Here is a 55,997-nt window from a genome sequence, read left to right as displayed (position 1 = left end):
CACCTGGTTTCCCTTAATCAAAATGGACTGCAGGTTATGTTATATATGACATTGATAACCAGTATGCTGGTGTTGATCTACAAAAAAGGGAATAAACAGGGCTATAAAACTTCCAAAAGACGATTTGCTATGGAAGTCAGAGACTTGGCAATCGCTCTGATCGTTATACAATGCGGCGGTGATCCAGGCCTCTTTTTTAAAACATAAAAAATGGCCGGAATTTCTTCCGACCATTCGTGCCCCGCAGGCAGCCCTTTTTATTTACTGTTGAAAGAGATACCGAACTATTCTTTTTCGGTTTTGGCAGTATCATTGATGCCGGCTTCTGCAATTTGGGTAAGCAGGCTATCACAGGCTTTTTCTTCATTAAGTGTTGCTTGCAGCAAATCCGCAGCTTCTGAGTAACCAAGTGTCAATGCCAACGTCCGCAGGGTACCGTACGATGCAATTTCGTAATGCTCAATCTTCTGCGCGGCAGATATGATGCCGGCATCGCGGGTTAAGGTACCTTTCTCGGTCTCGCCTACAATTTCATCGCCTTCTTTTAAAAGCCCGGCCATAGCTTCACATTTTACGGCTACTGCTTTTTCATCTATCGATGCAAAGGCGCTTTCCAGGCGTGTGATGTGGTTTTCTGTTTCGGCGATGTGCGCTTCTATTGCGTTTTTAAGCTCATCAGAAGTTGCGGCTTTTTGCATTTTAGGCAAGGCTTTCACAAGGTGCTTTTCTGCCCAATAAATGTCTTTCAGTTCATCTAAAAATAATTCGTTCAGGGCCGAGTCTTCAACCACATCGGTCATCTCGGGTGCTTTTTTGGCGCTTGGTGCTGTTTTAGTAGTTGCCATGGCTTTATGTTTTTGATTTTGTTTTATATGGTATAAACACAACCGGCAACTATTGGTTTTAGTTACTATGTAATTAATTTAATTATAACGATTTGTTGCGTGGCATAGCAATATTTACCTATGCCTCCTGAAATGCGGTTTCCGCCAGCACACTATCTGCCAAAATAGTTCGGCTGTGCTAAGCACTGCAATGGCAAAAAGCGCAGCTTTTACGCCGCCGCCTTCGGATGCGAAGGCCCCGGCCAAGGCGATGAAATATACGCCGAATGGCAACAACGCCGCCACACAAAGCCCTGCGGTGCTTAGAGGTATGCGGAAAGGGCGCTTGGTATCAGGCTCGGTAATGCGCAGGCGGATAAGCGAGATATACTCCAGCGAGAGGCCCGCACCGTAAACGGTCACGTCGATAATCAGCAATTCGGCCAGGGGCCATAATATCATGACGCTGACCACCAGCGAGCAAAGGATGATAGAAACATACGGCGTACGGAACCGCGAATGCAACATATTTAGTCGTTTGGGCAACAGGCCATCGGCCGCCATGGCCTTGGGCACGCGTGATACCGAGAGCAACACCGCAGCATAAATGCCCAATGAACTGGCCATGCCGCCCGCCGCCAAAATTGCACCGAGCCAATGCCCGCCAATCAGTTGGCCAAGAGCAGGGAAGCCCTTGTCAAAAAAAAGCTGATGGCCAATGCCCGATTGTATGGCTACTGCTACCGCAAAGAAGTAAACCACCATTACCAGCGCAAAGGCGATAAAAGTAGCCCTGAGGTAAGAGCGCACGGGTTTCTCCACCTCCTCGGCATAGGTGGTGATGTTATCCCAACCCAGGCAGTTCCACATGACGAAATAAAGCGACATGCCGAAGGATGGGAACGACAGACTATGCAAGGTTTGATGAGGTATGGCCAGGCTGCCGCCATGCTTGTAAATGGCCATCACAAACAAAACGATAAGCGGCGACAATACCGCCGCACCCAGGAATAAGGCCACCCGGCCCACGGGGACTATCCCCAATATATTGAGCCCTGCCGATGCCCAGATGATGCAGAGGCAAACGGGTATGCGGTATGCTGCTATCCCCGGGAAAAAGAAGGATGCATAAATCACGAAGAGTCCGGGGTATATGGCCAGGTCAACAAAGGTGTAGATCCATGTCCACCAGCCTTCGTAAAAGCCCCAGCGTGTACCCAGCGCGTGCTTAACCCATTTGTAATAACCGCCGGTAACGGGCATCATGCTGTTGAGTTCTATCACGGTGAAAATGGCAGGCACATCCCACAGCAGCGGTGTTACCAGCAATATCAGGATGGCAGAATGGTTGCCTGCATAGGCCAGTAATTGCTCCAACCCGTAGGGCCCGCCGGATACCGTAAAGAATATCAACGCAACCAGTTGATAGGGTTTTATCTTTCGGTTTAAGGCGGGCTGCTGCATGGGCTATAAAAATATCATAAAATAGGGATTTGCGAAATATTGAGTGCATTTTGCCATCCCCATAATAAACCAAGTGTTCCACTTTGCGAGTGGAACACTTATTTTTTAATTAGCATTGATTATCAGTGCTTTACTTAATTAAGTGGAACGCTTTGGAACACCCTGCTTGTTTAAGTAACCTGTGCAATGCTTTAGTTTACACTTACTTAAACAAAACAGACAAAAACAAGCGAAACACTTTTTAAAACAAAAGTGGAACACCTAATGTAAACCCTAAACCGGACTAACCGCTTCTTGTAGATACAAAGCCATAGGGTCGATTGTGGAATTGGTCTGAGATTCTTTGCGGCTCCGCGCGAACTACCGTTGTTGTGTCGATGTGCTATCACGCTCTCTACAGGAATCCTTCGAATTACCCAAGCCCTTGCGCGCATTGTTTCTTAAAAGCCAATCCCGCAATTTATCCCGTGTTTTTAAAACCAAATCGCTTTTAAATCGTATATTTGTAATGATTATAAATAATACCACCATAATTAAATAGACTGCTGTGATAATACTCATCTTCTTTATTGCCCACTGGTTTTTATCCCTGTTCTTCCAAACGTTTTTCCTGCACAGATACGCTTCGCACAAAATGTTTACTACAAATAAATTTTTTGAACGGACGTTTTACATAATGACCTACGTTTTTCAGGGTTCATCGTTTTTAAACCCAAGGGCTTACGCCATTATGCACCGCGAGCACCATGCATACAGCGATACCGAGAAAGACCCGCATTCACCGCATTTTTTCACCGATGTTTTTCAGATGATGTGGCATACCGTGTTAAGCTACCGCGACCATATCAAACGTTTAAAAGAACCGGAGGAACGCTTTAAAGGCAACTACCCCGAATGGAAATTCCTGGATTATATTGGTTCGTCTATCGTTTCCCGCTTAATCTTCGGCGGCTTATACATAGCTTTTTACGTGCAGTTTGCAACTGCGTGGTGGATGTTCCTGCTAATCCCTATCCATTTCATGATGGGCCCAATCCACGGCGCTATTGTAAACTGGTGCGGCCATAAATACGGTTATGCTAACTTCGATAACAACGATAAATCAAAAAACACTACGCCTTTCGACTTTTTTATGTTGGGCGAATTGTTCCAGAATAACCATCATAAACGCCCAAACAATGCAAACTTCGGCGCCAAATGGTTCGAGATAGACCCGGTTTATCCGGTAATGAAACTGATGCACTGGGCCAGGATTATCAGGCTCCGAAAGGCATACTTGTAACAGAAGCAAGAAATTAGATACAAGAATCAAGAAAGACGGGAATCGAAAGATATCCCGTCTTTTGCTTTTGAGTGAAGTTTAGTTATTCCTTCTACTGGTGCTTGTCGTGCTGTTTCTTAATATCTTGATTTCTGGCTCTTGCTATCTTGCTTCTTTCTGAGGCTGTCTTTTATCTTCCGGCAAAAATCTATATTTGCCCTCATGAAAGTATCGGTATTAGCGCAAAATTTAAGCGGCTCTGAAATTATTAAGATAGCAGGCGAAATAAATGAGTTGAAAAAACAGGGGCAGAACATCGCAAACCTCACCATCGGCGATTTCGACTCGAATATTTACCCTATCCCTACCGAACTGAAAGAGGGCATTATTGATGCCTACAACCACAACCAAACCAATTACCCCCCGGCAGATGGGATGCTTAGCCTGCGCGAAAGCGTTGCGGGTTTCCTCAAGAGCCGCCTGGGTTTAGCATACGCGCCCAATGAAATATTGATTTCGGGCGGTTCGCGCCCATTGATATACTCTACTTACCTGGCTTTGATAGATCCGGGCGACTGGGTGGTTTTCCCGGCACCATCGTGGAACAATAACCACTACTGCGACCTTACCGGTGCGGAGCCCATCATCGTAAACACCCGTGCCGAAAACAACTTTATGCCTACGGCAGATGAATTGCGCCCGCATATTAAAGGCGCAACGTTGCTGGCCCTGTGCTCGCCCTTGAACCCAACCGGCACGATGTTCAGCAAGAAGGACCTGGAGGAGATTTGCGACCTGGTGATTGAAGAAAACAAAAGCCGCCCCGCAAGCCAAAAACCTTTGTATTTATTATACGACCAGATATACTCGCAACTAACCTTTGGCGAATACAAACATTACGATCCGGTAACCCTTCGCCCCGAATTGAGGGACTACACCATATTTGTAGATGGCGGTTCTAAATGCTTTGCCGCAACCGGCGTGCGTGTAGGCTGGGGCTTTGGCCCGGCAGCAATCATCAACCACATGAAAGCCATCGTTGGCCACATGGGGGCCTGGTCGCCCAAGGCAGAGCAGGTTGCCATGGCCGAATATTTAAAAAACGAACCTGTTGTTGATACCTTCCTGGATAAATTAAAGGCCGACATACAAGCCAGCCTGAGCACCCTGCACGTGGGTTTCCAGGCGTTAAAAGCCGAAGGCTTCGCTATAGATTCCATTGTGCCGATGGGGGCGATATACCTCACTGTTAAAGTTGATTATATAGGCAAAACAACCCCCGATGGCAAAGTGCTCGCCAACTCGGCCGATGTAAACTTTTACCTGATCAAAGAAGCAGGCGTAGCGTTAGTGCCATTCTCTGCCTTCGGTACAGATGATGTGAACCCTTGGTTCCGCGTATCTGTAGGGGCAAGTACCCTGCAAGAGGTTGAAGATTTATTGCCGAGGGTGAAAGCGGCGTTGGCGAAGCTGGTGTAATAAAAAACTAAGCCAAATTGTCATTGCGAGGAGCAGCGGGGTGGTGGTGTGAGGGCGCGACGCGGCAATCTCATAGGACAAGCACCGCTGCTTTGCACGTTTGTTAAATGTCCTATGAGGTTGCCACTCTATCGCTCGCAATGACAAAACTGAAATGATGTAAACCGCGAACTGACCTAAGCCGCACTGGATATAAACTTCGCCAAACTCCTTTTCGCCACGGGCAATAAAGTTTGCTCCAGCGGGAAAGCAATATCGCTTTGCACATAATATACGGCCGGGTTGGGCAGGTGCTTGCGGCGGCGGATCAGGTCGAGCTTGATATTTTCCGGTGTGTTCACGATGCCTTGCTCATAGGTTTCTACAAACTGCACATTAATGCCTCGGAATTTATCATCCTTATTTTCAAAAATAGTTACCTGGTATTCGTAAATGTAATTGGTGCATTCCTTGCCGTTTCGCAGGCTAAAATACCCATGGTAAGGCATTAAGGGCACCAGGCCGATAGGGTCGATAACGAGACGGCTTTCAACAAAATCATAAATTTCTTTGCCCGTTTGTATAGCAGGGTTCATCTTGGCAAGCGCGTAATAAATAATGCTTTCAATTTCGGCCATCGAGTTATCATCCTGCACTATTTTTTGGTAAGTAAGCTTCACGGCATCTATATCTGCCTTGGTTAGGCGCTGCGGAAAAGTTTGCTGCAAGGCGGTTTTGTTGTTCCTGAAATCGAGCAGGTTGTTGTAGTGGAATATCAGATCGCTCAGGTTTGGGTATAAGCGGCTTTTATCAAAATGGCGGTTTATCTCCTGCAGGTAATCCAACAAAATGTATTTTTTATGCTCAAAATCTATCGAGCCTTCTACGAACCAGTTAATGCCTAATGATTTCATACGTTTACCAATTTACGATTAGCTTAAATTAAATAAAAAACGTCAATTTGCAGCATGCAATCAGGAACGCTTTTTTTAATACCCGTACCCCTCGCCGATGATGCTGCTGCAAAATCGCACACGCCGTACCTCGTCGACACCATAAACGCCGTAAAAGAATACATTGTGGAGAACGAAAAAACCGCCCGCCGCTTTTTAAAGGAGGCCGGTTTGAAGACCCCACAAAGCGAGCTGTTGATACACGATTATGGCAAGCATAACCGCGACAGTGGCCTAAAGGAGTTCTTTACCGGTTTGATGGCTGGCAACGATGTTGGTTTAATGAGCGAGGCAGGCTGCCCCGGCATTGCCGACCCCGGTGCCGATATTGTAGCCGAAGCGCACCGCAAAGGCATCAAGGTAGTGCCTTTGGTGGGCCCAAGTTCTATATTGCTTGCGCTGATGGCATCTGGCTTTAACGGACAAAGCTTTACCTTCCACGGGTACATCCCCATTGATAAAGTAGAACGCGCCAAAAAAATAAAGGAGATGGAGGTGTTGGCCGATAAGAAGCAAACGCAGATATTTATTGAAACGCCCTTCCGAAACGATAGTATGCTGGAAGATGTGCTTAAACACAGCAAGCCGCAAACCAGGCTTTGCATTGCCTGCGACATCACCGCCTCTACTGAATTCATCAAAACCCTTACCATTGCCGACTGGAAGAAGCAAGTGCCCGACTTGCGCAAGCGGCCGGCTATCTTTTTGTTGTTCCACGCCTGATAAGCCATGATACCGCTGCCGAAACATACACAGGTGCTTCTTGTAGGCGCAGGCCCATCCGGCCTGATGATGGCTGCGCAATTGCTGCGCTACGGCATAGTACCGCTTATCATAGATACCCGGCAGGGGCCAACTGCCCAAACAAAGGCATTGGCGGTGCAGGCCCGATCCATGGAGATCTATAGGCAAATGGGGCTTTCCGGGCAGGCACTTAAAGAAGGCAAGCTAGCTGCCGGGGCGGTATTGCACCGTGGGGATACCGTTATGGCCCGCATCCCCCTCAAAGAGATAGGCGCAGGGCAAACACCGTTTCCCTACGTTTTTATGCTGCCGCAGAGCAAAAACGAGCGCATTCTGCTGGATTATCTTACGCTAAACTGCTGCCCGGTTTACTGGGAAACATCGCTTAATACGCTAAGCCAAACAGCAGATGGTGCGGATGCAGTACTACAAACAGGCGATGCCACCCACACCCTCCATGCCGATTATGTGATTGGCGCCGATGGCGCGCATAGCGTGGTACGCAAGCAATTGGGCATACCCTTTAGTGGCGATACTTACGCGCATAAGTTTTACCTGGCCGATATTAAATTCAAAGATGGCTTTGACGATGACTGCCTGCATATGTTCCTATCAAGCGGTGGTTTTGCGGCGTTTTTCCTGATGCCCGAGGAACGGACTTACCGCGTTGTGGGCAATCTGCCTGCGGCACTGGATAAGGATGGCGTTACTTTTGAAGAGGTATTGCCGCATCTGCGTGCCGTTACCGCCCAGCCGCTTAATGTAGAGGACAAAAACTGGTTCACCGTGTACAAGCTGCACCATCGCATGGCCGATAAATTCAATGAGGGCCGCTGTTTTTTAATCGGCGATGCCGCGCACATCCACTCGCCGGTAGGCGGACAAGGCATGAACACCGGACTGCAGGATGCCTACAATCTGGCCTGGAAACTGGCCGGCGTAGTAACCGGACAATTGAAGCCAGGCATATTAAACAGCTACGCCGAAGAACGCATGCCTGTGGCCCGCGCTTTACTTAAAAGTACCGATAGGGCTTTCAATATCGTTACCTCGCAAAACATTTTCGCCAATTTGTTCAAACGTTTTGTCGTTCCACGGTTGCTTAAATATGTCTGGAAAAAGGATAAGATGCGCACGGAGATTTTCAGGGGCCTGTCGCAGATAGGTATCAGCTATCGCGATAGCAAACTAAACCTCCACTTGAGCCACAACAGTAAAATAAAAGCAGGCGACAGGCTACCCTACCTGGAGATATTCGACGAGAAGAAACAAGAGCTGACCGATATACACACCTGGTGCAGCAAGCCCGGGTTCACGCTGATAACCATCGGCATTGTGCAGGAAAACTACTTGTTTGCCCTTGCCAAATGGATTACGCAGGAATATAACCTGACGCTCAACTTTTTCCACTTGCCCCCATCAGACAAAAACCAGCACATCCTCGATACCTTCGAGATACGCCCGGGCCAGCGCAAGGCCCTCATCATACGCCCCGATATGTACATCGGGTACGTAAACGATATCATCGATATAGAAATGATGGACAATTACCTGCGGGATGTGGTAGGATTTGTCGGGTGAGCCCCCTAACCCCCTGAAGGAGGAACTTTTGATTAGCGGGACCGACTAACTATTGGCATTGGGTTAAAGCCCCACACTTCGATACCGTGCCGGTTGAACCCCATAGTGCGCTTTAAACGCGCGGCAAAAAGCACTCGCGTTTTCAAATCCGCATCTCCAGGTAATCTCATGTATTGGCTTATTGGTATGTTTCAACAGTCCCACGGCCCGCTTAAGCCTTACCTCAATCAAATACTGATGTGGAGTAGTGTTAAAAACTGCCTTAAACTGCCTGATTAATTGGGGGATTGACAAGCAGGAAATGCTACTTATTGCCTCTAAATCGGGTTGTTCCATATAGTACGATTCTATCACGTCCTTCGCCACGCATAACCGCTTATATATTTCAATCCTGGTATGTTGTTTTACCGCGTTTATGCCGTTTGCATGGCTTATCCCCGATATCTGTGTGCTGATCAAATGACGCAAAATAAACACAAGGTATTCATCAACCATAGCGTTATTATATCCATAGCTGTTAAGCGATGCGATCAGATCCTTTAATTTTACTTGTAACGCGGTATCAATGTCGTTCAGTGTTTGAAAGAACTCCGGGTTTACCCGGCCGGCCGTAAACGGGTCATCAAGCAGAGATCCTTCCTGATGGCGCATGTCGCGAAACACAGCCGACGCGAACTCTTCTTTAAAAAAAACCGACACGCTCCTTACTGCTTCACCGCTATCTATCCGGGAGGAATAAGCCTGATTGTTGTTCATGATCAGAAATTTCCCCGGCCTTACGGCGATGTGCCGGTGGCCTATGCCGTACCATTCTTCCCCGCTTATTACCGTTTTAAAAGACAGGCAGCCAACGTGGTGATCGCACATACTATAACTGCTCAGCGCATTAAAAATAATGTTTTGTTTTTTAAACCGACTAAAATGCGATTGTTCATCAAAACCTGGTTTAGCGTGATCTGGAAAGCTATCGAAATACATATCCTTAGTTAATTGAACGTATCCGTTTGTTTTGGTGGCCTATTGTAATTGATCATTTGTGCACATTTTTCGCCTGTTTAAAAACATATCCTTGCAGCTGTTACGGGTTCGAAGGCAAAAGGACAGCTAAAAACTTAAAATCATTTAGAAATTTATATGGAAATAAAAAACACAACAAACTTAATTTTTACTGCCGCGCGTTATACCAAAAAACTAAGCCTGCTGCTATTTTTTTGCCTGTCGTCGGTTGCCGTAATTGGCCAAAATATAAGGTACGATACCATACGTTATGCAAAAGAATACTACCAAAAGCGTGTAGCTACTTTTAACAGCGAAAAGGTAGTGAAATATAAAGTTATATTTTTAGGGAATAGCTTAACGCAATTTGGCGACTGGGGTAAACTTTTAGGCGATTCTACAGTAATTAACAGGGGAATTGCAGGCGACAATACTTATGGTGTTTTAGCGCGTTTGAACGACATCATGATTCGTAAGCCGGAGAAGCTTTTTATCGAAATTGGAATAAACGATATCTCCCAAAACATTCCTCAACCAATCATCATAAAAAACATACTGTCAATTGTGAAACAGGTTCACAAAAATTCGCCCGGCACAAAGGTTTATATTACAAGTATTTTACCAACAAACGATGATGTGAAAACAGAGTATCCGGCATCGTATCATAAAAACAAGCAGATAAATTTTATAAACAGCGAATTAATACGGCATGCGGATGCGGTAAATTACACTTACATCGATTTAAATAGCTGGGTTAAAGATAAAAAAGGAGACCTGGACATGAGGTATGCAAAGCCCGACGGAATTCATCTTAGTCAACAGGGTTACGACATATGGGTAAAACTTATCAACAAGGAAATACAATAAGGGCAAGAAATTTTGTTTTCATTGTGGCCAGCTTGCATTAAATGCAGGTATTTGCGAGAGAAAAGTGATAGAACAAAAAAGCTTGCCGTATTACCGACAAGCTTAAATATTTCAATACACAAGTGAGCAACGGCTAACTGAGCACTGCCCACTGCAAACTATTTTTTCACCCAGCCATCCTTCAACGTCACCGTGCGGTTAAACACCAGTTTATCTGCAGTTGAGTTCTTATCCAACGTGAAATAACCTTTACGCATAAACTGCACCGGGGTGCCAATTTTGGCGTTGGCCAAATCGGGTTCTATATAAGCTGCGGTTAACACGTGCAGGCTGTTGGGGTTGATATAATCTTTAAAATCGCCGTCCTCATTGCTGGGGTCTTCCACCTGGAAAAGGCGGTCGTACAGGCGCACTTCGGCAGTTTTGCCGTGCTCTACGCTCACCCAGTGGATGGTACCCTTAACGTTGATGCCGCTGGTGTCGTTACCGCTTTTCGATTCGGGAATGTAGGTGCAATGTATCTCAGTGATATTGCCATCAGCATCCTTAACCACGCTTTCGCCTTTAATGATGTAGGCGTTTTTGAGGCGCACCATACCACCAATGCTCAGGCGGAAGTATTTCTTGGCCGGCACTTCCATAAAGTCCTCGCGCTCTATCCATATCTCGCGACCGAATGGAAACTCGCGACTTCCATCGCCACCTTCCACTTCGGGGTTATTCTCACCCTGGAAGGTATCCGTTTTACCTTCTTCGTAGTTGGTAATTACCAGCTTCACCGGGTCCAACACGGCCATACGGCGCCAGGCGGTTTTGTTCAAATCCTCGCGGATGCAAAACTCCAGCAAGCCCACATCAATCATGTTCTCGCGTTTGGCAACGCCAATGCGTTCGCAAAACTCGCGGATGCTGGCAGGCGTGTAGCCACGCCGGCGCAGCCCGCTAATGGTAGGCATGCGCGGGTCGTCCCAGCCGTCAACGTGACCATCGGTAACCAGTTGCAGCAGCTTGCGCTTGCTCATCACCGTATAATTCAGGTTCAAACGGGCAAACTCGTATTGCTTGCTTGGGAACAGGTTCAGTTTCTCGATAAACCACTCGTACAGCGGGCGGTGGGGGATGAACTCCACTGTGCATATCGAGTGCGTAATTTCTTCAATGGCATCGCTTTGCCCGTGCGCAAAATCGTACATCGGGTAAATGCACCAGGCATCGCCTGTCCTGTGATGGTGGGCATGCTTAATGCGGTACATCAAAGGGTCGCGCAAGTGCATGTTTGGCGAAGCCAGGTCAAGCTTGGCACGCAGCACTTTGGCTCCGTCGGGGTATTTGCCGGCTTTCATATCGGCAAACAGCTGCAGGTTCTCCTCAACGCTGCGGTTGCGGTACTCGTTACCTACGCCCGGTTCAGTTGGCGTACCTTTTTGTATGGCAATTTCCTCAGCGCTGCTGTCATCAACGTAGGCGAGGCCTTGTTTGATTAGCTCAGCGGCAAGGTCATATAGTTTATCGAAATAGTCGGATGCGTAAAGCTCTTCGGCCCAGTCGAAACCAAGCCATTTTACGTCTTCTTTGATGCTATCCACATACTCCACATCCTCTTTTACAGGGTTGGTATCGTCGAAACGGAGGTTGGTTTTACCGCCGTAACGCTGCGCCAGCCCAAAGTTCAGGCATATCGATTTTGCGTGTCCGATATGCAAATAACCATTGGGCTCGGGCGGGAAACGGGTTAAAACCCTGCCGCCGTGCTTACCTTCGGCAATATCGCCCTCAACAATTTCCTCTATAAAATTCAGTGATTTTTCTTCGCTCATGGTATCTCTAACAGGCTGCAAAAGTACGGAAAAATTGGCTGTCTGAACTCGAATTTAACGAATTTTAGGAATTGGCAGAATGATGGTTAAGCGTTTTAAATTCTGTGAATTCGCCTAATTCTTTAAAATTAGAGTTCAGACGAAAATAGCCTGCAAAGCTCTGTGCCTCTCTGCGACTCCTCTGCGTGCTCTGTGGTTAAAAACTCCCGCCGAAGAAGACGCAAAATATTGCGTCTCTACCAATCAGAAACAATTTTCTTACTTTTACCACCAACCAACCGCCGTTTACCATGAGCGATACCCAATTCAACCGCCCCATTCGTGTTTTAGTAGCCAAAGTAGGGCTGGATGGGCACGACCGCGGCGCACGCATCATCGCTACCACCCTGCGCGATGCGGGTATGGAGGTAATCTACACTGGCCTGCGCCAAACCCCCGAAATGGTGGTGAATACCGCGCTGCAGGAAGATGTGGACGCTATTGGTATCAGTATCCTCTCGGGCGCACACATGACGGTCTTCCCCAAGGTAATGGCACTTATCAAACAAAAGGGAATGGATGATGTGCTCCTCACCGGGGGCGGTATTATACCTGCTGATGATATGGCAGAACTCAAAAAAATAGGCGTAGGCGAACTCTTCCCGCCCGGTACCAGTACGGCAGATATCGTAAAATACATTACAGAATGGGTACATGCCAACCGTAACTTTTAATACCACATGAAATGGATTACTACAATCTCATCAGAACGGACAATATTAGGCCCGACAACAGGCGCATAAGATACATCACCATCAATCGCGAAAGCAAGCTCAACGCTCTCAACAAACAAACCCTGCAGGAACTGCATGCTGCCCTTACCGAGGCATTCGCAGATGTGGCGGTCGGCGGCATCATCATTACCGGGGCAGGGAACAAAGCCTTTGTTGCCGGTGCAGATATTGCCGAATTTGTAGGTGTGGATACCGAAGGCGGCAGGGCTATAGCGCAGGAGGCGCAAACTAATGTGTTTGATTTGATAGCCAACGGTAGCAAACCCGTTATTGCAGCTGTAAATGGTTTTGCCCTTGGCGGCGGGTTGGAACTGGCCATGGCCTGCCACATCCGAATTGCCAGCGATAATGCCAAAATGGGCCTGCCCGAAGTTACCTTGGGCTTGATACCCGGCTACGGCGGTACGCAACGCTTAACCCAACTGGTAGGCAGGGGTAAAGCGCTGGAGATGATTATGACGGCGGATATGGTAACCGCCGCGCAAGCTTTGCAATCGGGCCTGGTGAACCATGTAGTACCTCAGGAAGAGTTGCTGCCTAAAGCGGAAGAAATCCTCAACAAAATACTTACACGTGCACCCCTGGCATTGGCATCCGCAATAAAAGCAGTTAACGCCGCATCCACCGAATGTGTAAATGGGTATGAAGTGGAGATCGCCGAATTTTCCAAATGCTTCGGCACTGAAGACTTTACCGAAGGCGTGGCGGCATTTATAGCCAAACGCAAACCCGAATTTAAAGGACAATAAGAAACTTATGCAAAACTACCGGCTAATTTTCAACTGCAAGATGTATCGGGCAATCATGGGGGCACTCGCGATTGTGTCCTTTTTGACTATTGCGCCGGATGCAGCACGCGCGCAATTCATCAGCAAAGTACAATTCAGTATCGGGCCGGATATTGGTGTAGTGACGGGCTCGCTTGCCAATACCCATACTGCAATGTTTGGCGGTTCGGTGCAGGTAGGGCTCCCGCTCAACAAAAGGCTTTATTTTACAATTGATGGCGGTTATAATTACTTTTTGGGCAAAAGGCAATCCGTTGCGCAACCTCCAAATATCCCGCAGGTTAATTATATCGGTGTAAAATCGGTACCCGCAAAACTGGGATTAAAGTATTACCTCAGCCCGATATGGTTTGCGCAAGGCGAAGCAGGGGCGGCTTTCTTTTCCGGCACCCCGCGCACATCATATGAACCAGGTACAGCTTTCGTTTATTCGCCTCAAATTGGCGTGGAGTTGCCTGTGGGCCGTCATCGCGTAATGGCATCACTGCGCTACCAATCCACCATCCCGAAAGGGAATAGCGCTGTTAAAATAAGCTTCCTCGGGCTACATGCGGGCTTCGGTTTTTAAAGTTATCAGGCCCATCGGGAACGACGTTTTACCCGCAATATGTCCATTTTACGCGTTTTCAGGCTAAAAAGGCACTTCGGTGGTTTAGTTTGAGGGCTTTAAATATTACCTAAGAACAACCATTTGGCCTCTTCTTTACAATGCCCTGACTAAAACACCCATCCGGTCAAAAAATAAAATATTGTTAATCAAACGATTGAATTAACCTTACAATCCGATGAAAAATCGGTAGCGGTTTGATGCTTTAATTTGTCCTGTGCTAATCAAAACAGCACAAGCATTTAAAATTTACATATCATGAAAAACGCATTCAAAATCACAACAATCGCTTTAGCTTTCGTTGGCCTTTCATTCGCCGCAAAAGCACAAACAGCAACAACAACTTCTACCACTACTACTAAAAGCGGCATACGCTACAGCATCGGTGTTGATGCTGGCATCCCAACGGGTAATTTCAAAGATGCTTACAAATGGAACCTGGGCGGCTCGGTACAGGCAGACATCCCCGTGGCTAGCCAGTTATTCGTAACCGTTAACGCAGGCTACAACAATGTATTCGGCAAAACCATCACCGGAGTAGTCGGCGGTCCGTCTTCTACTGTCGAAGTACCAAACCTGCAGTTACTGCCTGTTAAAGCCGGTTTAAAATTCTTCCCGGTTGCCAACTTCTACATCCAGGGCGAAGCCGGTGCGGCGTTCCTGTTGAACAAATCAGATTTCTTCGATGATAAATCGGTAGCATTTGTTTACGCACCACAGATAGGCGTGCAGTTCCCGGTTAGCGCAAGCGGCAACTTTATAGATGCAGGCGTACGTTACGAAGGCACCACCAAATACAGCAGTGCATTCGATAACAGCAAAGTAAACTTTGTTGGCGTGCGTGTAGCTTACGGTTTCTAATTATCGCCCTACATTTACCAAAACCACCGAAAAACAAGCAAACAGGGGGAAGCCAGAACGGTTTCCCCCTGTTTGTTTTAAGTTTGCCGCTTTCCTAACAATTATGTTACAAAGCCACGCTACTAAATCTTTGTTTTAAGCGTTGTAACATCTGATGCAATTATGGCGTAATACCCATATTAACAAACCTTAGCCACACATGAAAAAACTCTTTACCATTATTGTATTAACCTCACTGGCCGTTGCTGCCAAAGCACAAAGCAGCAGTACCACCGTAAGCGGCACCCGTTACAGCATTGGCATAGATGCGGGCATCCCTGCGGGCCACCTTAACCAGGCTTATACCAAGGTGCTCGGCGGCTCGTTGCAGGCAGATATCCCGCTCAACAAGCAAATTTTTATTACGCTTAATGCAGGCTACCTCAATATGTTCGGGCATACTTACAGCGTGGCCCAATTGGCGGGCGCACCAACCTTTACCAGCAGCGATGTGCACCTGCTGCCCCTAAAAGCCGGGCTCAAATTCTTCCCGGTGGCGCATCTTTACTTCCAGGGCGAAGCAGGCGCTATGCTTTTGCTGAATAAATCGGCTTATTTCAATGATAAATCGGTAGCCTTTGCTTATGCTCCGCAGGTTGGCATACAATTGCCCATCGGCGGCGGCGATGTTATAGATGCCGGCCTCCGATACGAAAAGACAACTCAATACAGCCCCGGCCCCAATGGCAGCACCATACAGTTTTGGGCGCTGCGTGTGGCTTACGGCTTTTAAGAACTTACCCTATATCTACACTTGTTTTAATTAAAAACGGAGGCTGGCTGGCTTCCGTTTTTTTTTGCCGGGCCGCAAAATCAGGTGCCCTTTGTTGCGAAACGCCGCGTACCCACGTAATTATCAAAAGCCGCCGCCTAAACCCGGCTTATGTATGCCCGCAAAACTTAACAAAACCATAACTCCAGCTTAAAATGCTATTAGGCAAATTACGCATCACCTTAAAACATCCATATGAAAATCATCACCACTATCGCTTTTATCCTGCTGGCTTTTGCAGCCAAAGCCCAAACTACCGGTGCCACCAAAACACGATTCACTATCGGCATTGATGCCGGCATTGCAACCGCAGGCATCAAAGAAACCAACTCGGTGATGCTGGGCGCCTCATTGCAGGCAGGCATCCCCATCGTAAAGGAGCTGCAGTTTACCATCGGCGCGGGCTTCCAAAACTATTTTGGCAAAACGCTTGGCTTGAATTTGCAGGATGCCCCCTCCAGCTACAAAACGCCGGCCGTACAAATCGTTCCTCTCAAAGCCGGGCTTAAGTACTTTTTAGAACCTAACTTCTACATCCAAGGCGAAGCGGGTGCAGCATTCTTGCTGAACAAATCTGCCTACTCCGGCGGTAAATCGGTAGCTTTTACTTACGTGCCACAAATTGGGTTGCTATGCCCGGTTAGCTCAAACGGTAATTTCATCGATATAGGCATACGTTATGAGGCTACGAGCAAATTCAACGCAGATTACGAAAACAGCAAAGTGAATCTGTTAGGGCTGAGGGTAGCGTATGGGTTTTAAAGGTTGAAAAACATAGCAGCAGGTACTGCATAACGAGTTGATTTATCGCCAATATTATTTGCGTTAGATTTTTTGGGTAGATGCCGGGTGCTTATCCCGATTTTTTTGTCCAACTTTAATTAATTAGTAATTTTTAGCAAAAAATTGTACCTTAACATCGTTCTATTATACTACCTGTAAACTGTTATGGCCAATATGAAGAAGATTCTCATCATAGATGACGAGGTGAATGTTGGGCTTTTGCTTTCTAAGTTCTTAACGCGCAATGGCTTCGAAGTTGATACTGCCACCAACGGCAGCAGCGGGATGGAGTGCCTCAAAAATAAAGCTTACAACCTGGTGCTTTGCGACTTTAGGCTGGAGGATACCGACGGGCGCGAAATGCTCAAAAACATCAAATCGTTATACCCCAAAACCGGCGTAATTATCATCACCGGCTACTCGGATATAAAAATGGCGGTAGAGCTCATTAAAATGGGTGCCTACGATTACATAACCAAACCCCTCTACCCGGACGAAATTTTGACCACCATTTCCAAAGCGATAGAAACGCAGTACGCCCTGCTGGAGATGGATAACGATTACACCAGCAACGGTAAACCGCAGAAAGAGGGCAAGAAACAAGTGCTTTCGGGCGAGTTTGTAGCCGGCACCAGCCGCGCATCCAAAGAATTGCTAAGGCAAATAGAGTTGGTTGCGCCAACCAATTACAGCGTAATTATACTGGGCGAAAGCGGCACGGGCAAAGAATCGGTAGCCCAAAGCATACACCTTAACAGCCCCCGCGCCAATCAGCCGTTTATAGCGATGGATTGCGGGTCGCTCACCAAAGAACTGGCCGCAAGCGAGTTCTTCGGGCACGAGAAAGGGTCGTTCACCGGCGCGTTCGCTACCAAGATAGGCCACTTTGAAATGGCTAACGGCGGCACCCTGTTTTTAGATGAAGTGGGCAACCTCTCTTACGAGATACAGGCCGCCTTACTGCGTACCGTGCAGGAGCGCAAAGTAAAACGCATAGGCAGCACCAAAGAGATAGACCTTGATGTGCGTATCATTATAGCCACTAACGAAAATCTGCAGGAAGGTATTGCGAAGGGCCGTTTCCGCGAGGACTTGTACCATCGTTTCAACGAATTCAGTATTTACATGCCGCCGCTACGCGATAGGGGTAACGATATCATTATGCTGGCCGCGCATTTCCTCAAAATTGCCAACCAGGAGCTCGGCCGCAACGTGAGCACATTTTCGCCCGAGGTTTACGAGTGCTTCATGAATTACCGCTGGCCGGGCAACATCCGCGAACTGAAGAATGTAGTACGTCGCGCCACCTTGCTTACGGAGGGTACCGAAATAGGCCTCAAAAGCCTGCCGCTGGAGATATCGAACTTTAGGGTTACCGCTTACGAGGCGCCCGCAGGTAATAACTATGGCAGTGCACCGGCGGCACCGGTTGCCGATACACGCGAGGCTGCCAGGCACGACCTGAAGAACGCCGCCCTTGGTGCCGAGCACGAAACCATTTTAAAGGTGCTGCGCGAGGTGAACTTCAACAAAACAAAGGCGGCGGAGATTTTGAATATCGATCGTAAAACGCTTTACAATAAAATGAAGGCTATCAATTTAAAATAAAAACGTTATGGCAAGCAGCAACAGCAGTATGCCCGATGCCGAAGCTCTTTTAGCACTGAAGCACGATATCAAGAACCAGCTATCCAATATCCATTTGGCTATTGAGGGCCTGCGGTACGAGGTAGAGGACCTTGATGGCGATACGGCACTTTATGTGGATAGCATGCTCGCCTCCGCCCAAAAGATAGACCGCCTGCTTGATATTATACCACCTGCTAAATAATCACAAATAAGCCCTGCGCCGATAAACTTTTTCGCCTGCCCGTTGTTAACCATCCAAACTAAGGCTTTTCACAAGCATGTCCATCTTTAACTATAAGCAGCGTAACAACATCGTACTGGTAAGCATTATAGTGCTTGGCTGTTTTTTGCTGTACGCGCTAAGCGAGTTGTTCAGCTCTATATTGGGTGCAATAGTGCTGTTTACCATCTTCCGCCCGTTTTATTTGTGGATGGTGGATAAGAAAAACCTTAACGGCACCTTCGCGGCGCTCATCATCATCTTTATTTCGCTTATCGTTATCGTGATTCCGTTCCTGTCGCTCAGTATCATGGTGATAGGTAAAATAGGCAGCATCAATAAAGATGCCCTGCCCATTGATAAATGGACGGCCAAGATAGATGCCTTTACCGGCGCCAACTTAAACCAGCCCCACTTTGCCGAAGATACCTTGCAAAAACTGGGTGCTTACGGGGCCGATTTGTTCCCATCGCTACTGGGCAGCGCGGCAAGCATCATCATTACCCTATTGGTAATGTACTTTTTAATGTATTTTATGTTTACGCAGATGGCTGCCTTCGAGAGCGGCTTGCTCAAGTACGCGCCCTTCCGCGAGCAGCATGCCCTTAAATTTGCCCAGGCCCTGCGCGATTCTACCTACTCAAACGTGTTGGGCCAGGGCATCATTGCCATAACGCAGGGCGTGCTTTTGGCCATGGGTTTTTATGCCTTCGAGATACCCGATGCCATCTTTTGGGGGGTGATAGGCGTATTCCTGTCGTTTTTGCCAGTGGTGGGCGCGCCAACCATGTGCATACCGGCAAGCATCATATTTTTTGCCAACGGGCAAAACCTTAAAGGGGTATTACTGCTGGCCTACGGCCTGCTGTTTATAGGCAATGTAGATAATGTGCTGCGGGTTATCATCAACAAAAGGGTAGGCAATACGCACCCTATTATCTCGGTTATCGGTGTGTTTATCGGCCTGCCGCTTTTTGGCATACTTGGGCTTGTTTTCGGGCCTGTTTTGCTATCATATTTCTTATTATTGCTGGAGATTTACGAGACTAACCGCCTGGCTGCCGATAGGCTGGAACGCATACGCATCGGGCCGGACACGTAACAATATGGCGGTTTTGAACGTTAATGATTATATTGTAAAAAATACGCCTAAGGCAACCGCCTCAAATAAATTTAGTAATTAATAAAACAAATATTCAACTTATAAATTAATACAGTATGAACGATAACACAAAAGTAGTTGTCGCGTTGCTTGCAGGATTAGCGGCAGGTGCGGCACTTGGAATTTTATTTGCACCCGAAAGAGGAACCGAAACACGCGACAAGCTTTCAGATTCATTGAAGAACCTTGGCGACACCATCAAAGAAACAGCTTCTAACGAACTCGACAGGATTTTAAGTTTAAAAGACACCGTTGTGGAGAACATTAAAAGCAAAGTAAAATCGGCCGAGGAAGAATACCAGGACGATTTGGAGCACGCATAAATTTTACCGTTTGCGGGTTAATGTAGGCCCCCAATTTTTTTCCGATATATGGAACAACAAAAAGAGACAGCCCGCCCAATAATTGACCAGGCAACAGAGTATGTTGAAACACGCGTAAAACTCTTAAAATTAGAGGTAATAGAACGCAGCACAGCTGTAGCAGCCAACGTTGTTGTGGAGCTGGTTGTGGTTATATTCTTCCTGCTTACATTTTTGTTCGCCAGCTTTACTTTAGCCTTGTTCCTTGGCGATGTGTTCCATTCTTACTGGAAGGGCTTTGGCTCGGTTGCAATACTTTACATGTTGCTGGCTATAGTTTTACTCGTTGCCAAAAAACCCATTGAGCGGCCTATTGTTAACATACTGGTAAGGAAGCTATTTAAATAAGATATGGATATCCTGATACAAAACGCAAACGACCTTAAGTTAGAGATAGCGAGGTTAAAAAACCTGGAGGTTGAGCAGGCCGTAGCGTTAAAGTTGCGTTTCGCCAGCCCCGCGGCAATTTTTTCTACAGCGATGTCGCTGTTTCCCAAATCGCCAACGGTTGATGGGGTAAAGAACGAAAGCTTCTTCAGCCAGGATTTCGTAGGCCTGCTATCGCGCATCGTGCTGCCCTTAACGCTCAACAAAACATTGTTCAGGCATTCCAATTTCCTGGTAAAAACCATGGTGGGTATCCTGTCGCAAAAGGCATCGCACTACATCAGCGAAGATTCCGTACAAGGTGTTTGGGGCAAAGCCAAAGCGCTGTTTGCCAAATTCACCCAAAAAAAGGCTGAAGAAAAAGCTCCGGTACCCGCTTACGCTAAACCATAAGAAGATTGGCCCCGTTGCGAAACAGGTGCTTAAAGGGATAGGCTTGCAAAGGCTTATCCCTTTTATAATAAAGGCCGGTTTCAGCAGTGCTATTCCTTTAAGGTAAAATCGCTTAGGGCTATGCTGGTTATGATATCAGGCCACATCTCAATCGATCTTTTACCCGGCATAACCGGTATCACCGATGTCGCTACCCAACGCCTTTGTTTCATCAAATTCATCATGGCCATGTAATCCAATTGCTTCGCAAAAGGATTAGAGATGGTTAGCCGCATCTGGTTGTGTACCTTGCCTTCGTAATCCTGCTCAAAAATAATCGTCAGCGTTTTTTCTTTATTGATAATTGCCGGCACCGCTTTAAAGTTCGCCAGCTTATTGCCAACAACATCTGCCTCAATATATAAGATTTCTCCCACGAAAGTCTGCACTACCCCTTCCTTTGGGAAGTAGGTGGATTCGGGGATGTCGGCCTGATAAAAATTGGCACTGTCTACAAAAAGTTTTAAGGTAAAGGCGGGCCGATGATAACCATCGGTTTGCGCGCTACTTACTTTACATAGTAAAACCAGCAATAATGCAAGGGTGTATTTATCATGTATTATCAATTGATTGATGCCTGTGCATCTTTCTCGCGTTTCCACCGCGCGCCCAAGCTTATGGTTGCAATAAACGCCCCGCAGGCCAAACCACCCGAAAAGCCCTTAACGAAATCGGCAATTTTGCTACCATTGAAATACGGCGTAAAATTGGTAATGATGAACGCTATGGTTGCTATGATGGTAATCGAAAGCGCTATATAGAATTTCTTCTTCATTGGTCAATATTTTAGATGCTATTGCTTACCGGGCATGCCGGTGTTGTAAATGTTATAAAAATAACTTAAAAGTTAGTATCCGTTGACAAAGCGGACCAAATAAAAAAAGTGCCTCACTGCTACCTCATCCCGACGATGCGGCTTACCCAGCCTTAATAACTTTACAGAAAACCGCAATTGATTATACCATCAACACGGTATTGCCAGCTTTATTGCCCGAGCTATCTTTGATAAGAAACCAATGCTGCCTGCGGGTAATCATAAATAGCGCAGTGCCTGTTGATGATAAAGCGGCGAGTTCGGGCGGTGGTGGATCTGGGGCACTGAAAAGTGGATTTGCTCCGCCCGGCTCTGTCGGCTTCGAAATTGTGCAAGCCTTAAAATATTACAAATTCAACCCAAACCTATAGCAGCCGGTCAAATGCCGGCTGTTTATTCTTCTTACTGCTGCCGTTGTGAGCTTAGGGGCCACACATGTTGTTAACTCTCCTGTTGTTTAAAATTCCAGGGATGCTGTTCTGCCAAAAATGTGCACATTTGCAGCAGCAATTTGTACCCTTACATGGATCAGTATTTTATCATAGATTTCGATAGCACCTTTACACAGGTTGAAGCCTTAGACGAACTTGCCCGTATCTCCCTCAAGAACCATCCCGATAGGGAAGCCATCTACAAGCAGATAGAAGACCTTACCAATGCTTCTATGGAGGGCCGACTCTCGTTTACCGAGAGCCTGCAAGCCCGGGTAAAGTTGCTTTGCGCCAACCGCGACCATCTTAAGATGCTGATTACCCACCTCAAGAAGAAGGTATCGGTATCCTTTTCGCGCAACACGGCCTTCTTCAAAAACCACCAGGAAGAAGTGCTCATCGTATCGGGCGGCTTTAAGGAGTTCATCATCCCGGTGGTTACCGAATACCACATCAAAAAAGAGAATATCTATGCCAATACCTTCGTGTTCGATGAGGAGGGCAACATCATAGGTTATGACCGCAGCAACCCGCTTTCGCAAGAGGGCGGCAAGGTGAAGTTGTTGAAAGAGCTTAACCTGCCGGGCGAAATATTCGGCATAGGAGATGGGTACTCCGATTTCCAGCTGAAGGAATCGGGCATGATCAAGAAATTCTTTGCCTTTACAGAAAATATCGAACGCAAGTCCGTAGCCGAAAAGGCCGACCATATTACCCCCAGCTTTGATGAGTTCCTGTACATCAACAAATTGCCGAGGGCGATATCGTACCCCAAAAACCGCATCAAATGCCTGGTTGTTGGCGATATTGACGATGAAGCGCTTGGCCAGATGAAACGCGAGGGTTACAACCTACGCCACAAAGACACCATAGAAGTGAAATACCTGGAAGAAGCCGGCGTATTGTTTTGCGATGAAGCCAACCAGCCCACGCCCGAGCAGATACAGAATGCCGGTCGCCTGAAAGTAATAGGCTGCTTCGGTAGGATAGGCCGCAAGCTGTCAGAAGCGGCCTGCAATGCCGGTATCATCATCTTCGACGACCCTAAAGATAACCCCCGAAATTCGGATTTTATCCCCAAAAGGGTTATTGCGTTCATGAACGAGGGCCGCACGCACATGAGCTGTAACTTCCCTGATCTGCAGCCACCGCGCAACAACAACGCCCACCGCCTCATACACATCCACAAGAACGTACCCGGAATACTGGCCAAAATAAACGAAGTGTTTGCCCGCCACAACATCAACATCGTAGGCGAGTTTTTGGTAACCAACAGCCAGATAGGCTACGTAATTACCGATGTAAACACCGGCTACGAAGCCGGCGTACTAAACGAACTTAAGGCTATAGAAAACACGATAAAGTTTAGGCTGCTGTATTAACTAACTGCGTCATTGCGAGGAACGAAGACAACCGACCAAAGGGAGCTCATTGATACCTTAAACAAAAAATTAAAGCATCAATAATCTCCCGATAAGCAGAGCAGCCTTGCAAGTTCGATTTGCAACCTTAGAGATTGCTTCGTGCCTCAATGACGCGTGGAGAAAGCTTTTGCTATGAACTAAACGGTACCACCAGCACCGGTACTTCGGCGTGGCGCACTACGCTTTCGGCTACGCTGCCCATCAACAGGCGGTCTATGCCGCTTCGGCTGTGCGTGCCTATCACGATAAGGTCGGCCTTGAACTCTTCGCTGCAATGCAGTATGCCATCGGCGGTAGAGCCATATTCGTTGAAGTGGGTAACCTGCAAATCACCGGCGTATTTTTGTATGGTGCGGTTCACCAGGCTTTCGCCGATATTTTCCTGTAGATTGAGCATTTCTACCTCGTTAACGCCTGCATCGGCAAAGGGCATACCGGTAATACTATCGTTGGTGGTGATAGGCGATATCATAGGCTCTACGATGTGCACCAGCCCAACATGTGCATCAAATTTTTTGGCGAGGCTAAAGCCATAGGCGGCGGCGTTTTCGGCAAATTTGCTGTCGTCTATCCCGATGAGTATCCTGCTGATCTGCATGGTATGATGTATTGGTTCTCTACTATAACAATACTGGCGCGATAAGTTTTTGTGCTTTAAAATTTATACCTGTTGAGCATACGGCGCAGGTAACGCGGCTTTGCGCTTAGTTGCGCGTGCTGCTTGTTGCTGGCGATGCGCTGAGCCGGGTAAATGCCGCCTTCGCCGCTAAAAAGGTAGGCTGTAAAGCAGGCAATGGCAAAACACAAAGCGTAATGGCCGCCAAAAAGTTCTATACCCATTAGCGTACAGGCGATCGGGGTGTTGGTTGCCCCGGCAAATACCGCTATAAAACCAAGCGCGGCAAAAAGCCCAACGGGAGCGTTCATCAGGTCGGCTAGCGTGTTGCCCAGGGTGGCTCCTATATAAAATAAGGGCGTAACCTCGCCCCCTTTAAAGCCGGTGCCTAAGGTGATGGCTGTGTAAATAAGCTTCCACAGCCAGCTGAAAACAGTTGCCCCGCCGTGCTGGAATGCCGATACGATGGTTACGGCACCAGGATGCTCGGCCGCTACCCCCAGGCTTAAATAATCGGGCCGGCCAAGCAGATAAGTAAGGCCGATGATGATTAACCCACCCAAAACAGGGATAAGCCAGGTGGTTTTTACCAATTTAAGGGAAATATTTTTTACCAGATGCGTAGCCTGCGCAAACGCCATACTTGCCACACCGAACACGATGGCTGCGGCTGCTACTTTGGCAAGCAAAAACAAGCTTAGTGGCAAATGCAGGCCATAAATAACCTGGCCGGTATCTACGATATCTACATGGTAAGCAGTGTGCTTTATGCCCCAGGCCGCAACGGTAAGATCGCCCACGAGGCCCGCTACCAGGCAGGGGAAAAGGAGCTTGTAATCAATACGGCTAACGGCTATCACCTCCAGCGCAAAGACGGTGCCCGTTAAAGGCGTGCCGAAAACGGCGCCGAAACCGGCAGCTACCCCTGCGGTGAGTATAGTTTTTTTATCGGCTTCATCCAACTTAAACCAGCCTGCAAAAAGGTTGGCTAAACTGCCGCCTATTTGCACCGCCGTACCCTCGCGCCCTGCCGAGCCGCCAAATAAGTGGGTAATAATTGTGGTGACTAATATAAGTGGTGCCATGCGTTTGGGCACGCCCGCGCCGGGCTGGTGTATCTCATCGATAATAAGGTTATTGCCCCGCTCTGCCGATTGCCCGTACCATTTGTACATGAAATGGATGGCCACACCCGCCAGCGGCAGCAGGAATAACATCCAGGCATGCCCAAACCTGAATTGGATGGCCCAATTGAGCAGCCATAAAAACAGGGCCACCATGCTGCCTATAGAAATAGCTACAGGTGTTACCATTGCCACCCAACGGGCGATATATTTTAAGAGATTTAAAAGATTTGAAGAGATTTTTTTGAACATAGCCTACATGCAAATAAATATACAAATATTTGAGTAGGCGCCATCAGCTTTGCAGCGGTTCAATTAGGCGGAGCACCATCGCCTTTGATAAGCAAATATATCATTATTTCGGATGCGGGATTTGAGATTTCGGATTTATTTTAGGACGATTCCTTTCAATACGAAACTTGCCGGGTTACTTATGACCCTTGGTATTTTAAAGATATGAGTGATATTATAGGAGATAGGATAGCTAGAGTGGACGCTATAGCGCACTATAAAGATTGAAAGGGAGCGCCTTTCTTTAATCTCATGTCTCACATCTCATATCTAAAATCTAACTTTGTCCCTAATGAGCATCTCTCCGGAAATAGAAAACAAAATAGCGCTTCTGCAAGAAAAGTACGAAGCCATGGGGCAGGATATGAGCAGCTACCTGGATGGCTTGCTGCACGCCGATTTCCTTACCTATTGGGACTATATCCATCTGGATACGTTGCTGAGCCTGCAAAGCCCTAAAACACCCTTCCCCGATGAGGAAATCTTCATCATGTACCACCAGATTACGGAGCTTTATTTTAAGCTGAGCCTGCACGAGTGCAAGCAAATTGCCGCCGCACAACCCCTTACTACGGAGTTTTTTACCGCGCGGGTGCAGCGCATCAACCGGTACTTTGAGGCATTGACCAATTCCTTTGAGATAATGGTTGATGGGATGGAGAAGGAGCAGTTCCTGCAATTCCGGATGTCGTTGCTACCGGCAAGTGGTTTCCAGAGCGGGCAGTACCGCATGATAGAGATTTACGCTACCGATTTCATCAACCTGGTAGCCAAGGACCAGCGCGAGCAATTGCGCACCGCATCCATCGAAGAGCAATTCGAGCAGATCTACTGGAAATTCGGCGCTACGGAACTGTCTACCGGCAAAAAAACGCTTACGCTGAAGCAGTTCGAGAAGAAATATGCCAAAACATTCATAGAGCTGGCCAAAAGCGTTACGGCTACTAATTTCTATAATTTATACAAACAGCTAATCGCTAAAGGCGATAACACCATGGTCCTTGCCGAGCAGCTGAGGCAACTGGATATCAACGTAAACGTAAACTGGCCGCTATCGCACTATAAATCTGCTGTGCGCTACCTACACCGCGAACCTGAGGAAATACGCGCCACCGGCGGCACTAATTGGCAAAAGTATCTGCCTCCGCGTTTCCAAAAAAGGGTTTTCTACCCTTCGCTATGGTCGGCAGAGGAATTGGAAAACTGGGGTAAAGGCTGGGTTGAGAAAGTAGTGAGCGGGTTATAGGCCGGTGGTATCCGAAATACTTGATAAACGGCATGCTGGAATTTTTTCAGCATCCCATCATAAAAGTCGCCACTGTGCTAAGTCACTTTGCATGTCTATCTCCACCGCGTCATTGCGAGGTACGAAGCAATCTCCCGATAGGACAGGCAACCATGCAAGGCGGTCATACTTAGCGTAGAGATTGTTGATATTTTAATTTTTCTTTAAAGTATCAATGAGCTCCCTTTGGTCGGTTGTCTTCGTGCAATGACGCGGGAGTAAGGTGGTTTGCGACAAAGAATAACGGTATCCAACGTTTCGAAACGCTAAGTTTAATTCGCAGTCAGCATGCTATATTCCTTCATCCGGTCTGCTATCAGCTTCTCCAGCTCTGCAAAACCCTCGAATTTATTCATCACGAAGAGCGATTTTTTAGATGGGAACTTGTTGATGAGGTAAATGCCCCGCTTGGCTGGTTTTACCTGGCTGATGTTCTCGAACGCGATGGCAACATCGGGTTGGTTAAGGCCGTGCAGCGTAATCTTGTCATCGTCTACCATCAGTTTAGTGCTGTCCACGCCCGAAAAGTATTTCCTGCGGCCATAAAAAAAGCCGGTTACCAGTAAAATAATGATGATAGCGAATATAGATACGTCTGTTATCTCTCCGCTTCGGTAAAGCAGATTATATGCAAAAATGCAAACAATGGCAGCGTACGCGCCCAATATAGTAAGAGTCCACACTTTTTTTAGTTTGGTGCGGCCTTCGGTAGTCAATTCGTATTTGGACATAGAATTTAGGATTTAAGCTTACTAAGATAACTTTATATAATATAAAAAGTAAAAAGTGCAACGAAAAATTTTTAACTTGCCATTTTTCGATTAATACGTACCGTCATGACCGACACATTAGACTTCAAACTTACAAAAACAGCGCACTCGCGGTTGCAGGAAACCGATTTTGACAATCTTCCCTTTGGGCGCACCTTCTCCGACCACATGTTTGTGGCCGATTACGCAGATGGCGAATGGAAAAATTTCGAGATTTTGCCTTACGGCCCAATTGCCATGAGCCCGGCTATTTCGTCGCTGCACTATGGCCAATCGTTTTTTGAAGGGATTAAAGCTTACAAGCATGCCGATGGTACGGTCAGCATTTTCCGCCCAGATAAAAACGCAATCCGTTTCAACAAATCGGCCGAGCGCCTTTGCATGCCAACTCTGCCCGAAGATATATTCATACAAAGCATCGCCGCCGTGGTAGATTTGGATCGCGAGTGGATACCTACCAAAGCCAACCATGCGCTTTACATCAGGCCGTTCATGTTCGCTACCGACCCATATCTGGGCGTTACGCCATCTGCTACTTATAAATATGTAGTTATAGTTGGCCCCGTTGGCCCGTACTTTTCAAAGGCGCTGCGCGTAAAGATAGAAACGCATTACACCCGCGCCGCCGAAGGTGGTATGGGTTATGCCAAAGCAGCCGGTAACTACGGCGCATCTATGCTGCCCGGCCGCAAAGCTGCCGAAGAAGGTTTCGACCAGTTGATATGGACCGATGCTAAAGAGCATGCCTACATAGAAGAAATGGGCGCCGCTAACGCGATGTTCCTGTTAGACGGCACGCTGATAACTGCCGAGGCAAAAGACACCATTTTGGATGGCGTAACCCGCGATACCGTTATTGCGCTGGCTAAAGAGTGGGGTATCCCTGTGGAGGAGCGCAAGGTTTCTGTTGCAGAAATAATAGAAGGTGCCAAAAGCGGCAAACTTACCGATGCATTTGGCGCAGGCACTGCAGCTACCATTGCCCCGGTAGGCTCTTTCAGCTACAACGGCGAAGAATACTTCCTTAGCGACCCAAAAACCAGGGTGTTCTCTAACCGCGTATTCGATACGCTGGATGCCATCAAATACGGCCGTGTTGCCGATACGCACGGCTGGAATTATATCGTTTAAATTATAGTTTAAGATAACAGAAGCCCTGCAAGAGATTGCGGGGCTTTTTTAGGCGTAAATACCTGAACACCACGTCTTCTCACCACATCGTCATTGCGAGGAACGAAGCAATCTCCCGATTAGCAGAGCGACTTGCAAAGTGGCCTGTCCTGCATAGAGATTGCTTCGTTCCTCGCAATGACGTGGTGGAGATTTATGTATAGCGCACTCCTACAATTCCCCCTTTACCACAATATACGGCGATAAGGCTTTGCTCTCGATGGGAATCACTTTGGTAAAAACCTTACCTGCCACCCAAATGGTTTTCATCAGCAGCTTGGCAACCGCTTTCTGTTCAGATTTATTCTCCAGCCATACTGTGAATTTACCATGATAGTAAGCCTCCACGTTTTTTAGCCCTAAAGCCTCGCAACTACTTTTTAGCAGGGCGAGGTCCATACTGTTGATGTTATGTTTATCGTAATTTTCTTTATCGAAGTTGCGCTGCAGCCAGCCGTTTACGCTTTTGAAATTGGGCAGGGTGATGAACAGCGTGCCGCCGGGCTTCAGGAATTTAAGGTGCTCGCCAATAATGAATTTAGTATCGTTGAAATGCTCTATCAGCCCGAAGGAAAGCACCATGTCGTACTTCTCGGCAGGTTGGTAAGTAAACAGGTCGGCTTCGATGATGCCGATGTCGCCCGCCTTCAGGTCGTTTACTTCGAGTAATTGGTTCACCAGGCCCGGGTGGATAAAATAATCGAGCAGGGTGGTTTTCAGCCCTTTATATTTTTTGAGGTAAATAGCGTAATAGCCCGGGAAACCGCCAAGTTCGATACCTGTTTTAGCGCCCTTTTCGGCAATTAGCTTGCCCAATATATCGCCGAAAACGTAGTTGGGCTTCAGTTTAAAGATAAGCCCGATCCTCGATTCCCAAAACGATTTCCAGAAGGCCCTGTCGGTTAAGTTATTGTCCATTAAATATCGTTTGTTGGGGTTATGCCCTCCATTTTCTTTTCCAGTACCCGCGCGGGGTTACCTACTGCTATGCTGTTTGCGGGGATGCTTTTTACCACTACCGCACCGGCGCCAATTACTACATTATCGCCGATTGTAATATCGCCAATGATGCACACGTTGGGGCCTATATCTACATTATTGCCTATCTGCGGGCAGCGGCTATGCGTGCCATCCGCCAGTTTTTTGTGGCCTATGGTAACACCGTTGCGCAGCACGCAACCTTCGCCAATGATGGTGGCGTAGTTAACTACAAGCCCCTGCCCATGGTAAAACACCAGGTTTTTGCCTGCCTTAAGCTTGCGCGGCAGTTCGATGCCGAGGCTCCATTCCACAAAAAAGCGGTAAAACATGAGGTAGGGGAAAAAGATAATCTTCAGCAGCATGTAGCGGTTGATAGCATTCACCATGCGGAACATCGGGAGCACCAGCCGCGCTTTGATATTGCCCCGGTTGGCCCCCCAATCCTGGAATAAATACGCGAAAAAATTCATGCCTTGCTGCTTAATTTTGCTGTAATGCCCCTTGCTGATGAAAGTGGAGCGTTCAAAAGTAAAATTTTTAATTTTAGTATCATTATACTTGCCGCGATAATTGACGTTGCCGAATGAAGGTTGCCCTCATAAATACATCTGATGCCGGCGGCGGCGCTGCCGAAGCCTGCATGCGCCTGCTGAAAGCTTTGCAATTGCAGCAGGTGGATGCAACTATGGTGGTGCAGCACAAAAACCGCAACGAGCTGGCCGTATATTCGGTGGAGAAAACCAAATTAGATAAGCTCCACTCTAACTTCGATTTTTTTTACGAGCGGCTGCCTTTTATCGCCTTTAAGGCCAAGGAAAGGAGCGTGCGCTTCGCTTTCTCAACCGCCAATGCTGGTACAGATATCAGCACCGAACCGGTAATACAGGATGCCGATATCCTGCATATCCACTGGACGAACTCCGGCTTTCTTTCTATTGCCGACCTTGATAAACTCATCAAACTAAATAAACCCATCGTGTGGACGCTGCACGATATGTGGATGTTTACCGGCGGCTGCCATTACGCAGGCGATTGCAACCACTTTGAGTTGGAATGCGGCAATTGCTATTTTTTACGGAACCCTAAGCCTAAGGATATATCGCATACAGGCTGGCAGCGCAAAAGCAAAATGCTGGCCGATGCTAAAAATATCTCCTTCGTTACCTGCAGCAACTGGCTCGGCCAGGTGGCCAAAACAAGCACGTTGCTTAAGAACGCCAGCATACAAGCAATCCCCAACCCGATAGATACCGAGTTGTTTTCCCCACGGAAGATGGACGATGCGCGCAAGAAATGGGGTATATCCGCATCTAAAAAAATCATCCTGTTTGGCGCGGCCAACATTGCCGATAGGCGCAAAGGGCTGGCTTACCTGGTTGAGGCCCTTGGTTATCTCAAAAACTATCCCGGCACGGAAAATATTGAGATGGTGATTTTCGGCAAGAACAAGCGCTTCGATACCGCTACGCTGCCTTTCCCGGTGCATGCCCTGGATATCATCAAATCGCCGGGCGATTTGGCCGAGATATACAGCCTGGCAGATGTATTCGTGCTGCCATCTATCGAGGACAACCTCCCCAATACTATTATGGAAGCCATGAGCTGCGGTACGCCGGTGGTGGCATTTGATACAGGCGGCATCCCCGATATGGTAGACCATCAGCAAAACGGTTATCTGGCAGCGTTCAAATCATCGGCAGATTTGGCCGCTGGCATCCATCACGTGCTGGCCGCTGCCGACCCTGCTATACTATCAAATGCGGCCCGCCAAAAAGTGCTGCGCGATTTCAATAACCAAAAAGTTGCCGGGCAATACATCGGCCTCTACCAATCGCTGCTGAAAGGGGCAAAGCCATGAAGCCAACGCTATCCGTAATCACCGTTGTTTACAATAACGTAGCCGATATAGGCCGTACACTGTTATCGGTTTTAAACCAAACCTATAAGCAGATAGAATACATTGTTGTAGATGGCGGCTCTACAGACGGCACACTGGAAATCATTAATACTTATAACAACCGCATAGCCAAACTGGTTACCGAACCCGATAAGGGCATTTATGATGCCATGAACAAGGGCCTCGCCCTGGCCACCGGCGATTACGTTATCTTCATGAACTCAGGCGATGAGTTTTACGCCAACAATACCGTCGGGAAGGTTTTTGCTGCCGCCGATGGCGCAGATATTTACTACGGCGAAACCGAAATGGTAAACGCCCAACGCCAAAGCCTCGGCCGTCGCAGGCACCAGGCACCTGCCAAATTCAACTGGCGCAGCTTTAAATACGGCATGAGCGTGAGCCACCAGGCTATTTACATCCGCAGGGCGCTGGCTGAGCCTTACGACCCGGCTTACCAACTAAGCGCCGATATCGACTGGATAATCCGCGCGGCAAAAAAGGCCAAAAAGATAGTGCGGGTTGATGGTTATGTAGCCAAGTACCTGGTAGGCGGCATGTCTAAAGCCAAACACCGCCAAAGCCTGGAAGAGCGCTTTGCCATTATGCGCAAACATTACGGCCTGCTGCCAACCGTGTTCAATCACCTGGTTATCGCTTTTAATTTAGGTACCTACTGGCTTAGGCACAAACGAACTAATGATTAGCGGGTGCGGTAAAATACCATACAACCTGTCCTAACCGGCCTGGTTCCGGCACCCTTTTTCTCCTTAAAACCCCAATAGATTTAATTTTTTTTTCTCGCTATAGCCATAGGGGACTCAACCCCTATTTTGATAATTTTTTTAATTACAAATTAATTAACGGCATGGTGCTTGCATATATCCTATCAAACAAATAATAAAACATTACCATGGAAACTACCACCGAAAAATCAATCGAAGTACTAAACGACCTGATAGAAATCAACAACGATCGTATTGACGGTTTTACCCGCGCGGCCAAAGATTTGGGCGAAGGCGATGCGGATTTGAAGACACTATTCGGCAAATTTGCTTCAGATAGCCGCCAGAATGTGCAGGAATTAAGCGCAGCAGTTGGCGAGGCTGGCGGCGAGTTGGAAACCGGCAATACCGTTGCAGGGACCATACACCGTGCCTGGATTGACGTAAAAGCCACCTTTAGCGGCCACGACCGCAAAGCCATCCTGGCCGAGTGCGAACGCGGCGAAGATGCCATCAAAAGAGCGTACCGCGATGCTTTAAGCGAAGATAACGGTTTATCACAGGAGCAGGCTTCGCTGATAGCTAATCAACAACAAGAAATCAATTTAGGCCACGATAGCATCAAAGCCTTAAGGGATGCTCAGGTGTAACCTGATAATCCATTACCCGGGCGTAATCCTGACAGTACCGCCCAAATGCAAAAAGCCGCTTCCTATAAAAATGGAGCGGCTTTTTCTTTAATGACTTATACAGATTTACTGCGCCATAGATTTATCCCTTATTGCCTTAAACTCCGAGCCTGCCTTCCAGCCGGGGAAGGTGGTTTCGTTGCCCAGTTTAACGCCAATCTGATACATCAGATCGGCTGTTTGGGCCATGCCGAGGGTGTTCATGCTGTCGCTATACTCATCTGATGGCTGGTGATAATGGTTATCGTTATAATCCTTGGCTTGTTCCAGTCCGTAGGCTTCGCCTTTGTCTATAGAGGTTGCGCCGTTGTGCAAATCCAGCGCTGGTACGCCAACCTTGGCAAAATTGAAATGATCCGACCGGTAGTAGCTGCCCGAGCCCGGTTTTTCGTCGCCCTTAACGCCCCAGCCGTTTGGCTTGGTGAGCGCAATTACGTAATCGTCCAAATCGTTCTGGCCTTTGCCGGTGATAGAAAAATCGCTGGTTTCGCCAAAGGCCGAGAGTGCATCTATATTGAGGTTCGCCACCGTTTTATTCAGCGGATAAACGGGATGTGTGCCATAATATTCAGAACCCAGCAGGCCCTGCTCCTCGGCAGTAACCGCCAGGAAAACAATGGAACGCTTCGGTTTATCTTTTGCCTGCGTAAACTTTTTGGCTACTGCCAATATCGCCGCAACACCGCTGGCATTATCTATAGCACCATTGTAAATACTATCGCCTTTTGCATCGGGCTTGCCTTTGCCGAAGTGATCCCAATGGGCAGTGTAAAGTATGTATTCGCCCGGTGCGGTGCTGCCTTTTAGGGTGGCAATTACGTTGTGCGATGTGGAGTACTTCAGTTTATTTTTTAAGGATATCGATACCGAGCTATTCAGCGGTACTGCTTTAAAATCCTTTTTGCGGGCGTAGGTGCGCATATCTTCGGTAATGCCCGCTCCGGCAAGCAGTTTTTTGGCGGCATCTTCGCTTAGCCATCCCTCTACCTTGCAGCGGTTCATGTGCTTATCTGCCTGGGTAAGGTACAGTTTAGATCCCGTGAAGCTGTTTTGTATCACCTGCCAGCCGTAGCTTGCGGGCTCGGTTTGGTGCACAATGAGCACCCCTGCGGCACCCTGGCGGGCCGCCTCTTCGTACTTATAGGTCCAGCGCCCGTAGTAGGTCATGGTGTCGCCTTTGAATAACCTTTCTGGGGCTTTAAAGCCCGGGTCGTTTACCAAAACCACTACGGTTTTGCCTTTTACGTCCAACCCTTTATAATCGTTCCAGTTATACTCGGGCGCAACCACGCCAAAGCCGACAAAAACCAGCGGCGAGTTTTTTAAATCTATAGCGGGCAGTTCCTGGCGGGTTGCGGCTACGAAATCCACGGCCATTTTGCCGTCCAGCGGCGTTTTGCCGGTAATTTGCATAGTAGGTTCGGCGGCGGCGCCAATCTCTACCATGGGCACATCCTGGTAGTAACTGCCGTTGTTGCCCGGTTCCAGTCCCAGTTTTTTGAATTGGCCCGAGATGTAGGCGATGGTTTTATCTTCCCCTACAGTAAAAGGCTTGCGCCCCAGCAGCGAATCATTCGCCAAAACGGCGATATGATGTTTGATATCGGCTGCCAGCGCGGTATCGGCAGTTGTGGTGGCGGTTTGCTTTTTTTCGTTGGAGCTACAGCCGACAATTGCGGCGGCGATGCCGGTTAGGGCCAATAAATTCCGGAGTTTAGTTTTCATAGAGAGCTTATTGAAAACCAAATATAGGAAACAGCCGCGATGTTTGGTTATTTTACAGCAATGTGCCAATCAGAGAAGTGAGCACAAAAATTGAAGAGTTTTTTACCACAAAGCGCACAAAGTAAAAATCACGAAGGGCACAAAGCCTATAAAGTTTATGATTGGGCTAATGTATTACAGAGCTATACGCATCTCCGTAAAAAAACCTACTCCCTCTGGTGGTAAAAATGCTCGACTGAAAGCTTTGTGTTTCTTTGTGAAAACCTTTGTGGCCTTTGTGTTAAAAAATAGCCACCCCGTCGTAATTTTGCCCATCCATTTCCCTCCTTTTCTCCTTTTTTAAGATAAAATTGCGTATTTTTGCAACCTTTAAAATTCGACGCGAACATATTGATGTACAAGGAATATAAGCAGTTAGATCTGTCGCAAACAGGGAAGGATATACTGGAGTTCTGGCAGCAGAACGGCATATTTGAAAAGAGCATAAGCAGCAGGCCGGCAAGCAAGCCGTACACGTTTTACGAAGGCCCGCCAAGCGCAAACGGGATGCCCGGCATCCACCACGTCATGGGGCGCTCTATTAAAGATATTTTTTGCCGTTACAAAACGCTGAAGGGCTACCAGGTTAAACGCAAAGGCGGATGGGATACCCATGGCCTGCCGATAGAACTTGCCGTAGAAAAATCGCTTGGCATTACTAAGGATGATATCGGTAAAAAGATCTCCGTAAAAGAGTATAACGACGCCTGCCGCAAGGAGGTAATGCGCTATACCGATGTATGGAACGACCTCACCGAAAAAATGGGCTACTGGGTAGACCTGGAGAACCCTTACGTTACTTACGAAAACGAATACATCGAGAGCCTTTGGTGGATACTGCAGCAGCTTTACAAAAAAGGCTGGTTGTACAAAGGTTATACCGTTCAGCCCTACTCGCCAAAATCGGGCACGGGGCTTAGCTCGCACGAGCTGAACCAGCCGGGTACCTACAAAATGGTGAAGGACACCACCATCACCGCGCAGTTCGAGGTGAAATGTGATGCTGATTCGGAATTTTTGTTTGAGACGAAAGATTCTAAAGTTTATATCCTTGCTTGGACGACTACCCCATGGACGCTACCGTCTAATTGTGCTTTGGCGGTCGGCGAACAAATCGCATATAGGGCTGTGAAAACTTACAATTCTTACACTGGCAAACCTATCACAATAGTTTTTGCCAATTCGCTTAGCAGCAAGGTGTTAGATAGCAAAAAATATATTGAAGTATTTCATGAGGATGGTTATGCAGATTTTACATTTGGAGCCTCTAAATTAATTCCTTATAAAACAGTTAACTATCCAATTGGAAACCAAGACACAGATTCTAAATGGTTTTTAGGAGAAAAATTAGTTGGTATTCATTACCACCAACTAATGCCGTACGTAACCAACGATGACCTGGAGAAAAACGCATTCCGCGTTATCCCGGCCGATTTTGTGACTACCGAGGATGGTACCGGCATTGTGCATACCGCCTCTGTTTTTGGTGCGGATGACTTTAGGGCATGTAAGGAAAATAATGTGCCATCGGTAATGGTGAAGGACGAGAACGGCAAGGATGTTCCGCTGGTTGATAAGCAGGGCCGCTTTGTGGAAGAAGTTACCGACTACGCCGGCCGCTACGTAAAAGAAGAATATTACAGCGATGCAGAACGTGCCGAAGAAGGTTTTAAACCAACTGACGTTCTCATATCCATCAAACTGAAAGAAGAAAATAAAGCTTTCAACGTACAAAAATACGAGCACAGCTACCCACACTCGTGGCGCAGCGATGAGCCAATATTGTACTACCCGCTAGATAGCTGGTTCATTAAAACCACCGCCGTTAAGGATAAAATGGTGGAGCTAAACAAAACCATCAACTGGAAACCCGAAAGTACCGGTACAGGCCGCTTTGGCAACTGGCTGGAGAATTTGGTGGACTGGAACCTTTCGCGCTCGCGCTACTGGGGTACCCCGCTGCCTATCTGGCGCGAGGAAAACGGCGGCGAAGAAAAATGCATCGGTTCCATAGCTGAGCTGAATGCCGAAATAGAAAAATCTATCGCCGCAGGTTTTATGCCCGCAGGTTTTAAACTGGAAGATATGCACCGCCCGTATGTGGATGATGTGATCTTAACCTCTGCTGCAGGCAATAAAATGCTGCGCGAGCCCGACCTGATAGATGTTTGGTTCGATAGTGGTGCCATGCCTTATGCGCAATGGCATTTCCCTTTCGAAAATAAAGAAGATTTTAAAGCCGCCTACCCGGCAGATTTTATAGCCGAAGGTGTTGACCAAACCCGTGGCTGGTTCTTTACCCTGCATGCCATTGCTGTGATGCTAAGCGAAGCCAGCGACGAGATAAAAGCCGTAAATGCCGAAGTGGGCAACAAGGGCATCTCGTTTAAAAATGTGATCAGCAATGGTTTGGTGCTGGATAAGAACGGCAACAAAATGAGCAAGCGCCTGGGCAATGGTATCGATCCGTTCGAAACCATTAATCAATATGGTGCCGATGCTGCCCGCTGGTATATGATCAGCAATGCTGCGCCATGGGATAACCTGAAGTTTAATATAGAGGGGCTGGACGAGGTTCGCCGCAAGTTCTTTGGTACGCTGTACAATACTTACTCGTTCTTTGTGCTGTACGCCAACATCGATAAGTTCAAATACGAAGAGGCCGAAATAGCAATCAACGACCGCCCGGAGATAGACCGCTGGGTAATCTCGTTATTAAACACTTTGAGCAAAGAGGTTGATGCCTACTATGCCGATTTTGAGCCAACCAAAGCTGCCCGCGCCATACAAGAATTTGTGGATGTGCACTTCAGTAACTGGTTCATCCGCCTGAGCCGCCGCCGTTTCTGGCGGTCGGATAGTACGGAGGATAAGCTATCGGCCTACCAAACGCTTTATACTTGTTTAATTACCATCAGCAAACTGATGGCCCCTATAGCGCCATTTTTTGCCGAGCGTTTATATACCGACCTTAACTCGGTTACCGGTAAAGAGGAATTTGAATCGGTACATCTTGCTTACTTCCCCGAGTATAATGCCGAACTGGTTGATAAAGCTTTGGAAGAACGTATGGGCCTGGCGCAGGATATATCATCATTGGTACTATCGCTCCGTAAAAAAATAGAGATTCCGGTTCGTCGCCCATTAGGCAAAATCTTATTGCCGATATTAGATAAGAATTTTAAGAAGCAGGTAGAGAAGGTGAAAGATCTGATACTATCCGAAACTAATATCAAAAGCATCGAATACATTACCGATACCGAAGGTTTCGTTAAGAAAAAGATCAAACCAAACTTTAAGGCACTTGGTGCTAAAGTGGGTAAGGATATGAAAGATGTTGCCGCCGCTATTAATGCGTTCGGCCAAACGGAAATAGCCAAACTCGAAGCTGAAGGTGCTATCGAAGTGCTTGATGGCAAGTATTCGATACTGGTATCCGACGTGGAAATTATAGCCGAGGACGTCCCTGGCTGGCAAGTTGCAAATTTGGGAAAACTAACCGTGGCTTTAGATGTTACGCTAACCGAAGAATTAAAACAGGAGGGCATATCGAGAGAGTTGGTAAACCGTGTACAGAATCTGCGTAAGTCGAAAGAATTTGAAGTTACCGATAAGATAATCGTCCGAGTGAGCGACCATTCCTACATCAGGGAAGCAGTGAAAAATAATTTATCCTATATTTGCGCCGAAATTTTGGCCGAGAGCCTTGTGCTTGATAGTCAGTTAAATGAAGGCGATAAAGTAGAGATTGATGGAATTGAAATTTTAATAGTTATTAGTAAAAGTTAACATGAGTCAAGAACCAGTAAAAACAAGATATTCTGACGCAGAATTAAAAGAATTTAAAGACCTGCTTTTAGAAAAACTACGCAGCTCTAAAGAAGAGCTTGCTGCATTGGCAACATCATTAAGTTCGCCAAATGCCAACGGTACAGATGACACTGCCGGTACTTATAAAACATTGGAAGATGGCTCTGCAACCTTAGAAAAAGAGCAGATCAATCAGCTAGCTGCACGCCAGAAGAAATTCATCGAGCAGTTAGAAGCCGCATTGGTACGTATAGAAAACAAAACTTACGGTATTTGCCGCGAAACCGGCAAGCTTATCCCTAAAGAGCGTTTGCGCGCAGTGCCGCATACCACGCTTACTATGGAAGCAAAACTGAAGCAGTAAATGAAGGCAGCTTATACAAAACCCTTCTTAACTGCTGCATTTATAGTACTGCTGGATCAGATTATCAAAATTTGGGTGAAGCAGCATATGGCCCCACTGGAGGAGATTCACTTCCTGGGCAACCGGGGTATGCTCCGTTACATCGAAAACAACGGTATGGCCTTTGGCATGGAGCTGGGCGGTACGCTGGGTAAACTTACGCTTACGCTTTTCCGCATTGCAGCGGTAGGCGGCATTGCTTACGGCCTGGTGCACCTCATTAAGCATAAATATCATCGCGGGCTTATCATGATGGTGGCCCTGATACTGGCCGGCGCTTTGGGCAATATCATCGATTCGGTTTTTTATGGCGTTATTTACCACTATGCGCCGCTGTTTCAGGGCAAGGTTGTAGATATGTTCTACTTCCCCTTAATAGACAGCCACTTCCCGATGTGGTTCCCCATTTGGAAAGGAGAGCAATTCGTTTTCTTCCGGCCGATATTCAACCTGGCCGATGCGGCTATATCCATAGGGGTTATCATGATACTGCTGAACCAAAAACGCTATTTTAAGCACGAGGAGCCCGAAGTAAGCAGCCCCAACAGCGAAATGGTGGAGGATTAGTTTTAAGTCGGAAGTCCGAAAGTCGGGAAGTCCGGAAGATATAAATAGATATACAAAACGGGGTTATTGCGTAAGCGGTAACCCCGTTTTGGTTTTACACCTCACCAAACTTGTCATTGCGAGTCGCAGGGGGAGGGCTGGCGCATGGGCGCGACGTGGCAACCTCATAGGACCGACGACCGCGCTGCTCCTTGCCCTGGCGCAAATCCCCGCAACGCCCTGTCACGGAAACTTTACACCGGCGCGACTATTGTTTGCCCGCTAACCCATATATTAGCAATTAACAACATAGCCCCTTATGAAAAAGATACTCCTCATTGCTACCCTCATTGCATTCGTCAATATCGCTAAAGCGCAAACAACCCCCAATCTGTACAACCCGGCTGCGGATGCTAAAGCCGATATTGCCGCCGCAGTAAAAAAGGCCGCAAAAGAGCATAAGAACGTGCTGCTGCAAATTGGCGGCAACTGGTGCAGCTGGTGCCTGCGTTTTAATAAACTGGTTACCACTACCGATTCGCTTAACAATTACCAGAACGCCAATTACGTGGTGGTGCACGTAAACTACAGTAAAGAAAATATGAACGAAAAACTGCTGGCCGAACTGGGTTACCCGCAACGCTTCGGTTTCCCGGTGTTTATTGTATTGGATGAAAAGGGCAACCGCCTGCACACCCAAAACTCTGGCTACCTGGAAGAAGGCAAAGGCTACAGCAATACCAAAGTGCTGGAGTTTTTCCAAAGCTGGACACCCGCCGCGCTTGATCCTAAGACCTATGCGGATAAGACGAAGTAGAGGTTAGAGGACAGAGATTAGGAAAACTATATAAACACCTCGTCATTGCGAGGAACGAAGCAATCCCCGGCAGGCAGGTCGAACCTGCAGAGCCACTCCGCGCGCCGATGATTGCCGCGCTATCGCTCGCAAGGACGATGTGGAAACAAAACAAGGTTACCGCTCATCGCGATAACCCTGTTCATTATTTTTATAAGGCGAAAGAGCAAAACTAATCTCCGGCCTCAAGAGCTAACATCTACTCCACCACACTCACCCTAAGCATGTTGGTTTTACCATGTTTGGTGATAGGCACCGCTGCGGTGTTGATAACCACATCGCCAACGTTTATCAGGCTTTGCGCTTTCAGAATGTCGTTTACATCGGTTATGGTTTGGTCTGTGCTTTCTAACTGGTCGTAGTAAAAAGCACGTACGCCCCAAACAAGGCTCAGCGCGTTCAGGAGCTGTTTGTTTGATGTAAAGATATAAGTACCGGCTTTTGGCCTGTAACTCGAAATTTCGAAGGCTGTGTAGCCCGAGGTGGTCATAGATACTATACCGGCCGCTTTGGTGTGCTCGGCTAAATAAACCGCGCTACCGCAAAGGTTATCGCTCAGGAAATTCGGATGCGTAGTATCCAGATTCTCTTTCTTCGATGCGTTGAAAGGATAGCCTAAATCTTCTACGTTACGAACAATCTTAGCCATTGTTTCAATAACAATAACCGGGAACTCGCCAACAGAAGTTTCGCCGCTTAGCATCACCGCATCTGCGCCATCCAATACCGAGTTGGCTACGTCGTTCACCTCGGCACGCGTTGGGCGCGGGGTAGTAATCATGCTTTCCAGCATCTGGGTAGCTACGATAACCGGTTTAGAAGCATCGCGGCATTTGCGGGCAATCATTTTTTGCAGCAAAGGCACTTCTTCCAGCGGGCACTCAACGCCCAAATCGCCGCGGGCAATCATCACGCCATCAGTAGCGGCTATAATCTCGTCGATGTTTTCTATAGCTTCAGGCTTTTCAACCTTGGCAATTACGCGGGCAGCTTTGCCGCTTTCTTTTATGATGCGTTTAAGGTCAATAATATCCTGGCCGGTGCGTACGAAAGAAAGGCCCACCCAATCAACATCCCACTCCAGGGCATATTTAAGGTTGGCTATATCATCCGGAGTTAAGCTTGGGATAGAAACCTTGGTGTTTGGCAGGTTAACACCCTTGCGCGATGTTAGTATGCCACCATGTACCACCTCGCAAATAACGGTATCAATGCGGTTAGTGTCTATAACCTTCAGTTGCAGCTTGCCATCATCCAACAGGATGATTTCGTTTGCCTGCACATCCTGTGGGAAGGTTTCGTAAGTAATGTATATCTGGTTGTCGTCGCCAACGCATTCGTGCGTGGTAATGTTAATGCGCGTACCGTTTATAAGGTGTATGCCGCCATCTTTTACTTGCCCTATGCGGATTTTTGGGCCTTGCAAATCGGCCAGGATGCCAACGTTGGTTTTGTACTCGGCGTTTATCTCACGAATGAGGTCGATAAATTTCTTGTGGTCTTCGGGTTTGCCATGCGAAAAGTTCAGTCGGCAAACGTTTAGTCCGGCGCGTATCATAGATATTAAAACATCTTTTTTGGAACACGCAGGCCCCATGGTGGCAACAATCTTTGTGCGATTATAATAAAAATTCATATTCTCAGGTTTAAATCGGGCTATATTATACTATATAGTGTAGTATTGACACATCAAAATTTGCGCTAAAATAACAGATTTTCCCGTGATTTTATTTTTTTCGGTTCAATCTTTACGGCGGCTACTACTTCGGGTATCTTATTAAGTGCCGAAATTAGGCTTTCAAGATCGTTTTCGTCGATATAATTTTTAATTAAAATAAAATAATCGGCTTCGCGCATTTCGGGCACAAGGTAACCGTCTGAACCCTTATTACCAATAAAAATAAAGTCAGTTTCGGTGTTTTCCCAGCTATGCTGATAAATAGAGAACAAAATCTCGCTTCCGCCGGGCCCTATATCCAGTTTGAGGTCGTCTTTGCGCACAAAATTAAAGTTCAAACCTTTGTTGATAAGATAACAAATGCGGTAATCTTTAAGCGATGTGGTGAGCGCAATTAATATAAAATCAAAATCGATCTCAAACTTTAAATTTTTCCTGTTCAAAATCATTATTTTTACGGCGTTAAAATTACTAATCCAAACCTTTGCAATAAAATATTGTTCTGATAATTATGCGAAGTTTTTAGGTTTGATATTTAACATAATTTATTTTTCTTTGCACTGAAAATTATTAATCATTAAAAATTAAGACTATGTCTGATATCGCTTCAAGAGTAAAAGCTATTATCGTGGAAAAACTGGGTGTTGACGAAAGTGAAGTTACCCCAGAAGCAAGTTTCACCAACGATCTTGGTGCGGACTCTTTAGACACCGTGGAACTTATCATGGAGTTTGAAAAAGAATTTAACGTTGCAATACCTGACGATCAGGCCGAAACTATCGGTACTGTAGGCCAGGCTGTTGCTTACCTCGAGAAAAACGTTAAATAAGCTCCTCTTAAAACTGTTAAATGGAGTTTAAAAGAGTTGTAGTAACCGGGCTTGGAGCGCTTACTCCAATTGGTAATACCGTACCAGAATATTGGAACGGCCTAATCAATGGGGTAAGCGGCGCTGCCTTTATCAAGAGTTTCGATGTATCGAAATTCAAGACTAAATTTGCCTGCGAAGTAAAGAATTTTGACGCGGAAGGTTTTTTGGGCCGTAAAGAAGCCCGCAAGCTAGATCCATTTGTTCAATATGCTTTGTTCTCTACAGAAGAAGCGGTTAAAGATGCCGGATTAGATTTCGAAAAACTGGATACCAGCCGTATAGGCGTTATCTGGGGATCGGGCATCGGCGGGTTAAAAACGTTTTTGGATGAAGTGGTGAACTTTGCCAAAGGCGATGGTACCCCCAAATTCAATCCCTTCTTTATCCCGAAGATGATTGCCGACATTGCGCCGGGCCATATCTCTATCAAGTATGGTTTACGCGGGCCAAACTTCACAACTGTTTCGGCATGTGCTTCATCAAATAACTCGCTTATTGATGCCTTCAATTACCTGCGCCTTGGTAAAGCCAATATGTTTATCACCGGCGGTTCTGAAGCTATCATAAACGAAGCTGGTATTGGCGGGTTTAACGCTATGCACGCACTATCAACCCGTAACGACGACCCTGCTACCGCTTCGCGCCCATTTGATTTGGATCGCGATGGTTTCGTAGCCGGCGAAGGAGCGGGTACCATTATTTTGGAAGAATTGGGGCACGCACTAAAACGCGGTGCCAAAATTTATGCTGAGATGGTTGGCGGCGGCATGAGTGCCGATGCTTACCACATGACTGCACCGCATCCAGACGGCTTAGGCGCATCATTGGTAATGAAAGCCGCGTTAGAAGATGCCGGTTTAACACCTGCGGACGTGGATTACGTGAACGTACACGGTACATCTACACCAATTGGCGACCCGCAGGAAGTAAAAGCGATACAGGATGCCTTTGGCGACCGGGTTTATGATATCAACATCAGTTCAACAAAATCAATGACCGGCCACTTGCTTGGCGCGGCCGGCGCAGTTGAAGCGATAGCGTCTATTTTAGCGCTGCAAAATGGTATTATTCCGCCAACTATCAACCATTTTACCGATGACCCGGCTTTCGATCCGCGCATCAACTTTACCTTCAATAAAGCACAGAAACGCGATATTAACGTGGTACAGAGTAATGGTTTCGGTTTTGGTGGCCACAATGCATCGGTAATATTTAAAAGATACCAGCAATAACCCCCGCGTTGGATGCCAATCAGCCGCTTTTACAAGCTATACTTTTCCCCTAATAGAAAATACGTTAAGGTTTTAAAGAATTTGCTCGGCTTTGTGCCGGGCAATTTATCTTTATACCGTTTGGCTTTCAGGCACAAATCGGTTGCGCAAAACATACGTAAAGGCGTAAAAAACAGCAACGAACGCCTGGAGTTTTTGGGCGATGCCGTACTGGGCAGTGTAGTAGCCGAAGTGCTTTTTAAGCTTTACCCTTACGAAGATGAGGGTTTCCTCACCGAATTACGCTCGAAAATAGTAAGCCGCAACAACCTCAATGCTCTGGGCAAAAAGCTGGGCTTTGATAAGCTGATAGAATTCGATACCAAAATACTGAACGCCGGCAGGCAGGGCTCGCTGCTAGGCGATGCTTTCGAGGCGCTCATCGGCGCCGTTTACCTGGATAAAGGATATGATTTCACCAGAAATTTTTTGGTGAACCACATTATCAAATCTCACATCGACATCCACAAGCTGGAGCAAACCGAAACCAACTTCAAAAGCAAGCTGATAGAATGGTGCCAACGCCACGGCAAGGATATAAGCTTTGATGTGATAACCAACCTCGATGGTGAAAGCGCCAAGCTGTTTACCGTACAAGCCGTTGTTGATGGCGAGGTAATGGGATCAGGCAAGGAGTTCAGTAAAAAGAATGCCGAGAAATTAGCTGCAGAGAAAGCTTGTGCTGCCTTGGGAATCTGATTCATTTTGGATTTCGAATGTTCAATTTCGGATTGAGGCTTGGTTAAGTTGTTTAACCACTCTCCACTCACTAATCACTCACTCACTAAAACTAAGGTTTCTTTATCTTAATATCCCCCGGGCCACCCAAGGATACAGGTGCGTTTATTTGGGGCAGGGCCTTGTACTTATCGCCATTTCGCTTATAGTATTGGTAGTTGGTGCTGATGTGCTTCATCAGGTCATAATCGGCCCATATTTTCAGGTCCTCGTACGATGGCCGCCAAAAGCCCATGAATTTTTGTGCCTCTACGGTGTCTTTTACGCCGGTAACCTTCATAACCAACGGCAGGTTGTATCGGCGGTCAACCTCGGTGGCTTCCAGCTCGCGTTTGCTGAACGCTGCAAAGCGCCGGGCACGCCCTGGTGTTTTACCGAATAATTCGTAAATGCCGGTTAAGGGGTTAGTTAAAAAACTCAGCACGGGCGGCTTGCCATTGTAAAACGTACCCTGGCTTTTATAGGCCCCCATTACCTCTTTAAGTTCCTGCCTTTTGGTTTGGCCCACCACACGCACTTCGCTCAGCTTAAATTCCGGCTGCATATAAACCACCATGCCGAAGCCCTCGCACTTTTGCTTTTGTACAGTATAATCGGCTTTGGTAAATTCAAGCGTATCGCCAATATTGGCTTTGATGGTATAATTGCCCAGTTCGTCGGTCATGACTTCAAACCTGTTCTTCAGGTTTTTTACAGATACGCCGGAGAGCCTGTCGTTTGATATTTTGCGGTAAGTGGTGCCTTTAGCTTCCTGCGCATGCGCGTACACGATGCAAATCAGCATAAACAATAAGGTACAGGCAAAAAGGCGCTTCAAAGGCATAAATATTTATGGTACAAACTTATCGCTTTAAAACGATTCGAAATGTGAAAAAGTGTTAAAACGGATGTGCGGATTGCAGATGTGCAGATTTCAGATGGAAGAGGATGAAGCGAGGTTTTGCGGTGCTGCGTCTCATATCTCAAATCTCATATCTCAAATCTTTCCTTATCTTTGCACATGATAAAATCCATGACAGGGTATGGAATTGCCAGCTTCGATTCGGGCCGCACAAAATATACCGTCGAAATTAAATCCCTGAACAGCAAATTCTTAGAACTATCCCTGCGCTTACCCAAAGTGTTTTCGGAGAAAGAGTTCCAGCTGCGCAACGATTGCAGCAAGCAGATAGAACGCGGAAAAGTGAACTTATCCATCAATGCCGAGCAGGCCGATGCAGCAGAAGCCAAAGCGGCCGGTATAGACAAAGCCCTGCTTAAGCATTACTACAATCAGCTAAAATCGGTAAGCGATGAGTTGAACGAACCAGGCGGCAACCTGTTGCAATTAGCCTTAGGCTTGCCCGATGTGGTGAGGTTTGCAGAAGATACCGTATCAGATGACGAGTGGAAACTGGTAGAGAAAACCTTTAACCAGGCTATGGCGGCGTTCCAGCAGTTCCGCAGCGATGAAGGCAATGTGCTGGAGCAGGATATCAGGATGCGCATAGGCATCATCCTCAAAAACCTGGAATTAGTAGAAATTGAAGAACCTAAGCGCGTGCCGGTTATCCGCGAGCGCCTTAACCAGTTCTTAAGCGAAGCCGTTGGCGCCGAAAGTATTGATAAGAACCGCTTTGAGCAGGAACTGATTTACTTTATTGACCGTTTAGACATTACCGAAGAAAAAATAAGGTTGAAGGCCCACTGCGATTACTTTTTAGAAACGCTGAAGAATGCCGACGCCAATGGCAAAAAACTTGGCTTTATATCGCAGGAGATAGGTCGCGAAATAAATACCCTGGGCTCCAAAGCCAACGATGCCAACATGCAAAAGCTGGTAGTAGGCATGAAAGAGGAACTGGAAAAAATAAAAGAACAATTACTAAATGTGTTGTAAGCTGTTTTAAGGTTGGAAGGTTGTAAAGTTGGAATGTTATCGAACCCAACAGCAACCTTTAAACCTTATAACCTTTCAACTTTCCAACAATAATGAAAGAAGGTAAACTCATCATATTTTCGGCTCCATCAGGTGCAGGCAAAACTACTATCGTGCATCATTTGCTGGGCCAAATACCCAACCTGGAGTTTTCTATTTCGGCCACCACAAGGGCACCACGCGGCGATGAGGAGGATGGTAAGGACTATTACTTCATCAGCCTGGCCGAGTTTACCCACCGTATTGCCAAAAAACAATTCGTGGAATTTGAAGAGGTTTATACCGGCACGTTTTACGGCACCCTGCGCGCCGAGATTGAACGCATATGGGCAAAAGGTAAAACAGTTATCTTCGATATCGACGTAGAGGGCGGCCTGCACCTTAAACGTAAGTACGATGGACAGGCGCTGGCGATATTTGTGCAGCCTCCTTCCCTGGAAGTTTTAAAAGAGCGATTGACCGGTCGCGGCACCGATAGCCGCGAAAAACTGCTGGAACGTTTCGAAAAAGCAGAAAAAGAACTAAACTACGCCCCGCAATTTGATATTATCCTCAAAAATTACGATCTTGAAACGGCTTGTGCAGAGGCGGAGAAATTGGTGACAGACTTTATAGCCAGTTAACAGTTTGCAGCTGGCAGTTTGCAGTTTGATTACGATGGGTAGTTATAAAGATTTACTGTTGTATAAGAAAAGCTTTACGCTGGCCATGGAGATTTTTTCTGTAACGAAGCAATTTCCCAAAGAAGAAACATATTCGTTAACGGATCAGATAAGAAGGTCGTCTCGTTCTGTCAACATCAGCACTATCGAAGCTTACCGAAAGCGCAGGTATCCAAATCATTTTGTAAGCAAGCTAACCGATGCTGATATGGAAAACAGCGAAACTCAAGGCTGGCTGGAATTTTCCTTAGCGTGCGGATATATTACTAAAGAAGTTTACGAAAAGCTATTAGCCCTATCGGGCGAAGTGGGACGGATTTTGCAATACATGATGGATAATCCCGATAAATTCGGCGCGGGATAACCCCCAATGCAAACTGCTAACTGATAATTAACTGCCAACTGCTCACTGCCAACTGCCAACTGATGAAAATAGGTTTACTATTCGGTTCGTTCAATCCCATACACATAGGGCATTTAATAATTGCCAATTACATGGCCAACCATACCGCGCTGGATAAGGTGTGGCTGGTGGTATCGCCACAAAACCCGCTGAAGAAATACGGCGACCTCATCAACACCTACGACAGGCTGGAGATGGCCAAACTGGCTACCGATAATGCCACTAATATTGCCGTGAGCGATGTAGAGCTGAAACTGCCACAGCCATCGTACACCATTGATACCCTTGCCCATTTAAAAGAAAAATACCCCGAGCACGAGTTTGCCCTCATTATGGGATCCGATAACCTGGGCACGTTGCACAAGTGGAAGAACTACAAACTCATCCTGCGCGATTACCGCATCTTCGTGTACCCACGCCCCGGCCACGAGAACGCCGAGTTTGCCTCGCACCCCTCCGTTACCATCACCATGACCCCACAGATGGAACTATCGGCAACCTTCATCCGTAAATCCATCGCCGAAAAAAAGAACGTGCAATATTTTGTGCCCGATCCTGTTTTGAAATTTATAGAGAGCAAGAGTTTGTATAAAGTGTAAGGTTATGGTAACAAAAGAATGGGTTTTGGCCGTGTTGGAAAAGATGCCGGAAAAGTTTTCCGCTGATGATTTTATTAAGGAAATCTACCTTACCAAGAAAATTGAAATTGCAAGACAGCAATTCAAAGAAGGTGATTTTCTGACGGATGAACAATTGGCTGAGGAAATTAGCAAATGGAACTAAAGCGAGTACTAGCGTTAATTTTATTCACGGTATTTTGCACTCATTGCGTAGCACAAAAGTCTGACCGTGATAAAATCTACTGGACTGCCCTTGAGCAATATGTAATCTCTATTGAGTCTGAGAGTTCCGACACTACCGATAGTTATAGTTATCGTAGCGGAAACAAAATATACCTGGAGAAACCTTTTTATATAGATAGCATACCTCCCCAAATAGGGAGGCATAAAATCATTCTTATTACGAGAGATACTCAGCGACTGTTGTACAAAGACCACAACAACAAACTGATTCATACCATAATTTCCCCGTTAACGATAAAAGACGAAAAGCTATTTATTACGATAACGCCGTACCATGGCACGTTTAAAAAGAAGCAATATTTTTTGGGCGCTTCTGATGGTGTGACGATTTACTTTAAGTTTGACTGTAATAAAAAGAAATACGTTTTTGATAGAATAGAACATTGGGCCATATAGTAATATGAGCGAGAAAACCATCCTTAAACTACACCTGCCTACCGACCCGCTTTGGGTGAAGAATGTGGTAGAAAGCAATATAGAAGAATTGCTTACCGACCACGCTTACTGCGAGCAAAAGGCCGCCACCAATGCTATCACCATCATTGTACAAAACCCCAATCTCAGCGATGTAGTACAGGAAATGATTGCGCTTGCCCAGGAGGAGATGGATCACTTTAAACGCGTGCATGATATATTGTTGCAGCGTGGATACACCCTTGGCAAAGAGCGTAAAGACAATTACGTAAACGAACTACGCAAATTTATCATCGTGGGCGGTGGTCGCGAGGCCCAACTGATAGACCGGCTGCTTTTCTCGGCCATGATAGAGGCCCGCAGCTGCGAACGTTTTAAGGTACTCTCCGAAAACATCAACGATACGGCCCTCTCCGAATTTTATTACGAGCTGATGGTGAGCGAAGCCACACACTACGCCATGTTTCTGCGCCTCGCTAAAAAGCACGCCGTAGAAATAGATGTAGATAAACGCTGGGCCGAGTTCCTGGCCTACGAAGCCAAAGTGATACAAAACTACGGCAAAGGCGAAACCATCCACGGGTAAGCTTTACCCTCTTTGTGCAGCAGGGTCGACCAGCGATAGTCCCCACAGCTGTGGGGAGGGCGAGCCAAATACAATCACAAAAAAAGCCCCGGTTCTTCCTGAGAAAAAACGGGGCGGGGGTATATATAAATAGAGGCTAATTAACGGATAGCCTTTGCCGCCACAAATGTTCCTGTAGCATTAAACGTTACCACGTATTTGGTATTGTTCACCGTTATAAAAACATCATAACCTAGCAAAGCACCTGCTTTGCTGCTTATAGAAAACGCCTTGTTGAACACATATCCCGCATAAGTAGTAGTTAAGTAAGTGGTAGCAGCGGCAGGCAATGCGGCTTCGGTAACCGACGCTACTTTGCCGTGGCGGGGATCAATCTGGGCGCGTACTACCAGGCTGCCGGCAGGGGTTATAGCGGTAGCAAACAGGCCGTTGTTCTTGCTGATGAGCACGTATGTACTATCATGCGCCACAAAGGCGTGCAACAGGGTATCGGTTGGATACGTGGTGGTAAAGTAAGTGCTTACGGCAGCAGGGATGGCCGATAGGGCAATGGTGTCGCGCGGGTGGCCGTTACGGTCGCCAAAGGGGCCGCCCTCATGGAAACGGCGACCGTGGCGCAGGTCGTCGCCAATGCGTTGCTCCAATACCTTTACAAAGGTGCCGTCGGTACCAAATTTAAGGCCTACAGGGTTGCCGTTGAACTGGATGGCTACGATATAAGCGGCGAGCACGCCGGTACTGTCTTTTACCGAGAATGCCTTTTTGAAAGTATAACCCGCATAGTTGGTGGTGAGGTAAGTACCAACTGCTGTAGGCAAGGCGCTGAAGGCTACGGTGTCTTTTTTATCGTGCCTGCCCATGCACCCTACCAGGTACAGGCTATCGGTTGTGCCGGATAGGCTTACGGTTGCGATGGCGATGGAGCCCGTGTTGGCAACCGCAGTGGCCAGCGCGTTGTTAGATGCCGCGGTGGTAACTTCGGCAGTAGTAGCGGCATCTTTGGTGCAAGACGATAACACGCCTGCGCTGCCCAGCAGCATTAAGCTGTAGTAGATAAGTTTCCTTTTCATAATCATGCTTTTTTTGTTTAAAAAATTGGTTTCTATATATTCAATTGTTGTTTTGGCGTATCAGGAAGCCATCAGATAATCTACCCGTGAGGCAAACAGGCTTATATCCAATGGCTTTACAAACAGGGCCTCGCATTTATAAGCTTCGGCCAGTATCTTTTTGCTTTTGTAGGCTGTTACTACTATGATGGGCACGCCATGCAGGTCGGCATCTTCTTTAAAGTCCCGGCAAATTTCCTGGCACTCGTTGTTCAGCAGCAGGTAATCTAAAATAACCAGGTCGGGTTTCAGGGCTTTGGCGCGGTCGTAAACGGCGTTGGGGTCGTAAGTAATGTGCACCTCAAAGTTTCCCAGGTGCATCAGGTCGTCCACTACCGATAGTATGCGGTTATCCTTATCCAGTACCAGTATGTGTTTTTTATCGTGGAGGGCGCTCATCGTATTGCTAAATTTTCTTAAGCTAAAGGTGAGGCTTTGCAGGCAGCCATTTTGCAGTGTATCGTTTAATGGGGGGAATGTATCGGTAAACGGAACCGGGATTAAGCGGATTAATACGATTTTGGGGATTTGTCTGAACCATGATTTTTAGGATTCAGGGATTGGCTTGATTTTTTAAGCTTCAAGTAATCCTATAATCAGGAAAATCATGGTTCAGACAAATGGCAATGCCTGCGGCCCGCGCTTTCCGCTCATACTGCACAGGGCCTTAGGCGCAGGGCCGGTATCCGCTTCAATCGCTATTGCGGGGTGAACCGGGATTTTTGTCTGAACCATGATTTATTGGATTAAAGGATTAGCCTGATTTTTTGAGCTTCAAGTAATCCCATAATCAGGGAAATCATGGTTCAGACAGCTAATCTTCGGGCGACAACGGGCAGAATAGGTTAGTATAAAAAATGGGGCGCCGTGCAGCAAACACGAACGCCCCTACTGAACTATATGAAAAAACAGAACGCTTATGAAAGCCAACTTTTTGAACGGAGCTAAGGGGGAGGACTTGCTCTAAACCTAAACACCTGAAGATTGCCTCCCCCTGCTCCGTTAATCTTACGGGTTATTTCAACGTAAATACTTCTACGGCTATGTCGCCCCCGGCTCCGCCTGCGATATAAATCTTATGCTCGTAAACCGTGCCGCCTACGCCGTTGCGTGCCAGGTTAAGGTCGGCGGTTTTTATCCATTGGCCGCCTTTGGCCGGGTCGTAGTAAAAAACATCTTTCTGCGGGCCATTGGGCGTAGTGGCAGTGGCGCGTTCGCCGCCTATGTAGTATATTTTGCCATCCAGGTTTACGGCTGTGCCGCCGCCGGTGCCCAGGGGCAGCTCCGCATCAAGCGTGCTCCATTTGCCTTTTTTAAAGTCGTAGCAATCAACAGGCAACACTACCTTATCAAAAAAGGACATGAAGTTATCCTTATCGTGCAAGCTGGTATTGCGCCCGCCAAGGGCGTAAAGCTTATCGCCTACTACTACGGCCTGTGCATGGTCGCGGATGTGCGGGGCATCGGGCAGTTGCTTCCAGGTCTTTTTTATCGGGTCGTACTCGTCAAACATGCCGTTGGTACCGCTGGTATGGCCATTGGTAATGCCCGCCACCAGGTACAGCTTGCCTTTATGTTCGGCTGTGCCTGCCCCGGCGCGGCGGCGCGCGGCAGGTATTTCGCCCCCTACCTCCCACATATCGTATTGGGTATCGTAGGTGTACACATGGTCGATAGGCGTTTGGTTGGGGTAATTCCTGGTCATGAAAGCGCCCAGCACGTATATTTTATAGTCGTAAGCCACGGCCTGCAAATGATGCATGGGTACCGGGGCCATGGCTTTCTTGTTCCAGGTGAGCGTAACCAGGTCAAGGTCCTCAACAGGCATGGCGGGGCCATCGCCGCCAATTAAAAAGAAACCCTCGTCCGTCCTCACAAAACTGCATTCGCTGCGTGCGGCTATTTTGTTTTTTGTTTTAAGCAGTTCCCAGTGGCCGTCGCCTTTGCCCATGGGCATAAGGGCAAGGCTGATAAACAGGGCAATAATTGCGAGGTAAACAAGGGCTTTTTTCATGATGGAGCTAATTGTTGATTACAGATGGATGCGTCATTATCGACCTGTAATTTACGACAGATAAGCCATCCTGCATCTTTATGGTAAAAGTTTCCGAATCCGTTAGCTCGGGCACCAGGCCCTGCGCCAGCACCATGTATTCGCCAAAGGAATTGAGCAGGGTAAGATCGCCCGTCATATAATGGATAGCCACCTTATGCTTACTGAAATCGGTAATGTCCGAGTCGATCAGCTCAAACTTCGGCGTTTCAAAAAGCAGGCTGTTGCCCAAATTATCGCCCGGGCCCGGTATCCTGCCTTTCAATAGCTGTATAAAATGCCCCACGGCAAAGCTCAGCTTGTAATGCAGCGAGTTAGCACGCCCATCGGCATCCTTCATCTGCCCGAAGGTGGTGTACAGGCCCTGCTGGTTATACGTTTGCGATTTGAGCAGGAATTCCTGGTACGATGCATGCAGCACGCTTTTTCCGAAATCGCTTTCGGCAGATGTATCTATCACCTGCTTGTAGTTAAGTTTTATGATTGCTTTTGCCATGCCTTTAGTTTTTATACATTACAATGCCACGCCGAAAGAATAAGTGCCGTTATAGCCCGCCGCAATGCTGCCGGCCATAGAAAGCGTTTCGTTAGCCAGATCTGTAGCCGAATTACCGAAGATGCCGTCGCTGGCGTTGCGGGTGGTATTGGTACCCAGGTTGTATGTAGAGCTGGTGTGCACCGCATCGGAAATGGTTTCGGAGAAGGTAAGCTGCGTGGTTTTTTTGAGTACGTTGTTCACGTATATCTCAAAGTGTATATGCGTAGCCCTGCCGCCGTACCAGCCCGGGTAAATGGTTATAAATTCTACCGCGCCCTTGTCATCAGTAGCCTGGTAACGCGCAGCCAGGTTTCGCCCACATAGCTTTTGGTGCCCGATTGACCCGCCTGGCCCGAATAGCCCGAGTAGTAGCCATCTTTATTGCAGTGCCATATATCTACGCGGGCGTTGGTTACCACGTTGCAATTATCGTTGGTGTTTACCACCAGCAAGTTTAAGGTAAGCGGTATGCCGGTTTGGCCCGCGGTAATATCGCTGCGGTCGAGCGGGTTTTTGAGTTCGCCGCCGGGGTACGGGTAAGGGCCTTCTACTTCGGTTGGGCTAACGCGGCAGGCGCTGCTGGCTGCGGTGGTATCGGTGGATGTTGTGGTACCGGTTGCATCGGTTGTAGTGCCAACCGATTCCTTTTTGCAGGCCGCAAACAATACAGGGCCCGAGGCCGCAGCAACTGCAAATGTTCTTAAAAAATCTTTCCGCTCCATTTTACAAAAATTAGTAGGGGTAATACTTTAGTTTACTGATGTAAATGTACCGGAGGGGGAAAACGCAGGGTAGCGGGTGTCGGTAAATAAGGATTTTGTGTCGATAAGAGGTGATTGAAGGATTAGAGGAGGTAATCTTAAAATCGCCACGCTCGCTCGCATATTTGACTCACCCCGACGGCCCGCATGCGCGGGCGTCGACCCTCTCTGCTTCGCAAAGAGGGTGAGGAAAAGAAGAAAAAAAGATAGCCCCAATGTCTCCCCATCTTTGCGCAGCAGAGAGGGGCGGGGGTGAGTCGACTCGCGACGCGGACATGACCGGCGGTTCGCTCACATATTTGACTCACCCCGACGGCCGCTATCGCTGGTCGACCCTCTACTCCGTAAAGAGGGTGAAGAAAAGAAGGAATGAAGAAAAATATAGCCCCAATTTCTCCCCTTCTTTGCGGAGCAGAGAGGGGGCGGGGGGTGAGTCGACTCACGACGCGGACAGGGGCTCGCGCCTAATATTTCCTATACACATTATACAGCACATCCATATCGCAGCAGGTGAGTACCGGAAGGTCGTCGGTTTGTACAAAGTGGCGTTTGAAGGCGCTGATGGCGGCGGGCAGGTTGCTGGTATCGTACCCGATGAGGCGCAGGGCCGTAACATAATCGAAGCCCTCGGGCGCGGGTAGCTGCTCCACATCGGCCCACAGACCGAAGCCCTTTTGGGCCAGCAATGCCCAGGGGAAAAGCAGTCCGGGATCTGGTTTGCGGGAGGGTGCAATATCCTGGTGACCAATGAAATTTGCCGTGGGGATGTTATATGTTTTCTTCAATTGTGCCAATAGCAGCAGCAGGCTTTGCATTTGTGCCGGGGCGAAGGGTTCTTTGCCCGTATTATCCAGTTCGATACCGATGGAGCAGCTGTTCATATCGCTGATGCTGCCCCATTTGCTGATGCCGGCATGCCAGGCACGCAGGTAATCGTTCAGCATGTGTACAATTTTGCCGTTTTTACTGATCACATAATGCGCGCTCACCTGCGGCTTTACCAGCGTAAAAGTTTTAAGCGTTTGCGCCAATGAATCCTGCGCGGTATAGTGGATGATGACGTAATTAGGCTTGCGCAGGTTGAAGTTAACGGTACCCACCCACTCGCTGGCAATGGGTCTGCCCAGGCTATCGGCCAGGGTAACGGTATCCTGCTTTTGCACCACGGCTACCAAACTATCCGTTGCGCTGGTATAACGCTTTTCGGTAAGAGCGTAAGGGTTGGTAACCTTTGGCGAACAGGAGGAAAAGATGATGGCGGCGATGAGGATGGGGAAGAGGTAAGCGTTTTTCATGTAGGGTAAAAATAGGGAAATATGCTAAGTAACGTGTAAAGGCGGTTTTGTGTTCTTGGGAGAAAAGAGCAGCGTGTCGGACTGGCTGAGAATTTAAGCCCCCCACGTCATGCCGAATTTATTTCGGCACCCCACTCGGCAGGTATTCGGCAAGCAAAGCAGGTTAGTATTGTGGCAACTTTTATGATGGGGTGTTGAAACAAGTTCCATTAGACTTGCAAAGAAATTAATTAACAGATTGTTGTTGATAATTTTGGCATGTTAAAATGTGGAGAAGATAGCCGGTAGGAAATAGTCACGAGTTCTAGCCTTCGAGGCTCTATGTTGATCTAATGCCCTGGCTATCTTCTTTTATTAACCCAAGGCTCTATAGTAATTTAACCCCACGTTCGTAGCATGGAATTAGCCGGGTTAACTCCACATCCTAAACACTAGCACACTAGCATGTTATGGACAAATTT

Annotated in this window: 59 protein-coding genes, 1 pseudogene and 1 riboswitch; of the genes and pseudogenes, 37 read left to right on the top strand and 23 right to left on the bottom strand. The window is 47.3% G+C overall.

What is annotated here, in order from left to right; genetic code table 11:
* A pseudogene (locus tag AC1DXC_RS25685) lies at positions 1 to 207 on the top strand (IS4 family transposase); the annotation flags it as partial.
* Between the two features lie 77 nt (positions 208 to 284).
* Here AC1DXC_RS25685 and AC1DXC_RS25680 read toward each other — a convergent pair.
* Together AC1DXC_RS25680 and AC1DXC_RS25675 are read right to left on the bottom strand one after the other, a co-directional pair.
* Complete coding sequence (locus AC1DXC_RS25680; RefSeq protein ID WP_477462036.1) at positions 285 to 845, bottom strand: YciE/YciF ferroxidase family protein; 561 nt, start codon at positions 843 to 845, stop codon at positions 285 to 287.
* Between the two features lie 114 nt (positions 846 to 959).
* Positions 960 to 2,288: an APC family permease gene (locus AC1DXC_RS25675; RefSeq protein WP_477462035.1), complete on the bottom strand. Its 1,329-nt coding sequence runs from the start codon at positions 2,286 to 2,288 to the stop codon at positions 960 to 962.
* Between the two features lie 547 nt (positions 2,289 to 2,835).
* On the opposite strand from AC1DXC_RS25675, the gene AC1DXC_RS25670 reads away from it, so the two are divergent.
* On the top strand, positions 2,836 to 3,570 hold the full coding sequence (locus AC1DXC_RS25670; protein ID WP_477462034.1) for an acyl-CoA desaturase: 735 nt from the start codon (positions 2,836 to 2,838) through the stop codon (positions 3,568 to 3,570).
* A gap of 201 nt (positions 3,571 to 3,771) precedes the next feature.
* A complete protein-coding gene (locus AC1DXC_RS25665) occupies positions 3,772 to 5,028 on the top strand; it encodes a pyridoxal phosphate-dependent aminotransferase (RefSeq protein WP_477462033.1) in 1,257 nt (418 codons plus the stop codon).
* Positions 5,029 to 5,204: 176 nt separating this feature from the next.
* Here AC1DXC_RS25665 and AC1DXC_RS25660 read toward each other — a convergent pair whose 3' ends face one another.
* Positions 5,205 to 5,921, bottom strand: a complete 717-nt coding sequence (locus tag AC1DXC_RS25660; RefSeq protein WP_477462032.1) for a hypothetical protein — start codon at positions 5,919 to 5,921, stop codon at positions 5,205 to 5,207.
* A gap of 54 nt (positions 5,922 to 5,975) precedes the next feature.
* On the opposite strand from AC1DXC_RS25660, the gene AC1DXC_RS25655 reads away from it, so the two are divergent.
* Both AC1DXC_RS25655 and AC1DXC_RS25650 read left to right on the top strand, forming a co-directional pair.
* Positions 5,976 to 6,683 (top strand): SAM-dependent methyltransferase, encoded by a 708-nt coding sequence (locus AC1DXC_RS25655; RefSeq protein ID WP_477462031.1) that lies wholly within the window; start codon positions 5,976 to 5,978, stop codon positions 6,681 to 6,683.
* Between the two features lie 6 nt (positions 6,684 to 6,689).
* The gene (locus AC1DXC_RS25650; protein WP_477462030.1) at positions 6,690 to 8,285 is read left to right on the top strand and encodes an FAD-dependent monooxygenase; all 1,596 of its coding nucleotides are present in this window, start codon (positions 6,690 to 6,692) and stop codon (positions 8,283 to 8,285) included.
* A gap of 63 nt (positions 8,286 to 8,348) precedes the next feature.
* On the opposite strand, the gene AC1DXC_RS25645 is transcribed toward AC1DXC_RS25650, so the two are convergent.
* Positions 8,349 to 9,152 (bottom strand): helix-turn-helix domain-containing protein, encoded by an 804-nt coding sequence (locus AC1DXC_RS25645; RefSeq protein WP_477462029.1) that lies wholly within the window; start codon positions 9,150 to 9,152, stop codon positions 8,349 to 8,351.
* A gap of 267 nt (positions 9,153 to 9,419) precedes the next feature.
* On the opposite strand from AC1DXC_RS25645, the gene AC1DXC_RS25640 reads away from it, so the two are divergent.
* Positions 9,420 to 10,148, top strand: a complete 729-nt coding sequence (locus AC1DXC_RS25640) for a GDSL-type esterase/lipase family protein (RefSeq protein ID WP_477462028.1) — start codon at positions 9,420 to 9,422, stop codon at positions 10,146 to 10,148.
* Positions 10,149 to 10,306: 158 nt separating this feature from the next.
* Here AC1DXC_RS25640 and AC1DXC_RS25635 read toward each other — a convergent pair whose 3' ends face one another.
* Positions 10,307 to 11,965, bottom strand: a complete 1,659-nt coding sequence (locus AC1DXC_RS25635) for a glutamine--tRNA ligase/YqeY domain fusion protein (protein WP_477462027.1) — start codon at positions 11,963 to 11,965, stop codon at positions 10,307 to 10,309.
* A gap of 290 nt (positions 11,966 to 12,255) precedes the next feature.
* On the opposite strand from AC1DXC_RS25635, the gene AC1DXC_RS25630 reads away from it, so the two are divergent.
* The 12 genes from AC1DXC_RS25630 (at position 12,256) to AC1DXC_RS25575 (ending at position 20,741) form a co-directional block, all read left to right on the top strand.
* Positions 12,256 to 12,678: a cobalamin B12-binding domain-containing protein gene (locus tag AC1DXC_RS25630; protein WP_133233779.1), complete on the top strand. Its 423-nt coding sequence runs from the start codon at positions 12,256 to 12,258 to the stop codon at positions 12,676 to 12,678.
* A gap of 11 nt (positions 12,679 to 12,689) precedes the next feature.
* Positions 12,690 to 13,487 carry an enoyl-CoA hydratase/isomerase family protein gene (locus tag AC1DXC_RS25625; protein WP_477462026.1) on the top strand — a complete coding sequence of 266 codons (798 nt, stop codon included), beginning with the start codon at positions 12,690 to 12,692 and terminating at the stop codon, positions 13,485 to 13,487.
* A gap of 55 nt (positions 13,488 to 13,542) precedes the next feature.
* Entirely contained in the window at positions 13,543 to 14,094 is a 552-nt protein-coding gene (locus AC1DXC_RS25620) for an outer membrane beta-barrel protein (protein ID WP_477462025.1), read from the top strand.
* A gap of 297 nt (positions 14,095 to 14,391) precedes the next feature.
* Positions 14,392 to 14,994, top strand: coding sequence for a hypothetical protein (locus tag AC1DXC_RS25615; RefSeq protein ID WP_477462024.1), 603 nt, complete (start codon positions 14,392 to 14,394; stop codon positions 14,992 to 14,994).
* A 199-nt stretch (positions 14,995 to 15,193) separates the two neighbouring features.
* The gene (locus tag AC1DXC_RS25610) at positions 15,194 to 15,766 is read left to right on the top strand and encodes a hypothetical protein (protein WP_477462023.1); all 573 of its coding nucleotides are present in this window, start codon (positions 15,194 to 15,196) and stop codon (positions 15,764 to 15,766) included.
* A 234-nt stretch (positions 15,767 to 16,000) separates the two neighbouring features.
* Positions 16,001 to 16,567, top strand: a complete 567-nt coding sequence (locus AC1DXC_RS25605; protein WP_477462022.1) for an outer membrane beta-barrel protein — start codon at positions 16,001 to 16,003, stop codon at positions 16,565 to 16,567.
* A gap of 195 nt (positions 16,568 to 16,762) precedes the next feature.
* Positions 16,763 to 18,196: a sigma-54-dependent transcriptional regulator gene (locus AC1DXC_RS25600; protein ID WP_477462021.1), complete on the top strand. Its 1,434-nt coding sequence runs from the start codon at positions 16,763 to 16,765 to the stop codon at positions 18,194 to 18,196.
* Between the two features lie 7 nt (positions 18,197 to 18,203).
* Positions 18,204 to 18,419, top strand: a complete 216-nt coding sequence (locus AC1DXC_RS25595) for a hypothetical protein (protein ID WP_477462020.1) — start codon at positions 18,204 to 18,206, stop codon at positions 18,417 to 18,419.
* Positions 18,420 to 18,495: 76 nt separating this feature from the next.
* Entirely contained in the window at positions 18,496 to 19,539 is a 1,044-nt protein-coding gene (locus AC1DXC_RS25590) for an AI-2E family transporter (protein ID WP_477462019.1), read from the top strand.
* Positions 19,540 to 19,655: 116 nt separating this feature from the next.
* On the top strand, positions 19,656 to 19,922 hold the full coding sequence (locus tag AC1DXC_RS25585; RefSeq protein WP_477462018.1) for a YtxH domain-containing protein: 267 nt from the start codon (positions 19,656 to 19,658) through the stop codon (positions 19,920 to 19,922).
* 48 nt (positions 19,923 to 19,970) lie between these two features.
* Positions 19,971 to 20,309, top strand: coding sequence for a phage holin family protein (locus AC1DXC_RS25580; RefSeq protein WP_477462017.1), 339 nt, complete (start codon positions 19,971 to 19,973; stop codon positions 20,307 to 20,309).
* Between the two features lie 3 nt (positions 20,310 to 20,312).
* Positions 20,313 to 20,741 carry a hypothetical protein gene (locus AC1DXC_RS25575; RefSeq protein WP_477462016.1) on the top strand — a complete coding sequence of 143 codons (429 nt, stop codon included), beginning with the start codon at positions 20,313 to 20,315 and terminating at the stop codon, positions 20,739 to 20,741.
* Between the two features lie 89 nt (positions 20,742 to 20,830).
* Here the strand turns inward: AC1DXC_RS25575 and AC1DXC_RS25570 are convergent, their stop codons facing one another.
* Together AC1DXC_RS25570 and AC1DXC_RS25565 are read right to left on the bottom strand one after the other, a co-directional pair.
* Entirely contained in the window at positions 20,831 to 21,313 is a 483-nt protein-coding gene (locus AC1DXC_RS25570; RefSeq protein ID WP_477462015.1) for a hypothetical protein, read from the bottom strand.
* A gap of 29 nt (positions 21,314 to 21,342) precedes the next feature.
* Positions 21,343 to 21,555, bottom strand: coding sequence for a hypothetical protein (locus AC1DXC_RS25565; protein ID WP_477462014.1), 213 nt, complete (start codon positions 21,553 to 21,555; stop codon positions 21,343 to 21,345).
* A gap of 562 nt (positions 21,556 to 22,117) precedes the next feature.
* Here AC1DXC_RS25565 and AC1DXC_RS25560 point away from each other — a divergent pair.
* A complete protein-coding gene (locus tag AC1DXC_RS25560; RefSeq protein ID WP_477462013.1) occupies positions 22,118 to 23,407 on the top strand; it encodes an HAD-IB family phosphatase in 1,290 nt (429 codons plus the stop codon).
* Between the two features lie 172 nt (positions 23,408 to 23,579).
* Here the strand turns inward: AC1DXC_RS25560 and AC1DXC_RS25555 are convergent, their stop codons facing one another.
* Positions 23,580 to 24,047, bottom strand: coding sequence for a universal stress protein (locus AC1DXC_RS25555; RefSeq protein ID WP_477462012.1), 468 nt, complete (start codon positions 24,045 to 24,047; stop codon positions 23,580 to 23,582).
* 56 nt (positions 24,048 to 24,103) lie between these two features.
* Complete coding sequence (locus AC1DXC_RS25550) at positions 24,104 to 25,441, bottom strand: voltage-gated chloride channel family protein (RefSeq protein ID WP_477462011.1); 1,338 nt, start codon at positions 25,439 to 25,441, stop codon at positions 24,104 to 24,106.
* A gap of 27 nt (positions 25,442 to 25,468) precedes the next feature.
* Positions 25,469 to 25,533: riboswitch (Fluoride riboswitch) on the bottom strand.
* Positions 25,534 to 25,772: 239 nt separating this feature from the next.
* Between AC1DXC_RS25550 and AC1DXC_RS25545 the strand changes: the two genes are divergently transcribed.
* The gene (locus AC1DXC_RS25545; RefSeq protein ID WP_477462010.1) at positions 25,773 to 26,726 is read left to right on the top strand and encodes a tryptophan 2,3-dioxygenase family protein; all 954 of its coding nucleotides are present in this window, start codon (positions 25,773 to 25,775) and stop codon (positions 26,724 to 26,726) included.
* A gap of 311 nt (positions 26,727 to 27,037) precedes the next feature.
* On the opposite strand, the gene AC1DXC_RS25540 is transcribed toward AC1DXC_RS25545, so the two are convergent.
* Positions 27,038 to 27,496 (bottom strand): hypothetical protein, encoded by a 459-nt coding sequence (locus AC1DXC_RS25540; RefSeq protein WP_477462009.1) that lies wholly within the window; start codon positions 27,494 to 27,496, stop codon positions 27,038 to 27,040.
* A 105-nt stretch (positions 27,497 to 27,601) separates the two neighbouring features.
* On the opposite strand from AC1DXC_RS25540, the gene AC1DXC_RS25535 reads away from it, so the two are divergent.
* Positions 27,602 to 28,666, top strand: coding sequence for a branched-chain amino acid aminotransferase (locus AC1DXC_RS25535; RefSeq protein ID WP_477462008.1), 1,065 nt, complete (start codon positions 27,602 to 27,604; stop codon positions 28,664 to 28,666).
* A gap of 210 nt (positions 28,667 to 28,876) precedes the next feature.
* On the opposite strand, the gene AC1DXC_RS25530 is transcribed toward AC1DXC_RS25535, so the two are convergent.
* Positions 28,877 to 29,623, bottom strand: a complete 747-nt coding sequence (locus AC1DXC_RS25530) for a class I SAM-dependent methyltransferase (protein ID WP_477462007.1) — start codon at positions 29,621 to 29,623, stop codon at positions 28,877 to 28,879.
* Positions 29,623 to 30,156, bottom strand: coding sequence for a serine acetyltransferase (locus AC1DXC_RS25525; protein WP_477462006.1), 534 nt, complete (start codon positions 30,154 to 30,156; stop codon positions 29,623 to 29,625). The genes AC1DXC_RS25530 and AC1DXC_RS25525 overlap by 1 nt, the downstream gene beginning before the upstream one ends.
* A 113-nt stretch (positions 30,157 to 30,269) precedes the next feature.
* Between AC1DXC_RS25525 and AC1DXC_RS25520 the strand changes: the two genes are divergently transcribed.
* From AC1DXC_RS25520 to AC1DXC_RS25510, 3 genes are all read left to right on the top strand, one after another.
* A complete protein-coding gene (locus AC1DXC_RS25520; RefSeq protein WP_477462005.1) occupies positions 30,270 to 31,544 on the top strand; it encodes a glycosyltransferase family 4 protein in 1,275 nt (424 codons plus the stop codon).
* Positions 31,541 to 32,290, top strand: a complete 750-nt coding sequence (locus AC1DXC_RS25515; protein WP_477462004.1) for a glycosyltransferase family 2 protein — start codon at positions 31,541 to 31,543, stop codon at positions 32,288 to 32,290. The genes AC1DXC_RS25520 and AC1DXC_RS25515 overlap by 4 nt, the downstream gene beginning before the upstream one ends.
* A gap of 206 nt (positions 32,291 to 32,496) precedes the next feature.
* Entirely contained in the window at positions 32,497 to 32,958 is a 462-nt protein-coding gene (locus tag AC1DXC_RS25510; RefSeq protein WP_477462003.1) for a ferritin-like domain-containing protein, read from the top strand.
* A 105-nt stretch (positions 32,959 to 33,063) separates the two neighbouring features.
* Here the strand turns inward: AC1DXC_RS25510 and AC1DXC_RS25505 are convergent, their stop codons facing one another.
* Positions 33,064 to 34,722, bottom strand: coding sequence for a M28 family metallopeptidase (locus tag AC1DXC_RS25505; protein WP_477462002.1), 1,659 nt, complete (start codon positions 34,720 to 34,722; stop codon positions 33,064 to 33,066).
* A gap of 393 nt (positions 34,723 to 35,115) precedes the next feature.
* Here AC1DXC_RS25505 and ileS point away from each other — a divergent pair, with 393 nt between their 5' ends.
* From ileS to AC1DXC_RS25485, 4 genes are all read left to right on the top strand, one after another.
* Entirely contained in the window at positions 35,116 to 38,550 is a 3,435-nt protein-coding gene (gene ileS, locus AC1DXC_RS25500; protein ID WP_477462037.1) for an isoleucine--tRNA ligase, read from the top strand.
* Position 38,551: 1 nt separating this feature from the next.
* Positions 38,552 to 38,935, top strand: coding sequence for a TraR/DksA family transcriptional regulator (locus tag AC1DXC_RS25495; RefSeq protein ID WP_133233830.1), 384 nt, complete (start codon positions 38,552 to 38,554; stop codon positions 38,933 to 38,935).
* On the top strand, positions 38,936 to 39,541 hold the full coding sequence (locus AC1DXC_RS25490; RefSeq protein WP_477462001.1) for a lipoprotein signal peptidase: 606 nt from the start codon (positions 38,936 to 38,938) through the stop codon (positions 39,539 to 39,541).
* A 298-nt stretch (positions 39,542 to 39,839) separates the two neighbouring features.
* A complete protein-coding gene (locus AC1DXC_RS25485; RefSeq protein ID WP_477462000.1) occupies positions 39,840 to 40,337 on the top strand; it encodes a thioredoxin family protein in 498 nt (165 codons plus the stop codon).
* Positions 40,338 to 40,575: 238 nt separating this feature from the next.
* Here the strand turns inward: AC1DXC_RS25485 and pyk are convergent, their stop codons facing one another.
* Positions 40,576 to 42,012 (bottom strand): pyruvate kinase, encoded by a 1,437-nt coding sequence (gene pyk, locus AC1DXC_RS25480; RefSeq protein ID WP_477461999.1) that lies wholly within the window; start codon positions 42,010 to 42,012, stop codon positions 40,576 to 40,578.
* Between the two features lie 65 nt (positions 42,013 to 42,077).
* A complete protein-coding gene (locus tag AC1DXC_RS25475; protein WP_477461998.1) occupies positions 42,078 to 42,503 on the bottom strand; it encodes an IPExxxVDY family protein in 426 nt (141 codons plus the stop codon).
* A 143-nt stretch (positions 42,504 to 42,646) separates the two neighbouring features.
* Between AC1DXC_RS25475 and AC1DXC_RS25470 the strand changes: the two genes are divergently transcribed.
* From AC1DXC_RS25470 to rnc, 3 genes are read left to right on the top strand one after another with little or no spacing between them, the layout of a single operon-like run.
* Positions 42,647 to 42,883, top strand: coding sequence for an acyl carrier protein (locus AC1DXC_RS25470; RefSeq protein ID WP_031266521.1), 237 nt, complete (start codon positions 42,647 to 42,649; stop codon positions 42,881 to 42,883).
* A gap of 20 nt (positions 42,884 to 42,903) precedes the next feature.
* A complete protein-coding gene (fabF, locus tag AC1DXC_RS25465) occupies positions 42,904 to 44,157 on the top strand; it encodes a beta-ketoacyl-ACP synthase II (RefSeq protein ID WP_477461997.1) in 1,254 nt (417 codons plus the stop codon).
* Positions 44,158 to 44,169: 12 nt separating this feature from the next.
* Positions 44,170 to 44,895 carry a ribonuclease III gene (gene rnc / locus AC1DXC_RS25460; protein ID WP_477461996.1) on the top strand — a complete coding sequence of 242 codons (726 nt, stop codon included), beginning with the start codon at positions 44,170 to 44,172 and terminating at the stop codon, positions 44,893 to 44,895.
* A 91-nt stretch (positions 44,896 to 44,986) separates the two neighbouring features.
* Here rnc and AC1DXC_RS25455 read toward each other — a convergent pair whose 3' ends face one another.
* Positions 44,987 to 45,718, bottom strand: coding sequence for a hypothetical protein (locus AC1DXC_RS25455; protein WP_477461995.1), 732 nt, complete (start codon positions 45,716 to 45,718; stop codon positions 44,987 to 44,989).
* 216 nt (positions 45,719 to 45,934) lie between these two features.
* Between AC1DXC_RS25455 and AC1DXC_RS25450 the strand changes: the two genes are divergently transcribed.
* The 6 genes from AC1DXC_RS25450 to AC1DXC_RS25425 all read left to right on the top strand — a co-directional run bounded on the left by AC1DXC_RS25450 (position 45,935) and on the right by AC1DXC_RS25425 (position 49,780).
* Complete coding sequence (locus AC1DXC_RS25450) at positions 45,935 to 46,813, top strand: YicC/YloC family endoribonuclease (RefSeq protein ID WP_477461994.1); 879 nt, start codon at positions 45,935 to 45,937, stop codon at positions 46,811 to 46,813.
* Between the two features lie 92 nt (positions 46,814 to 46,905).
* Positions 46,906 to 47,475, top strand: a complete 570-nt coding sequence (gene gmk, locus AC1DXC_RS25445) for a guanylate kinase (protein ID WP_477461993.1) — start codon at positions 46,906 to 46,908, stop codon at positions 47,473 to 47,475.
* 34 nt (positions 47,476 to 47,509) lie between these two features.
* Complete coding sequence (locus tag AC1DXC_RS25440; RefSeq protein ID WP_477461992.1) at positions 47,510 to 47,878, top strand: four helix bundle protein; 369 nt, start codon at positions 47,510 to 47,512, stop codon at positions 47,876 to 47,878.
* Between the two features lie 62 nt (positions 47,879 to 47,940).
* A complete protein-coding gene (nadD, locus tag AC1DXC_RS25435) occupies positions 47,941 to 48,516 on the top strand; it encodes a nicotinate (nicotinamide) nucleotide adenylyltransferase (RefSeq protein ID WP_477461991.1) in 576 nt (191 codons plus the stop codon).
* Positions 48,517 to 48,520: 4 nt separating this feature from the next.
* Positions 48,521 to 48,700 (top strand): hypothetical protein, encoded by a 180-nt coding sequence (locus AC1DXC_RS25430; RefSeq protein WP_477461990.1) that lies wholly within the window; start codon positions 48,521 to 48,523, stop codon positions 48,698 to 48,700.
* Positions 48,701 to 49,180: 480 nt separating this feature from the next.
* On the top strand, positions 49,181 to 49,780 hold the full coding sequence (locus AC1DXC_RS25425; RefSeq protein ID WP_477461989.1) for a MiaE family protein: 600 nt from the start codon (positions 49,181 to 49,183) through the stop codon (positions 49,778 to 49,780).
* A 140-nt stretch (positions 49,781 to 49,920) separates the two neighbouring features.
* Here AC1DXC_RS25425 and AC1DXC_RS25420 read toward each other — a convergent pair whose 3' ends face one another.
* The 7 genes from AC1DXC_RS25420 to AC1DXC_RS25390 all read right to left on the bottom strand — a co-directional run bounded on the left by AC1DXC_RS25420 (position 49,921) and on the right by AC1DXC_RS25390 (position 55,536).
* Positions 49,921 to 50,850 (bottom strand): hypothetical protein, encoded by a 930-nt coding sequence (locus AC1DXC_RS25420; protein ID WP_477461988.1) that lies wholly within the window; start codon positions 50,848 to 50,850, stop codon positions 49,921 to 49,923.
* A gap of 60 nt (positions 50,851 to 50,910) precedes the next feature.
* A complete protein-coding gene (locus tag AC1DXC_RS25415) occupies positions 50,911 to 51,288 on the bottom strand; it encodes a response regulator (protein WP_477461987.1) in 378 nt (125 codons plus the stop codon).
* Between the two features lie 616 nt (positions 51,289 to 51,904).
* Positions 51,905 to 52,903, bottom strand: a complete 999-nt coding sequence (locus tag AC1DXC_RS25410; protein ID WP_477461986.1) for a Kelch repeat-containing protein — start codon at positions 52,901 to 52,903, stop codon at positions 51,905 to 51,907.
* A 7-nt stretch (positions 52,904 to 52,910) separates the two neighbouring features.
* The gene (locus tag AC1DXC_RS25405) at positions 52,911 to 53,438 is read right to left on the bottom strand and encodes a hypothetical protein (protein WP_477461985.1); all 528 of its coding nucleotides are present in this window, start codon (positions 53,436 to 53,438) and stop codon (positions 52,911 to 52,913) included.
* Between the two features lie 18 nt (positions 53,439 to 53,456).
* Positions 53,457 to 53,681, bottom strand: coding sequence for a hypothetical protein (locus AC1DXC_RS25400; RefSeq protein ID WP_477461984.1), 225 nt, complete (start codon positions 53,679 to 53,681; stop codon positions 53,457 to 53,459).
* Between the two features lie 65 nt (positions 53,682 to 53,746).
* Positions 53,747 to 54,202, bottom strand: a complete 456-nt coding sequence (locus AC1DXC_RS25395; protein ID WP_477461983.1) for a peptidase associated/transthyretin-like domain-containing protein — start codon at positions 54,200 to 54,202, stop codon at positions 53,747 to 53,749.
* A 503-nt stretch (positions 54,203 to 54,705) separates the two neighbouring features.
* A complete protein-coding gene (locus AC1DXC_RS25390; protein ID WP_477461982.1) occupies positions 54,706 to 55,536 on the bottom strand; it encodes an N-acetylmuramoyl-L-alanine amidase in 831 nt (276 codons plus the stop codon).
* Positions 55,537 to 55,997 lie beyond the last annotated feature (461 nt).

It is taken from the genome of Mucilaginibacter sp. P2_D11 (assembly GCF_056404435.1).
The sequence above is the reverse complement of the archived record's forward strand: the minus strand, read 5'-3'. Positions and strand labels throughout refer to the sequence as shown.

Coding starts and splice junctions, on each gene's coding strand:
- AC1DXC_RS25680 (WP_477462036.1), bottom strand. CDS start 845: ATGGCAACTACTAAAACAGCACCAAGCGCCAAAAAAGCACCCGAGATG.
- AC1DXC_RS25675 (WP_477462035.1), bottom strand. CDS start 2,288: ATGCAGCAGCCCGCCTTAAACCGAAAGATAAAACCCTATCAACTGGTT.
- AC1DXC_RS25665 (WP_477462033.1), top strand. CDS start 3,772: ATGAAAGTATCGGTATTAGCGCAAAATTTAAGCGGCTCTGAAATTATT.
- AC1DXC_RS25660 (WP_477462032.1), bottom strand. CDS start 5,921: ATGAAATCATTAGGCATTAACTGGTTCGTAGAAGGCTCGATAGATTTT.
- AC1DXC_RS25655 (WP_477462031.1), top strand. CDS start 5,976: ATGCAATCAGGAACGCTTTTTTTAATACCCGTACCCCTCGCCGATGAT.
- AC1DXC_RS25650 (WP_477462030.1), top strand. CDS start 6,690: ATGATACCGCTGCCGAAACATACACAGGTGCTTCTTGTAGGCGCAGGC.
- AC1DXC_RS25645 (WP_477462029.1), bottom strand. CDS start 9,152: ATGTGCGATCACCACGTTGGCTGCCTGTCTTTTAAAACGGTAATAAGC.
- AC1DXC_RS25640 (WP_477462028.1), top strand. CDS start 9,420: ATGGAAATAAAAAACACAACAAACTTAATTTTTACTGCCGCGCGTTAT.
- AC1DXC_RS25635 (WP_477462027.1), bottom strand. CDS start 11,965: ATGAGCGAAGAAAAATCACTGAATTTTATAGAGGAAATTGTTGAGGGC.
- AC1DXC_RS25630 (WP_133233779.1), top strand. CDS start 12,256: ATGAGCGATACCCAATTCAACCGCCCCATTCGTGTTTTAGTAGCCAAA.
- AC1DXC_RS25625 (WP_477462026.1), top strand. CDS start 12,690: ATGGATTACTACAATCTCATCAGAACGGACAATATTAGGCCCGACAAC.
- AC1DXC_RS25620 (WP_477462025.1), top strand. CDS start 13,543: ATGGGGGCACTCGCGATTGTGTCCTTTTTGACTATTGCGCCGGATGCA.
- AC1DXC_RS25615 (WP_477462024.1), top strand. CDS start 14,392: ATGAAAAACGCATTCAAAATCACAACAATCGCTTTAGCTTTCGTTGGC.
- AC1DXC_RS25610 (WP_477462023.1), top strand. CDS start 15,194: ATGAAAAAACTCTTTACCATTATTGTATTAACCTCACTGGCCGTTGCT.
- AC1DXC_RS25605 (WP_477462022.1), top strand. CDS start 16,001: ATGAAAATCATCACCACTATCGCTTTTATCCTGCTGGCTTTTGCAGCC.
- AC1DXC_RS25600 (WP_477462021.1), top strand. CDS start 16,763: ATGAAGAAGATTCTCATCATAGATGACGAGGTGAATGTTGGGCTTTTG.
- AC1DXC_RS25595 (WP_477462020.1), top strand. CDS start 18,204: ATGGCAAGCAGCAACAGCAGTATGCCCGATGCCGAAGCTCTTTTAGCA.
- AC1DXC_RS25590 (WP_477462019.1), top strand. CDS start 18,496: ATGTCCATCTTTAACTATAAGCAGCGTAACAACATCGTACTGGTAAGC.
- AC1DXC_RS25585 (WP_477462018.1), top strand. CDS start 19,656: ATGAACGATAACACAAAAGTAGTTGTCGCGTTGCTTGCAGGATTAGCG.
- AC1DXC_RS25580 (WP_477462017.1), top strand. CDS start 19,971: ATGGAACAACAAAAAGAGACAGCCCGCCCAATAATTGACCAGGCAACA.
- AC1DXC_RS25575 (WP_477462016.1), top strand. CDS start 20,313: ATGGATATCCTGATACAAAACGCAAACGACCTTAAGTTAGAGATAGCG.
- AC1DXC_RS25565 (WP_477462014.1), bottom strand. CDS start 21,555: ATGAAGAAGAAATTCTATATAGCGCTTTCGATTACCATCATAGCAACC.
- AC1DXC_RS25560 (WP_477462013.1), top strand. CDS start 22,118: ATGGATCAGTATTTTATCATAGATTTCGATAGCACCTTTACACAGGTT.
- AC1DXC_RS25555 (WP_477462012.1), bottom strand. CDS start 24,047: ATGCAGATCAGCAGGATACTCATCGGGATAGACGACAGCAAATTTGCC.
- AC1DXC_RS25550 (WP_477462011.1), bottom strand. CDS start 25,441: ATGTTCAAAAAAATCTCTTCAAATCTTTTAAATCTCTTAAAATATATC.
- AC1DXC_RS25545 (WP_477462010.1), top strand. CDS start 25,773: ATGAGCATCTCTCCGGAAATAGAAAACAAAATAGCGCTTCTGCAAGAA.
- AC1DXC_RS25540 (WP_477462009.1), bottom strand. CDS start 27,496: ATGTCCAAATACGAATTGACTACCGAAGGCCGCACCAAACTAAAAAAA.
- AC1DXC_RS25535 (WP_477462008.1), top strand. CDS start 27,602: ATGACCGACACATTAGACTTCAAACTTACAAAAACAGCGCACTCGCGG.
- AC1DXC_RS25530 (WP_477462007.1), bottom strand. CDS start 29,623: ATGGACAATAACTTAACCGACAGGGCCTTCTGGAAATCGTTTTGGGAA.
- AC1DXC_RS25525 (WP_477462006.1), bottom strand. CDS start 30,156: ATGAATTTTTTCGCGTATTTATTCCAGGATTGGGGGGCCAACCGGGGC.
- AC1DXC_RS25520 (WP_477462005.1), top strand. CDS start 30,270: ATGAAGGTTGCCCTCATAAATACATCTGATGCCGGCGGCGGCGCTGCC.
- AC1DXC_RS25515 (WP_477462004.1), top strand. CDS start 31,541: ATGAAGCCAACGCTATCCGTAATCACCGTTGTTTACAATAACGTAGCC.
- AC1DXC_RS25510 (WP_477462003.1), top strand. CDS start 32,497: ATGGAAACTACCACCGAAAAATCAATCGAAGTACTAAACGACCTGATA.
- AC1DXC_RS25505 (WP_477462002.1), bottom strand. CDS start 34,722: ATGAAAACTAAACTCCGGAATTTATTGGCCCTAACCGGCATCGCCGCC.
- ileS (WP_477462037.1), top strand. CDS start 35,116: ATGTACAAGGAATATAAGCAGTTAGATCTGTCGCAAACAGGGAAGGAT.
- AC1DXC_RS25495 (WP_133233830.1), top strand. CDS start 38,552: ATGAGTCAAGAACCAGTAAAAACAAGATATTCTGACGCAGAATTAAAA.
- AC1DXC_RS25490 (WP_477462001.1), top strand. CDS start 38,936: ATGAAGGCAGCTTATACAAAACCCTTCTTAACTGCTGCATTTATAGTA.
- AC1DXC_RS25485 (WP_477462000.1), top strand. CDS start 39,840: ATGAAAAAGATACTCCTCATTGCTACCCTCATTGCATTCGTCAATATC.
- pyk (WP_477461999.1), bottom strand. CDS start 42,012: ATGAATTTTTATTATAATCGCACAAAGATTGTTGCCACCATGGGGCCT.
- AC1DXC_RS25475 (WP_477461998.1), bottom strand. CDS start 42,503: ATGATTTTGAACAGGAAAAATTTAAAGTTTGAGATCGATTTTGATTTT.
- AC1DXC_RS25470 (WP_031266521.1), top strand. CDS start 42,647: ATGTCTGATATCGCTTCAAGAGTAAAAGCTATTATCGTGGAAAAACTG.
- fabF (WP_477461997.1), top strand. CDS start 42,904: ATGGAGTTTAAAAGAGTTGTAGTAACCGGGCTTGGAGCGCTTACTCCA.
- rnc (WP_477461996.1), top strand. CDS start 44,170: ATGCCAATCAGCCGCTTTTACAAGCTATACTTTTCCCCTAATAGAAAA.
- AC1DXC_RS25455 (WP_477461995.1), bottom strand. CDS start 45,718: ATGCTGATTTGCATCGTGTACGCGCATGCGCAGGAAGCTAAAGGCACC.
- AC1DXC_RS25450 (WP_477461994.1), top strand. CDS start 45,935: ATGATAAAATCCATGACAGGGTATGGAATTGCCAGCTTCGATTCGGGC.
- gmk (WP_477461993.1), top strand. CDS start 46,906: ATGAAAGAAGGTAAACTCATCATATTTTCGGCTCCATCAGGTGCAGGC.
- AC1DXC_RS25440 (WP_477461992.1), top strand. CDS start 47,510: ATGGGTAGTTATAAAGATTTACTGTTGTATAAGAAAAGCTTTACGCTG.
- nadD (WP_477461991.1), top strand. CDS start 47,941: ATGAAAATAGGTTTACTATTCGGTTCGTTCAATCCCATACACATAGGG.
- AC1DXC_RS25430 (WP_477461990.1), top strand. CDS start 48,521: ATGGTAACAAAAGAATGGGTTTTGGCCGTGTTGGAAAAGATGCCGGAA.
- AC1DXC_RS25425 (WP_477461989.1), top strand. CDS start 49,181: ATGAGCGAGAAAACCATCCTTAAACTACACCTGCCTACCGACCCGCTT.
- AC1DXC_RS25420 (WP_477461988.1), bottom strand. CDS start 50,850: ATGAAAAGGAAACTTATCTACTACAGCTTAATGCTGCTGGGCAGCGCA.
- AC1DXC_RS25415 (WP_477461987.1), bottom strand. CDS start 51,288: ATGAGCGCCCTCCACGATAAAAAACACATACTGGTACTGGATAAGGAT.
- AC1DXC_RS25410 (WP_477461986.1), bottom strand. CDS start 52,903: ATGAAAAAAGCCCTTGTTTACCTCGCAATTATTGCCCTGTTTATCAGC.
- AC1DXC_RS25405 (WP_477461985.1), bottom strand. CDS start 53,438: ATGGCAAAAGCAATCATAAAACTTAACTACAAGCAGGTGATAGATACA.
- AC1DXC_RS25395 (WP_477461983.1), bottom strand. CDS start 54,202: ATGGAGCGGAAAGATTTTTTAAGAACATTTGCAGTTGCTGCGGCCTCG.
- AC1DXC_RS25390 (WP_477461982.1), bottom strand. CDS start 55,536: ATGAAAAACGCTTACCTCTTCCCCATCCTCATCGCCGCCATCATCTTT.